The following is a 57671-nucleotide window of genomic DNA, read 5'->3' as shown; positions in this document are numbered from 1 at the left end:
TGCTCCAACGGGCCACCCTGCGTACCCGGGAATACGGCCATATCCAATAATGATGACATCATCCTGATTTCGCCTTTCGGGGTTTTGATGCCAAATGGGTTTTCAAAATCCTTACCCATCATAATTAAACCACCACGCGGACCGCGCAAAGTTTTGTGAGTAGTAGTAGTAACAATGTGGCAATGCGGAAGCGGATCGGTCAATAAACCGCGGGCAATTAAACCTGCCGGGTGCGAGATATCGGCCAGTACCAGCGCACCAACTTCATCAGCTACCTTGCGGATAAATTCATAATCCCAATCGCGTGAGTAAGCCGAAGCGCCTGCAATGATCAGTTTCGGTTTTTCGCGCAGGGCTACCTCTTTAAGCTGGTCATAATCAACCAGGCCGGTTTCTTTTTTAACCCCATAAAAATGAGGCTCATACAATTTGCCCGAAAAGTTAACAGGCGAACCGTGTGTTAAGTGACCACCATGTGAAAGGTCAAAACCTAATATTTTATCGCCAGGCTGCAATACTGCAAGCATAACCGCAGCGTTTGCCTGTGCACCAGAATGTGGTTGTACGTTAACCCACTCGGCATTAAACAATTGCTTGGCGCGCTCGATAGCTATGGTTTCAATTTCGTCAACCACCTGGCAGCCGCCGTAATAGCGCTTGCCCGGTAAACCTTCGGCATATTTGTTAGTTGCAACAGAACCTGCAGCTTCCATAACCTGCCTGCTTACAAAATTCTCAGATGCTATAAGTTCAATGCCCTCTTCCTGGCGTTGCTGCTCTTCATCCAATAGCTTAAATATCAGTTTGTCTCTTTTCATTGTGTGTTTTTAACGGCGCTAAGTTACACAATTGATATAGATTTGAGATGTGAGATATGAGATTTGAGATACCGCAATGTTAAATTTTACTCAATAAAAAGTAAACATAATATTATTTGCTATTCAGGCTTTTACAGCGAATAAATCAACAGCAATCAATTGCAAAACTTACGCTTGAAGTAACCTTAATAAATAATGAAATTGTTTAAGCCAGATATATTATTCCCTCGCAGTTTATCAATTGAAACCCTTTGGTGAAGTTGCAAACTAAACCTATCAAATCTCATTCTCTTCAAAAATATTATCTCATAACAGTAAGGTAGCCGGCAAACTTATTTGCTGTTCCATCATTGGGATTAATAACATAATAATAACAGCCTGTAGGTACCGGCTTTCCTTTGTAGTTACCATCCCAGGGATGGCTGTACCCCTTTGAAAAATATATTTGCTGCCCGTAACGGTTATAAATATCTACTGTACAATTTGGATAATACTGCAAGTCGCTAATAGCCCACAAATCGTTAGACCCATCTCCGTTAGGGGTAAAAGTGTTGTATATTTTAATTTCATTTGACGATGGAAAAATAGTCAGCACGCCGGGGACATAACTAATAATATAATCATCAGCATCAGCACCACTTACAGTAATTGGATATTTACCCGGACTTGAAGCAGGTTGCGCAGTTGTATTAATTATAGGCAAAACAGTCAATTGAGCTGGTCCGTCATTATTAACAAAACCTATATAGGTTATTGTTAAGGTTGGGTTAGGTTTCAGGAAAGCTTTAGCTAAGTCGTTTGCTTTAATACTAAGCGGAGCCTTATTGATCTCTATTCCGGAAGGGATATATTGTATGATATAATTATCAGGATTAAAACTCCCCCCGGTAGCACCAGATGGGGTTGCCGATAACGGGTAAACGCCTACATGATCGGTAGCAACAGCTCCATCGCTATAGGTAATCATGACAATCCCAATAGTTTCTCCGTTTTGAAGACCATTCGCTGTAAAATCTGCAGAGCTGCCGCTATTTAGCTTAACTCCATAAGTTTTGAGTACCGGCTTCGCTGCAACGGTAAGCGGAGCGGGCGTAACGTTCCCTGTAACGGGCACAACAATATCATTTGTGCCGGTGGTACCGGCACTCAAATTACTGGTATGATTACCCGCGGCGGCATTTGCAGTTAACCGGATATAGATCATAGAGGAAGCCGAACCACTTGCCGGCGACAGCGTGACCGAGTTATTAAAAATATTATTATCCTTGCTAACCTGGAAACCCGGCGGCGCCGTTATGATAATATCACCCTTAAGATCAGAACCTGAAATATTGATAACCTGCGCCACTGAAGCTGTACCATATACCGTTTGAAGCGCTACCTGCTGCCCCGTATAAGAAATAGCCGGCGCCGGCGGACCAACAGTTAAATCGGCGGGTAAATATGTTATGATATAATTATCCGGCGAGAACGTACCGCCACCGGCATTATACGGTATAACCGAACCAGAGTAAAAGCCCTGCGCTGCTGTTGCCTGTGCACCGTTGTCATATTTTATAGCAATCGTGCCCACGGTTTCGTTATTTTTCAACCCATAAACTGTAAAGTTTTCTGTCGACGGAATATTGGAAAGTGTGGTGCCATAAGGCTTGGTTACATTGATAACGGTTATAGTAAGCGGGGCTGGAATAACCGTACCTACCACATGTGCGGTTAAACTTGCTCCGGCTGTTGTAAATATTACGTTACTATCATAGGTTTGTTTAACCTGTGCGGTAGGCATTAACCTGATATAAATGGTTGCCCCCGGTATAGCTCCGGAAGCATTTGGTGATAATTGAACCGTTTTACCGAAGTTTCTATCATCAAGGCTGATAATAAATCCATCCGGTGCGTTTACAATAACATTATCTGTAAGATACTCGCCCGACACACGTATTTTGGCAGATGACGACCCGGCACCATCACCATAAACAATTTGCATGGGGTATAATTGCCCAAGATTATGCAATATCGGACCTGCCTGCATCACTTTTAAATCGGCAGACTGATAGGTAATATCGTAATTGCCGGGCAAAAATGTTCCGCCTCCGGCACCGATTGGAATGACAGAAAGCGGATAAGTGCCTACCACAGCCAACGCTTCGGCACCTGCACCATAATGCATGGTTACGTTGCCTATGTTTTCAAAATTCTTTAATCCGACAGAACTGAAACCATCGGGTTTTGGGCCATCGGTGAGCGTAGTACCATAGGCTTTAGTTACTTCGGTAGCCGTAATAGTGAGCGGAGCCGGAACGATATTCATTTGATTTGTTCCATTATAATGAATATCATAATTGCTGGCTAAAAACCCATTCTCGCCCTGAAAGTCGGACAATGAAACCTTATCCGAATAATCGCCCACCGGATCGGTACCAGCCCGCCCCCCGCTAAACGTAAATTTGATAGATTTGGCCGTGTTGCCATTTTGCAAGCCGGGAACATCGGTAATAAATCCCGGATCACCCTTGGAGAATATAACAGTTGCCGGAAGTTCATCGCCATACACTTTAACAACTTTACCCCATATATTTAATTGAGTCGGCACAACCGTGCCCCGCGCTATATTTTTAACCAGGTTTTGCGCCCCTGCTGTAGCCAATGTCAAATTACCATCGTATTGGCCTACATTAACTTTTCCCGATAGTCTGATATATACAGTAGCAGATACCGAACCGGCGGCTCCCACGGTAACGCTATTTGTAAAACTAATATTATCAACACTTACCTCAAACCCATTAGCTAAAGTAATAGTAATGCTGCCCTGCAAATTGCTGCCATTTACAGCAATGCTTGTCGAAGTAGACGGAATACCGTATGAAGTACTAGCCGTAAAGAAATTACCAGAATACTGCATTTGAGGGGCAGCAGCGTTTGTGCGGATTGCGGCGAGTGCACCTGAAACCTGTTTATTGCTGCTGACATTAAGTTTTGAAGCAACATTAACTGTAGTTTTTTGAATTTGGTTAAGGGGGCTACAATTCTGACAGGTACCAAAAATCCGAATCGAGGTGGATGCGGGTTTTATTTGCCCGTGCAGTACTTGAATTGTTGACAAAACAAAGCTTAAAACACCAATTATAAATATTTTGAAGTGCATGGTTCAGGTGCAATAGTTTAAAGTCTTAAAGATAATGCTTTTTTGCAAAAACGAGTTTGCAACTCACTATAACTTCGTTGACTGAAAACCCAAAGCCAAATGCTTAAAGCTTTTAATGCATTACAAAAAGCGCCGGGTCTTAGGCTTTTAGCTTTCGGCCCCGGCCTTAGGCGAAATCCGAAAGTTATTATAACCCAACCCAATTTGGATATCTATCAGCTCCTGTTGCAACATTTCAAGCACCGCCAAAAAGTTATATACAAAATGAACTTTGTTTTCAGATTCTTTGGCGATTGCTTTAAAATCGAGCATTTTATTGATCTTAAGCAGATCGGCAACTGCCTTCTTTTGTTTTTCGATGGTGTAGGGATACTGTACTACCGTGTGTTTCACCTCTTCGCTGCGCCTGGTGAAATTGCGGATCATCCGTTCATAAACAACCATAAGGCGATAAAGGGTTAATTCGGATAACTCTTCGCCTGGGACGGCCACTTTTTCAACCTGTTCGAGGTCATGTTTGATATTGCCGCGCTTTTCTTGTTTAAATCGCTCATCTTCCATGGGCCTGATCTCTTCGCACACCTCTTTAAACTTTTTATACTCGATGAGTTTCCTGATCAGGTTTTCTTTGGTGTCCGGGTCATCGCCGGCCTCTTCGGTGCCGTAACGCGGCAACAGCATTTTGGCCTTAATGCGCATAAGTGTTGCCGCCACGAAAATAAATTCGCTGGCAATTTCCATATTGAGGCTGCTCATCTGGTGCAGATAGTTCAAAAAATCATCAGCAATTTTAGCTATCGGGATATCGTGGATATCCAGCTCATCTCGCTCAATGAAAAACAGCAGCAGGTCAAACGGGCCTTCAAACTGGGGTAACCTAATGGCAAAACTATCGTCGGTCATAAAATCCGGTCAAAAATAAACATTTCGGCCGGATTCATCACACAAGAATAAAGCTGCAAAGCGCAGGTTTTCAAGATTAAAAACCAATAACCGCCTGTTTCTATCTGCCTGCATAATAGGCCCCTAACTTGTCATTTTGTTTAGCATATCCTGTTTGTTAAGTAATTTAATATCTTTATATACCCAGAATTTAACAATAATTACCTTATTTTGCAGGTTAAATATCCTTACGAATGTCAATGCAGGTACCGGCCGGGAATTTATTACAAAAAATAAATTATCCATCTGATTTAAAGCTACTTAGTGAAACAGAGCTTGAACAGGTATGCAAAGAGTTACGCCAGTATATTATTGACGTAGTATCAGTTAACGGCGGGCATTTTGCCGCCAGCCTGGGTGTGGTTGAACTTACTGTAGCACTACAATATGTTCTTAATACGCCATACGATCAGTTAGTTTGGGATGTCGGGCACCAGGCTTACGGCCACAAAATACTTACCGGCCGCCGTGATGAGTTTCACACTAATCGCATTCATGGCGGTATCAGCGGCTTTCCAAAACGTTCGGAAAGTGAGTATGATACTTTTGGCGTTGGTCACTCATCAACTTCTATATCTGCCGCATTGGGCATGGCTGTCGCCTCGCACTATAAAGGCGAAACAGACAGGCAGCATGTAGCCATAATTGGCGACGGCGCCATGACCGCAGGTATGGCTTTTGAAGCGCTCAATCATGCCGGCATTGAAAACTCCAACCTGCTGGTGATTCTGAATGACAATAACATGGCCATCGACCCTAACGTTGGTGCATTGAAAGAATACCTGACTGACATAACCACATCAAAGCCATACAACCGCTTCAGGGACGATATTGCCCACGTATTGGCCAAACTATCATCCATTGGCCCTGATGCCTTTAAAATAGCTCAAAAGCTCGAAAAAAGCATTAAAGGTACCGTGCTTAAACGCAGCAACTTTTTTGAAGCGCTTAAGTTCCGTTATTTTGGCCCTATTGATGGGCATGATGTCAATCATTTGATAAAAGTATTGAAGGACCTCCGCGATATTCCCGGGCCTAAATTACTGCATTGTATCACTGTAAAAGGTAAAGGTTATGCTCTTGCCGAAAAAGACCAGACCAAGTGGCATGCTCCGGGCTTGTTTGACAAGATCACCGGCGAAATCAAAAAAACTAAATACGATAAGCCTCAGCCTCCTAAATACCAGGATGTGTTTGGGCATACTATAATTGAACTGGCCGAGCAAAACCCTAAGATCATGGGTATTACGCCGGCCATGCCATCGGGCTGCTCATTAAACCTGATGATGAAGGCCATGCCTAACCGTGCATTTGACGTAGGTATTGCCGAGCAGCATGCGGTAACTTTCTCCGCCGGTTTAGCTACCCAGGGGCTCGTGCCGTTCTGCAACATTTACTCCAGCTTTATGCAGCGGGCTTATGACCAGGTGATCCATGATGTGGCCATACAAAAGCTCAATGTAGTATTTTGTCTGGACCGTGCCGGATTTGCCGGAGCCGACGGCGCTACGCACCACGGTGCTTATGATATGGCCTACATGCGCTGTATTCCCAATATGGTGGTATCTGCCCCCATGAACGAGGAAGAGCTGCGCAACCTGATGTATACTGCCCAGCAGGAGAACATGGGACCGTTTGTAATCAGGTATCCGCGGGGCAACGGTGTTATGGTTGACTGGCAGCGTCCGTTCAAAGCCATCCCCGTAGGCAAAGGCCGTAAGATTTGTGATGGCGATGATGTGGCTATCCTGTCTATTGGTGCTATCGGCAACGAAGTAGTTAAAGCCACTGCCGACCTTAATGCCGAAGGTTATAATCCCGCCCATTACGATTTGCGTTTTGTAAAGCCGCTTGATGAAGCGTTGCTGCATGACGTATTCAAAAACTTTAATAAAATAATTACCGTTGAAGACGGCTGCATTGAAGGCGGCGCAGGCAGCGCGGTGCTTGAATTTATGGCCGATAATGGCTATACCAATATCCAGGTTAAACGCCTGGGTATCCCTGACAAGTTTATTGAACATGGCGACCAACCCGAACTATGGGCCGACTGTGGCTTTGATGCCAACGGCATAGCCAGGCAGGTACGTAACATGGCTGAAAAACGCAACGTGAATACGATAGCGTCGTAATGCAAAATTGTTATTACGTAGAAAACATAAAAAGCGACTGATGGTCGCTTTTTATGTTTTGTTAAAATTCTTTAATCACGCAGAGTTGCAATTAATTCGCTTTATACCTCGCCAAATCATTGTATATAGCACGGAACGAACTGCGGATACCAAAGGTTAACATCGATGTTTTATCATTAAACTGACTGTTCTTTTCACGGCGTACCAAACCGCCAAGCTCAAACCTTAAGTTATACTTAGGGTTAATTAAATAGGCCACTTTTCCTTCAAGATAAACCATATTGGTGGTTAGGCCCTGCCCGGTGTAATTGCCATATACCCTTGCCGGGTCACGATAACCCTGAAAAGGGTCCTTACCATAGTTCAGGCCATCGATATCAAGCCCGTAATGCCCATAGTCGAGCTCTCCTGAAAAATCAAATCTTTTATATGAATAGTTAAGCAGCCCAACTACTTCGCGGAAATTGGCTCCCCAGGGATGCCCGATCGGCTCGCCATTTTCGGTGTAATTGATCACCGAAAAACGCTCTGAATAGGTATATGGTTTAACATTGTTTGTTTCGAGCAAATAGTTTAAGCCTTTAACATTAAACAGGTTAGCCCCCCTTACACCCAATTGAAATCCGTATTTATTGCGCGAACTCCCTTTACTTGAAAAGAAGCTTGAAGACTCAAACTCATCAAGCGAAAACTGACCGTAAGCGGTGATGCCATCAGTTAGCTTATATTTAGCTGTAAATCCTATCAAGGCGTTGTCGGGTGAACCATTTGAAGCTTCAACAGGCCTTAAAAATATCACCGGGTTAATGTAAGTAAAATCAAACCCGCGTTTATGGCCTAAATCGTCCTTAGCAGCCCATACCACCGCGTCAAAGAAACCGAGTGATAGCCGGTTAGATACATTCCAGTCTAAATAATGAAATATTCCAAATTTCTTTCTGTCGCCGTTGTCCACTTTTACTGAAAGCGGGTCATTAAAATAAGTCCACATGGCCATATAACGTACATTGCCCAGCGTAGCTGTTAGCTTGAAAAATGGATATGGTGACGCGTAATCAGATAATAATAATGACCGGTAGCCATCGCCAACAAAGGTTTTATCGCGCCCCGCGCTGATGTTCAAAAACTTTATCGGTGTATACGAAACGTTAGCCGTGATATATGACCAGCGGTATTCATTGCCGTAAATACCTGCGTATGCCTGCCCGGGGGCTATGCCAACCTGGTTAACGTAGGTTTGTAAATAATTAGGCAGCGCCGCGCGGTTTTCATAACCAGCAACATTATACGAAAAGTTTTTTCCGAAGGTGCCGCCCAACTGGATCCCAAGTGTACCAAAATTGGTGTTCTTTTTCCCTGAGAAATCACGGCCCAGATTAAAGTCGGGCAACAGATCGGCATAGAAGGTGGAGTTGCTGCTTTTAACATCAATCTGATGCTCATTAAAAAAACGCCCTTTAAGATCGTTTAAGTTCATCAATGAATCATAGTGAACTTTCAAAAGTGAGTCATCAACCATAAATGGTTTTAATGAACTATGTACCCTTGTTTTGGTAGAATAAACATCCTCATTTAGTTTCTGGTAAAACTGGTAGTTATAAGGTTGGTATATTGACTGGGCCTTCGCAAACCCGCTTATCAAAAGCAGTAAAATAATGCTTGTAAATATTCTCTTCATATAATGGTTTATATGGTTTTTACTTGGTTATTCAAAATAATTAGGCGTGCTAAACCCACCTTTTTTCAGATATTCATCTTTTTTTACCAGTTGCAAATCTGCAAGTACCATATCGGTCACCAATGCCTGCAGATCATATTTTGGTTTCCAGCCGAGCTTGTTATAAGCTTTGGCAGCATCTCCAATTAGCAGATCAACCTCTGTCGGTCTGAAATACCTGGGGTCAACTTTTACAACAGTTTGCCCAAACCTCAAAGCCTCCAGGTTCAATCCAAGCGCAGTAGCCTTTTCCTCATCAATATCAATGATCACCCCACGCTCGTTCTCATCCTTTCCGCTAAATTCAACTTCGATGCCCAGCTCCATGAAAGCCATCCTGATAAAATCACGGACGGTGGTTGTTACACCGGTTGCTATTACAAAGTCTTCGGCCGTTTCCTGCTGCAGCATCAGCCACATCGCTTCTATATAATCTTTAGCATGCCCCCAGTCGCGCTGTGCCGAAAGGTTGCCTACATACAAACAGTTTTGCAGGCCCAGGGCTATTTTTGATGCTGCCCGGGTAATTTTCCGGGTAACAAAAGTTTCGCCCCTTACCGGGCTTTCATGGTTAAACAAAATCCCGTTGCAGGCATACATACCATAAGCTTCGCGATAATTAACTACAATCCAGTAGCCATATAGTTTTGCCACCGCGTAAGGTGAGCGTGGATAAAAGGGCGTGGTTTCACTTTGAGGCACAGCCTGTACCAAACCATACAGCTCGGATGTGGAGGCCTGGTAGATGCGTGTTTTTTGAGTAAGATCAAGAAGCCTTACTGCTTCAAGAATACGGAGTACACCAACACCATCAGCATTGGCGGTATATTCGGGGGTTTCAAAGCTCACTTTTACATGGCTTTGTGCTGCCAGGTTATAAATTTCATCGGGCTGAACTTCCTGGATTAGCCTGATCAGGTTTGTTGAATCGGTGAGATCGCCATAATGCAGGCTGAATTTAACCCCCGACTCATGCGGGTCATGGTATAAATGATCTATCCTGTCGGTATTTAATAAGGATGAGCGGCGTTTAACCCCATGTACTTCGTAGCCCTTCTTTAGCAAAAACTCTGCTAAATAAGCGCCATCCTGACCCGTTATGCCTGTTATTAAAGCCTTTTTCATTAATTATGAACGTAGATATATTAGGTGGTACAATAATATCCAATTTTATTGTAATTACTCCTATGACGCTCAATATATAGGTTTAGGCAAGGCGTTATAATACAGTTTAAGGAAAAAAATATGCGGCTTAAAAAGTTTTACAAATGATTAAATTCCGGCAACGGTATCTTCCAGTTCCCGGTACCAATCTGCTCCGTATTTACGGATGAGCGGGCCTTTCAAAAATTCATGAACGCGTACTTTCAGCTCATCACCAAATGAACATGCAGGACTGCAGATACTCCAACGGTCATAGTTTAAAACATCAAACTCGGGATAAGATGTTATGCGGATAGGATACAAATGGCACGAGATGGGTTTTTTCCAATTAACGGCACCTTCTTCATACGCTTTTTCAATACCGCATTTAGTAATGCCGTTTTCCCATATTACATAGGCGCATTCTTTATTGGTATCAACACACGGCGTAGTATAATCCCCTTCAAAATCGGTTACGTAAACCCCTTCCTTTTCAATGGTTTTGATCCCTTTCGCGGTAAGGTAAGGCTTTACTTTAGGATAGATCTCTTTCAGGATGTCAAGTTCATCGGCATTAAGTGGCGCGCCCGAATCTCCTTCAAGGCAGCAGGCACCTTTGCATTTATTTAAATTACATACAAAATTCTCTTTTACCACATCCTCGTGCAGTAATACATTGCCAACCTCAATCATTATCTTTTTAAATCAATCTTTTATAGGGTTCAAAGGATATTTAAGTCCTGCAGCCGATTTCAGGTCCATTGTTACGCTGCCTATCAGCACTTCAACGTGGGCCTTTACCGGGATCCTGTTCTTATCGTTGGTAACCCAAAGGTACAACTTGCTGTTTTTCCGGAAAATCCGCCCCGGAATAATTGCCGGGCTAAATTTAAGACAATTAAACTTACCAAGCGAACACTCAACCGCTTCGGTACCAACATAGGTTATCTGCATACTGTGAAACCCATCTTCCAGGAAATACTGCAGATCAAAAGTATCGCCCTGGTGCAGCTTTGAAACATCAATAGCCCGGGCAAAATAATAAGCCGATACAAAATCAAAAGATTCGCCTTTATACCCGAATGTTCCTTTATTTGCTGTTACTTTCTTGTCTTTCTGATCGAACGTAACATTGTCGGTATGCCTGTACTTACCTTCGCGCCTGTTTTCAGTATAAAAATAGGGCATCAGTGTTGTTTGATCTACATATGATTCATAGCGGTTACGCACCTTGTAAAACAGGTCGAAAGAACCGGCGGTTTTGCCTTCGGCGACGAGATGAAAAGTAGGGCGGTCATTAAATTTCTTATCACTGGCCTCTACCTTTATGGTGGCTTCAGCAGCGGTAAAAAAACCGTATTTCATCTTGTAGTCCAGTTGTTCACCTGCTTTAAAGATCGACTCGTTGATCTTTTTCAGTTCCTGGGCAAATCCGCCCTTGCAGCAGGCTATAAAAAGCAGTACAGTAAAAAAATATTTATTTATCAGCAGTTTCTTCATTGACTAATAGCCCTTTTAGCAGGACTTGTGATATGACAACTGCTATTATAAATGGTTTAAACTTGTTTTTATTGCGTACTACCACTCAAATACTTAATCCTTACGCTTATAGATAGGCACTGTTGAACAAGGTTCACCAAACATGAGGCTTTTAACCACGGCACTTAGCTTTTTAGTCAACTCGACATAGGCAGATACCGGCACTTCGGTATCGCCACAACCTTTCAGCACAATCCGCTGCCCGCGGTATTGTTCAAAATCCGCTTTGGCTATTTCCTTTTCAAAAAGTACAGTTTCCAATACCTCTTTATCGCCAAAAACAATTTCGCGGGCGTAAGGGGCCATCCGGTTGGCCAGCAGCATATAAGCCCATGCAGGCACGATAGCATCGGCAGTGCAGGTGATACCTACATTTTTACCCTCATACTGCGCCCAGTCATGTTCTTTTATAAAGTCTCTGAAATCCTTTTCGCGAAGGATCAGGCCATGGAACAGGTTGTCTTTAATATCGTAAATAACACGGTCGCCGGCAGGATAAAAAGAAGCTGGGTCTAAGGTAACGAGGCCGCTCTGAGCCACCTTGTTTATTATGTTTTCCTGGATATCCATATCAGTTATATTTATTAAAAGCTAAAAGCCGATTGCACAAAGCCTAAAGCTCCCTTAGCCTGATAATCAGCATCTATACAAGCAGAATGCACAAAGCTTAAAGCTATAGCCTGATTACCCAATACTATTTAAAACAAAAAATCCGGGAACGGCTTAACGCTGATCCCGGATGCAAATTTACTTTAAATTTTGTTTAGAAAAATTTAGCCCTGTTATCTTTTACAATTGCATTATCTTTTAATGCATCCAGTACCTGGCCTTGTGAACGTTGTAAAAGCGCCTGATTAATTTGTTCTTTTTGTTTAATAGCATTGGTTAGTGCCGGCGGGTTAGTGAAACCATTAACCACATATACATATACACCTTGCGCACCATCAACAGGTTTTGAAATTTTGTTGATTGCCGAACCAAAGATTGAACCGATAACTTTATACTCTGCCGATTGACCTGGGATGATAGGATTAGCAAACACAATGTTTTCAACCGGTACTACCTTGCTGCCTACTTTTTGGGCAGCCTGGTCAATTGAAGTACCGCCGCTAAGGGCTGCGTCAAATTTCTCTTTCAATTGTTTAGCTTTAACCTCATTACGTACCATTGGCTCAATTTGCTTTTTAACAGCCTCAAGAGATAACGTACCTTTAGGTTTAATTTCGGTAAGGCGGCTTACTATATACTGGTCGCCTACGGTAAATACTTTATCGGTAATATCGCCTTTTTCGGCTTTGTAAGCCCATCTAACCACGTCACGTGCGTTATCCAGGCCAGGAAGACCAGAAGCTATAGCAGTAACATCTTCGGCAGTACGGAGCTTCAAGCCTTCTTTTTTAGCTTCCGCCTCAAAATTATCAGATGTTAATGAAGCTAAGAATGCCTGGGCTTTGCTGTAAGCTACAGTTTGGGTTTTGCTGCTTGCAGTTAACGGCTTATCAACCACACCAACTTTAACCAGTTTAACAGAACCTTTCTGATCTTCAACCTGGATAACGTGGTAGCCAAATTGTGATTTCACAACAAGGATATCGCCTTTATTTGCTTTATAAGCAGCATTATAATATTCAGGAACTAAATTTCCCTGACCGCCCATTGAGCCATTGGCATCAAATGAGGGGATTTCACCGCCTTTTACTGCGCTGCCTTTATCGGCAGAGAAAGCTGTTGCAAGTTCGGCAAATGATTTACCGCCCTGAATTAATTTTTTAATTGAATCGGCTTTAGCTTTAGCTTTTTCTTCACCACCTGCCGACGCAAGGTCGATCAGGATATGCCTGGTTTTAACCGAATCGAAAGTGGTTTTGGTATCAACCAGCTTAGCCACTTTATAGCTGCCGTTTTCAAGGTAAGGGCCATAAACAAATCCCTTAGCCGCGCTAAACATAGTAGTATCCAGTTTAGGGTCAAGGCTGCCTTTACGCTGATAAGCCAAAGGCGCTTTGGTTTCGGCATTGATCTGCACAAAAAGCGAATCGTTAGGAGTAGTTTTGAATTCATTCGCTAATTTCTCGGCCTGTTGTTTAACTGCCGCTGAATCTTCTTTTGAAGGAGCCGCGTTAAAACTAACGTATTCAAAATTCCTTAACTCCTGCGGAGTTTTAAATGAAGCTTTGTGTGCATCATAATATGCGCTGTAATCAGCATCGGTTAAAGTAACTTTAGCGTCAGGGATTGAAGCATAATCAAGCGATACATATTTAAAGTTAGCCAGCTTATTTTTTGCTTCGTAATCATCTGTAGCCTCAAGCGAGTTTACATACAGGCCATTGGTAACCAAAGTCATGTATTTAGTAGCTTTTTTTGCTTCTATCAGGTCGATCACAAAATCGCTCCAGGCTTTTTTCTGAGCAGGGTCGGCTTTGCCTGATTGCAGGTAGGCTTTGAACTGATCATACCTGCTGCGATCGAACTGACCGGTTTGCTGATCGGCAAACTGGCGGGCTATCTGCGGGTCGGGATTGTTATCACCGATCATTACGTTCATTTCATCATCACCAACGGTAAGGCCAAGCTTTTCAATTTCTTTGCCTATCAGTAACTGGCTTAAATACTGGTTCCAGGTAGTTTCCTGCAGATAGCTTGCTATTTGCGGAGAGATGCTTTGTCCCTGTTGTTTAAACTGTGCCGAGTTTTGCTCCAGCTTTTCGTTGAATTTGTCATAGGGCACTTTTTCGCCGTTTACCACGGCAAGCTCGTTACTATCGTCCCTGAAAAAGGAACCGCCCGATCTTACAACTTCGCTCACAATAAATGCAAGCAGCGCGAAACCAATAAAGAATGCGAGAATCTTCCCCATCCTTTCGCGCAAAAAACCCATTATACCCATATTACATTTATAATTATTCTATTCTTTTTAAGAGGGCGCAAGATACAATTTTTAACAAAATTCTATAACACAAAATTTTCGTTAAAAAAAGTCATTATTGTGTCGCTTTTTCATCAACATGAAACAGCCCGGTGCTGCTTTTAAAAGTAGGGTTTAAAAGCTTATCATCACTTTCAAAGGTATTGCCATTCATAACATTACCGCCGCTAAGTGTGGCCTGAACAGGTTTATTAGAGTAAACCCGCTTGGTTACCTGGTCCCAAAATAATTCGTTTGATTTAAAGGTTTCGCCTTTGGCGTTGGTTGCAACTACGTTGCCATGAAATTCGATCAATTTTTCCTGCTCGCGCTGGATACCTGTATCGGCAATTATATCACCGGCAAACTGGCCTGTGCCGCGGTCATAGTAATCTATCTTTACGCCTTTAGGCATAATTTTATAAGGCTTCTTGATCTGGTATTCGATCATCAGCGGGGCAGTAAGATGGATTTCAACTTTGGTCGAATCACTCATGATCAGATCAAGCCCTGTGGTGCGCTGGGCAACCGTATCAACTTCATTAGCTGAAATTTCCCTAACCTTCTTCAGGTCATTTTCGCACGAAGACATGAAAGCCGCCAATGGCAACAGTAACAGGCATAAAGCCGGTATATTAACTGCAGGGCGGCTCATGACAGCGAATTAGTCGAATTTATACTTGGTAAACCACTTATCGTTAAGGGTAAAGCCAAGGTGAATGTTAACGTAGTTTTCTTTAACCAAACCGTTAACCAACGAACCGCGCTGTCCTATTTCTGCCGCGATATTAATTTTATAGTAACTGCCGTTATTTGAGCGTAAAGGCAAACCTACACCTACTGTACCGGCATAACGTTTAATGGTAGTACCGTTAATGTGCATATAAGTTTGATCATATATAGCACCTATGCGATAATCGACAGTGGCAAGATAGTTTCTGATGGTTGATATGTTTGGGGTATATGAACCACCGATATTGAAAGTTTTGCTATCCTGTAAACCCTGGTTTACGCCGGCAATTGACAAGTCGGACCATTTACCCATGGAGTAATCGGCACCAACCAAAAATTTACCATCGCTTTGAAAAGAGATCCCGAACCTGTTGATCTGCGGTAATTTTAATTTTGATTTAGGCCCGGTTGTGCTAACCACGCTATCGGCAGCTACGTTCTGGTTGCCGTTTGCGTCATTAAAATACTGGCTAACAATAAAGCTGCTTTGCGTGTGCAGTTTTGTACCTGCCGATGCCGAATAGCCAAATACAAGGTGCTTGGTTTCAGAAAAATCAAATGAATACTGCAAGCCGTAATCATAGTTTATACCGCCTATGGCATTGCTCGATTCAATTTTTGAGTTGATAGCGCCTGCCAGGCCGGGAATTTCGGTTGTAGCGATATCTTTAATATTACCAAATATATACGATACGTTTGCACCTAATAACAAGTGTTTACCGATGCCGAAACCATATCCCAAATATGCTTTTGATAAACTACCATCACCGCTGTAACTGTAATTTGTTACGTTGGTATCGGCAGGTGAACCCGAGGTTCCTAATTTATTCACCGTTTTTTTAAAATTATAGCCGCGCTCGCTGTATGGCAATAAACCAAAGCTCAATGCAGATCGTTTTGAAGTTGGGATAGCGAACGCGATATGGTTAAGCCTGAAGTTGCTGTTTTTTTGGCTTGCCGAACCGGTTTGCGACAGATTTAAAAAATTTGCATATAAGCCAACATCAATGGTTGTAAGATTAATGGCACCGTATGAAGCCGGATTTATTACGTTGATATTGTTAAAAAGGCTTATCCTGTTTGTAGCTACAGCTATACCGCCCATACCTATGTTTTGGCCCATCAGTTGAGGATCAATATCACCAATACCGTAACGTGAATATGGAGAGCTTGAAGTTGCCGTTGATTGCGCATGTGCTGAAAAAGCGGCAACAGCCAATAAAAGTGTTATAAAAAACCGGGTATATTTAATCATTATGCTTTTGTATAGCTGCGTTTAATCCTTTTAAAACCAAATATGGTTCAATTTTTATGTAGCGGGCAAAGATGCTATTTTTCAATAGAGTATCAAAAAAAATGCTGTCGCCCCCGCTTAGTATAATGTTCAGTTGCCCGTCGCCGGTTTTATAACTTTCAATAAAACCGGTAAGCTCATATTTTATTCCGTTTTGTACTCCCGAACGGATGGCTGTGGTTGTATTGTTTCCGTATGGCGTATCAAAACCGGCATCGGGTTCAACAAGCGGCAAACCTGCCGTATAATTGTTCAAAGCCTTATAACGCATATTTAAGCCCGGCGATATGCTGCCGCCAAAATAATTTCCTGCGGCGTCAACACCATCATAAGTAATGGCCGTGCCCCCGGTTATTACCAGGCTATTTTGCCCCGGGAATATATGATATGCACCAATAACAGCTGCCAGCCTGTCGGGCCCAAGGGTTTCAGGGGTTAAATAATGGTTATTTATTCCGCTTGTCATTAATGTATTAAAATGCGTCAGCGAAATTTTTTGCCCCAGTCCGGCCTGCCATGCTTCTGTATTTTTTTTTACCGACGATATGATTGCCTTAACAGGATGGTATTTGTTAAGCAAAGCATCCAGTACCGGCATATCAATGGTTTCAAATTGGCTAACCTCAAGTATTTCATCCAGTTTAAAAACGGCGATTTTGATGAGTGTATTACCAATATCGATAACCAGGCTGGTCATCAGGCCCTAACTATTGATAATATTGATTCAAAAATAGCTAAACCATCTTCATTGGCTAACAAGCCATCGGCAGCACGTTCCGGGTGCGGCATTAAGCCAAATACATTCCTGCTCAGGTTTGTAACACCTGCAATGTTTTCCAATGATCCGTTAGGATTTGCATCAGCGGTGATATTGCCGGCCTCATCGCAATACCTGAACATTACCTGGTCGTTATCGTTAAGGGCTTTGATCACATCGGCATCAGCAAAATAGTTGCCTTCACCATGTGCAATCGGGATCCTTAAGGGTTGCTGCGGATCAAGCTGAGCGGTAAGTAATGATTGTGTTGTTTGCGGTTTTAAGTAAATGTTGCGGCAAATAAATTTGCGATTGGTGTTGTGCAATAGCGCGCCTGGCAACAAACCGGCCTCGGTCAATATCTGGAAGCCATTGCAAATACCCATTACATAACCACCTTTGGCTGCAAATTGGATAACCTCCTGCATAATTGGCGAAAAACGGGAAATAGCGCCCGAACGCAGGTAATCGCCAAATGAAAAGCCACCGGGCAAAACAACAAAGTCAACACCCTGCAGATCATGATCTTTATGCCATAACCTTACCACTTGCTGACCCATTACTTTCTCTAATACATATATGATATCTTCATCACAATTAGAACCGGGAAATATAACTACTCCAAACTTCATCAGAATTATTTTTTAAATTGGGGTTGAACCTAAATAGCTTATTATATAGTTTCAGGCTACAAAACTAACATAACCGCCGAAATAAGGACGAATGTAAAAGTTAAAATTTGTTAAACTGAAAGTAAATGATGCTGATAAACAACAACAAATACAGTATTTCATAAAACCAGCGCTTGGTTGCATACAAAAAATAATAGGCAAAAAACACCGTTACCGGCACTGCACAAAGCAAAAAATGGCTCAGGCGAAATTCCGAATTGAGATAAAATGATAGTGCTGTGATCAGAAAAATAAAAAACAAAAGCTGGAATGTTTTACGGATCTGCACATAACTTTTAAAGAAATTTTGCTGCAGCTTAAAAAAACAAAGTACCAATATTAGGATAACAGGCGCCAGCAGCAGGTAGTTGTAAGAATTTATGCTGATGTGATCGGGAAACTTTTTACCTAAGGGCGACCAGATACGGCTAAACCGGGGCAGCATATCATTCATAAAATAAATAACCGCAAGGAAAAAGAAGACGGTTACATAACCTAATATCGAAATAACCCATTCGCGCCAGTTAAACGGCCTGAATATCATAAGCGCTATCCATATAACCAGGAACAAATAAATAAACGGAAAATAAACAAGCGATCCCACCGCTACGATCAAACCCAGATCATAAGTTGTTGACTTAACATCCTCTCCCTTATACAGGTTGAATAATTTAAACAACATCCAGATAAGTAAGAAATTACATAAAAGCGGGGCGCTTAAAGTTAAAAAAGGCGTAAACAAGCCCGAAAGCGTGATATACATCAGCGCCGGCAAAAAGGTTGGCTTGCCTAATAAATTATGATGATTAATTAACGAATTAAGCAATAAAGCTTGTATAAATACAAGCCCGCCGGCCAGTATCACATTAAGCAGCGGCGAAAACGCGTATTCATATTTTACCGGTACCAGCAGCCGCGCAAAGGGTTCTACAAAAATAAACTCAACCTTTTCGGGAACCTGCACCATGAAACCTATCCGGAGCACGAACAGCAAAATAGCCAGCCATATAATATTAAGGGGATTATAGTTCCTGAAAAGATTGATCATATGTGCGGCCGTGTTTGCGGTTGCAAAATTAGCAGAAAAACAGCTTAAGTTGCAATGCTTTACTACCTTCTATACTGCTTTACCAGTTTATCAACAATAGCGGCGGTTTCATCCGGAAAATCAACTACAATCTTTTTACTGTCGTTGATCCAGTGGTTTAAATGGCTGTTAAACTTATCATTTATTTCGCTCACCACCGGAACACCCAACCTGGAGGCCGAAAGCGCGTTACACTGTTGTTCGTATTGCCCTTTCATGGGTATCATCATTACCTTTTTCTGTAAAAACAGGGCCTCGGCGGGGCCTTCAAAACCGCCCCCGGTAAGCAAACCCGTGCAGCTTGCCAGGCTTTTGTTAAAAGCTTCATTATTTACGGGGAAGATCTCCACGTTTCCTGATTTGTATGCATGCTTTTGCCGTTTTGAAAACACCTGCCATTTAACCTCTCTTTCGGCACTTAAATATTTCAACAGGGTTTTGTCATCATAGGCCGGCAGGTAAACTGTATAATGGCCAAGGTTGGAGGTTTCCATCTGCCTGATCTCACCGCGGATTACCGGCGTATTGATAAATGTATCATAGCGCTCAAAATGAAAACCAACATGATACGTAGTGGGCGAATAATTTTTTAAAAGCCACTGTGCAAAAGGATCTTTTTTTTCGGGCCGGGGTGTTTTGGGTGATACAAACGAACACTGGTGACTTAAGGATACTGAAGGCACACCACGCAATTTGCAAGCCCAGGCGCTTACAGGTTCAAAATCGTTTATAATGAGGTCGTACTGCTTTAATGGCAGGCTCCGCAAGTCGCGCTGAAACTGACGCAGGTTCATGATCTTCCAGGTAGCCCAGTTATCCACGCCGCCATTGGTACCAAATACAAAGCTTACACCATGAAAGCGATATTTCAGGGGTTGTGATAATGATACTTCGGCTTCGGTGCCGCTTACCAGCAAATCAACCTCGCCGTATTGTTGCAGCAGGGGCACAATTTCCCTTGCCCGGCTTATATGCCCATTACCTGTTCCCTGTATACCAAACAGTATCTTCATTAAAATAAATTCTTTTCAAAAGGATGATGATTATACCGCGCAGGTACAGCGGACACGCTGATTTGTCTGCACCAATATTCAGGGGCTTAATTTAGTAAAGAAAAATGTTTTCGGTAAGTAATTTAATCGTGTTCGTGTTTAAAGCGTTCCAACAAGTTTTTAACATCGAGCATAGCGTTCAGATCTTCCGAATCGGTTTTGTCGTCTTCATCAGCATCTGTATTGAAATCATCCGGCTTGTATTTAAACACCTCCCATTTGCCGTTGTGATATTCAAGAGCGCTTAAACTTTCTACCCAATCGCCCGAGTTGAGGTAAAGTACCGAGCCTGTATTTTGTGTAGACTTAATTTCCCTGATTTCGGCATGGTGAATATGACCGCAGATCACGTAGCCATATTGTTTATCGACAGCCAGATCGGCCGCGGTTTGCTCAAACTGGTTAATGAATTTTACCGCTTCCTTAAAACTGGCTTTCACCTTTTGCGAAAAGCTCATTTTTTGCCTGCCAATGGCGGTAAGGAACCAGTTTACAAAACTGTTGATCAAAATCAATGTGTCATAACCAACCGCCCCGAGTTTAGCCAGCCATTTGGAATGCTGCATAGTAACGTCAAACACATCGCCATGAAAGATCCAGGCTTTTTTGCCATCGATATTTAACACGAGCTTATCAAGCAACTGAAAAGTGCCCATGTTAAAATCGGTAAACTTGCGCAGCATTTCGTCATGGTTGCCGGTTAAATAATAAACCGGGATGCCATCGGTAACAAACTTCAGGATGCGGCGCACTACTTTCATGTGTGCCTCGGGCCAGTATGATTTACTAAATTGCCAAATATCAATAATATCGCCGTTAAGGATAAGGATTTTGGGCTTGATGCTTTTTAAATATTTAAGCAACTCTTTTGCGTGACAGCCGTAAGTACCAAGGTGCACATCAGATATTACTACAATATCAACTTCGCGTTTTGCCATTAAATTAAGGGGGCTATTTTACAGGCCGGCAAGATATGCCGGAAAACAACATTGTTATTAATAAAGCAACGATTACTCGTCGTCCTCATCTTCGTTAACCGTCAATTCATATGGACTTGCATAGAAGCAGCCGACCAGGATCAGCAACCCTATAACTACCAAATAAGCATACTCAAAATTCATCACAAAGATTTTTACAAATGTCTGAAATTTAACATTATCCTACTGTTAAGACTACATTAAATATAAAAGGTTACTTTGCTGTATTAAATTTATTTTTGATCCTGTTAAGTTGTTTCAAGTGGTGCTGTAAATGAATGCGGATAAACTTAAACCATTGCCTGGCATTAAGCATTCCCATACGCGGGTGCTTGTATCTGTTAGCCGGCGATGATTCGGCAATAAGGGGCATAGTCGTTTCAACCCGCTTGCGGCATTTGATGATCAGGTTTTTGGCATCTTCCTTACTGATCTTATTGGCGGCCATTTTATCGCTTACCGCATTGGGGACTGTTGTTTTAACCGGCGGAAATTTACCTAACAACAGTAAGATCCGGCCTTCCCAATTAATGCCTTTTTTAGTTGGCTCGCAATTGCCGTGGGTGCAACGTTCAAGCGCGATTGATGAACCCAGCGTAGCCTGCATAATATGGCTGTAAACCTCGGCAAACGACCAGCCGCCATCCTCCGGGGTAACGTCAAACAACTCATCGGGGATAACATCCAGTTGTTTGCGGTATTCATCAAGGGCCGCATCAATAGCTTTACGTTCTTTGGCGATACTCATAAAAGTAAAGTTAACTCTTTTAAATGAGCAATCTGCACCGGCACATCCTGAGGCTTTTCCGCATTAAAAGGATTAAAATATATGGCATCCATCCCAAAACCAAGCGCCCCGCGGATATCAGCTTCAATGCTGTCGCCGATCATCACACTTTCTTCTTTCGATGCCCCGGCCAGGTCCAGCGCATGCTGAAATATGGCCCTATCGGGCTTGTTCACACCTACATCTTCGGAGATAATGATATGCTGAAAATATTTTGCAAGATCGGTCCCCGCGATTTTTATCCGCGTTGAATCTTTAAACCCGTTCGAGATCAGGTGCAGGGTATATTTTGATTGCAGGTATTGCAGTGTTTCGTGCGCATGCGGAAACAGGTTGGTTTTGGTGGGGCAAAGCTTTACGTAAGCATCCTCAAAATCAAGCGGCATCAAATCCGGGTGCAGGCCAAGATCAGTAAAAGTTGATTTGAAGCGGGCCTCGCGTAACTCATCTTTAGTTATCTCACCAATATGATACTGCGCCCAAAGGCGGTGATTATTACGGGTGTAAGTTTCGATGAACAATTCGGCAGATTGCAGGCCAATTTCGCCAAGCTGGTGAATAACATATAACTCATGCAGGGCCTCTTCGGCATTTTTATCGAAATCCCAGATGGTATGGTCGAGATCAAAGAAGATGTGTTTATACTTTATATCGGATTTCATTTTTATTTGGGATTTCGGATGTTCGATTTCGGAATTTTTTTATTCCTTGATTTAAAAATCGAAAATTCAAAATTAAAAAATCTTAATTACTAAATCCGAAATCGGACATCCGAAATCCCAAATCAAATCACGCTTTTTCCCCAAATGCCAGGTCCCCCGCATCACCTAAACCCGGTACGATATAAGCTTTGCTGGTCATCTCGTCGTCAACAGCGCAGAGCCAGAGCTTGGCTTTTGGGAGATTGGCCTTAACATGCGCCACACCTTCGGTGCTGGCAATTACAGCGGCAATGTGCAGCTCCTTTATTTTATACTGCGCCATCAACTCCTTACAAACCGTTACAATACTTTGCCCGGTAGCCAGCATGGTATCGCACAAAATAAAGATCTTATCATCCAGGTTAGGGGTTGAGATATGATCAACCTGGATCAAAAAGCTGCCGTTGCGCTTCACTTTGCGGTAGGCGGTAATAAATGCAGAGGATGATCGGTCGAAAAACTGCATAAAACCCTGATGAAAAGGCAGACCGGCGCGCAATATAATACCCAACACCGGTTCATCGGCCGGTATATTAACACTGGCTGTACCCAAAGGGGTTTGAATTTCTTTGGTTTCGTAATGTAATGATTTGCTCAACTCATAAGCCAGTATGGCTCCTAACCTTTCCTGGTTCTGCCTGAAACGTGCCTTATCCTGCTGAATAACGGCATCCCGTAATTCGGCAAGGAACTGGTTGGCAATGGTATTGGTTTTATTGAGGATAAAAATCATGCTTAAATTTAAGCGTTTTTGAGCAATAGTATCACTATTTGTTTATTAAATGTCATACCGCACTACGGGAAGGATAATAAATTTTGAATATATGTAGTTAACTACGTAGATTTGTACATAAATATTAAAGTTATGGATACTACACCTGTTATCAGCTCACTCAACAATACTTATTGCCAGCAGATCATTGATATCATTTTACCAATTCAGCAAATTGAATTTAATGTGCCTATCACGCTTGAAGCCCAGCCCGACCTGCTTGATATTGAAACCAATTACCACCAAACCGGCGGAGATTTTTGGGGAGCGATATATAACGAACAACTTGTTGGCACCATTGCCCTTATTGCTTTTGATAACAATGCGGCGGCCATACGCAAAATGTTTGTGCTTAAAGAATACCGGGGAAAGGAGCTGGGCATCGCGCAGTTACTGCTCAATAATCTCATTGATTATTGTAAACAAAACAACATTGCCCACATTTATTTAGGCACAGTTGAGATGCTGAAAGCCGCTCATCGCTTTTATGAAAAAAATGGCTTTACACGCCTTGCCAAACAGGATTTGCCCGAATCATTCCCACTTATGGCTGCGGATACTATTTTTTATGAATTACATTTGAACAATTAACAGCGATATAATGAATGTTATTGACGAATCGGGAATTTTAGCAATTTCAACAAGGTTGCAGCGCCTGGCCGAGCAGTTGCGCAAAGATGGTGTGCTCGTATACAAAGCCAGTAATATTGATTTTGAACCCAAATGGTTTCCTGTTATTTACACTTTACACTTTAAGCCGCTTTTAAGCGTAGTGGAAATCGCCGCTGAAATTGGCTACACCCACCCTTCAACCATCAGTCTTTTAAAGGAATTGGAAAAAGAGAAATTGATCCGATCAAAAAAGGACAAGGCCGACGAAAGGAAGCGTCTTATCATGTTAACAACAAAAGGCCAGGAACTTATTGAGCGGATGAAACCCGTTTGGGAAATTATGAAAGCGGCCGCCGCGGAAATTGCCGACACCCAAAACAACCTGATGAAGGCTATTATTGAAGCCGAAGAGAAATTAAAGCAGCAGAGTTTTTTGGATAGGGCGTTGCGTTTAAAGGCGGAAATGTAATTTATTACCCTCCGCACAACAATGTTGACATACGGTTGTCATTACCATGTACTTATTTTGATTTGCAAACCCTGTTTCTGGATTATTTGTATTTTTACATAACAACATGGATTTTCAATTAACATCTCAATATAAACCAACCGGCGATCAGCCTGAAGCTATAAGGCAGCTGGTTGAAGGTATCAACAACGGCGACCCATATCAAACCCTTTTGGGGGTTACCGGATCGGGCAAAACCTTTACGGTTGCCAATATTATAGCACAAACACAAAAACCTACGCTGATCCTGAGCCACAACAAAACATTAGCGGCACAGCTTTATGGCGAGTTTAAGCAGTTCTTTCCCGAAAACGCGGTGAACTACTTTGTGTCGTACTATGACTATTATCAGCCGGAGGCATTTATCCCTACAACAAATACCTACATCGAAAAGGACCTGCAGATAAACGAGGAGATAGAAAAGCTTCGTTTACGTACTACTTCGGCTTTAATGTCGGGCAGGCGCGATGTGATCGTGGTATCGTCTATATCCTGCATTTACGGCATGGGCAACCCCGATGATTTTGCCGACTCGGTTTTCAAATTTGCCGTAGGTACCCGTATCAGCAGGAATGCTTTTTTACATCGCCTGGTCGAAATTTTATACGCCCGCACCACTGCCGATTTTAAACGAGGAACATTCAGGGTGAAGGGTGATACCGTCGATATTTTTCCGGCTTACCTGGATTATGCCTACCGCATCTCCTTTTTCGGTGATGATATTGAAGAGTTAAGCGCCTTTGATATTGGCACAGGTAAAACCATCGAAAAAATGACACACATGGTGGTTTATCCGGCCAACTTGTATGTTGCCCCCCGAGAGCGTTTCCTGCAGTCCATCTGGGCGATACAGGAAGAGCTGGAAACCCGCAAAAAACAGTTTATTGATGACGGCCGATTCCTGGAAGCCAAAAGGCTGGAAGAAAGGGTTAATTACGACCTGGAAATGATCCGCGAGTTGGGTTACTGTTCGGGCATCGAGAACTACTCCCGCTTTTTTGACGGGCGCAAGCCCGGTGCGAGGCCGTTCTGCTTGCTCGACTATTTCCCGGAAGATTACCTGATGGTGATTGACGAAAGTCACGTAACCGTTCCGCAGATCAGGGCGATGTATGGAGGTGACCGTTCGCGCAAGATCTCGCTGGTTGACTATGGCTTCCGCCTGCCGGCAGCTTTGGATAACCGTCCGCTTAATTTCCAGGAATTTGAAAACCTTGCTCCGCAAACCGTTTATGTAAGCGCCACGCCAGGCGATTTTGAACTGGAAAAATCGGGCGGTGTAGTGGTTGAACAAGTGATCCGTCCTACCGGTTTGCTTGATCCGGTGATTGATGTTCGCCCGGTAATAAACCAGGTAGATGACCTGCTTGACGAAGTAGATAAAACTATTAAAAAGGGAGACCGCGTACTGGTAACCACCCTCACCAAACGCATGGCCGAAGAACTGGCCAAATACATGGACCGGCTGGGCATTAAATGCCGCTACATCCACTCGGAAGTGAAAACCCTGCAGCGTGTAGAAATTTTGCGTGGCTTACGCCTCGGCGAATTTGATGTATTGATAGGCATCAACCTATTGCGTGAAGGATTGGATTTACCGGAAGTATCATTAGTAGCCATTTTAGATGCGGATAAAGAAGGTTTCCTGCGGTCAGAACGTTCACTGATCCAGACTATTGGCCGCGCTGCCCGAAACGATCGCGGCCGGGTTATTATGTATGCCGATACCATAACCGATTCGATGCAGATCACGATGGACGAAACCAATCGCCGCCGCGAAATTCAGATTGCGTACAACACGCAACATGGCATTACACCGCTAACTGTTGGGAAAACGCGCGAGGAAATTATGGAGCAAACCTCGGTGGTCGACTTTAAAGGCGGTGTACAGCAGGCTTATGTGGAAACCGATACGCTAACCCTTGCCGCCGATCCGATAGTTCAGTATATGACCAAAGCCGACCTGAAAAAATCAATCGACAACACCAAAAAAGATATGCTCGCCGCCGCCAAAAACATGGATTTCCTGCTGGCTGCCAAACTGCGCGACGAAATGTTTGCTTTGGAAAAAATGATGGAAGAGAAATTTTAATTTGAAAATTTATTGATTTGAAGATTTGAAAACGACAATATTCACATTTTCAAATCTTCAAATTGCTTTATTTTCAAATTAAAACGCCATCAGCTATCTCAAATCATAATAAAACATTTTTACCGTTATATACCTTATATTTGTAAGCTCAAAATTAACAGTATGATTCTCATTCGTTTTCTGATCATATCTATTTGTATATTATACATTATCCGCAGCCTGGCACGTTACCTGCTGCCATTTCTGTTTGAAAGTGTTGTAAACAAAGCTCAACAGCAATATCAGCAGCAACAACGTAATTATAACGAAGGCCCAAAACCTGATGGAAAAATCAGGATTGACCATGTACCGCAACCTAAAAAAGGCAGTGTGCCCGACAGTGAAGGTGAGTTTGTTGATTACGAAGAAGTAAAATAAACCTAATCAATAAATCATGGACACTAACCCGGTATTTAACAGGCGTCAAAACCACAATAACACGCCCGAGTCTATTACGCTTATCATTACCAACGTAATCGTATTTATAGTTGCTACTCAAATTTTTGCTAATTGCACTAAAATTAGTACATTTTACTGGGTTGTTATGGGCGCATTGGGCGTTTACAACTTTTTCAACATCCGCAAATACCGCGAAGATTACGGCAAGGCGCAGGTTATTGCTTACGTAATATCTATCATTGTGCTGATTGCCATGTTTTTCCTGCTGCGCAGCCGTGCGCAAACCTGTTAAGTTATTCCTTAACAAAACTTATAATTCCTATTCTCATTGTAATTTCTATTTTTGAGGAATATAATATCCATTTCAAAAAACTTAAATGAATAACTGGTTTAAGCGTAACGGCATTCATTTTGCCATAGCTGCAATTTTTTTAGTGATCTGCTTTATATTTTTAACCCCGGCTTTCCAGGGAAAAACATTAGGCGGCAATGACGTTACAAGGGCACAATCAACCCAAAAAGAAATCAACGACTACAAGGCTAAAGACACTACCATACTGTGGACCAACCAAATCTATGGCGGTATGCCTACCTACCAAATATGGGCGCCTTATAAAGCTAATTTAACATCATGGGTGGTTACTGCCATAAACTACACTTTCCCTGCTCCGGTTGGTACAATATTGATGTTTTTATTAGGTACTTACTTTTTATTTATAGTTTTAAAGGTTAACCCCTGGCTTGCGGCGGCGGGTGCAGTGGCGTTTACCTTTTCATCATATAATATTATCCTGCTAACTGCAGGGCACGCCAACCAGGCATTCGCAATAGCGTTTTTTGGGCCGATACTTGCCGGGATTATCCTTACCCTTCGCGGTAAATACTTATTAGGTTTTTCTGTAACAGCTTTATTTCTTGCTTTGGAGATCAGGGCTAACCACGTGCAAATGACCTACTACCTGATGCTGGCCTTATTGATCATGGTTGGCATTGAACTTTACCATGCCATCAAAAACAAAACCTTAAATGCCTTTTTAAAATCGTTAGGTTATGTTGCTGGCGCAGTTCTATTGAGCGTAGCCGTGAACGCCTCTATCCTTTGGAGCACAGCCGACTATGGCAACGAAACTATTCGTGGCAAATCAAATCTTACTCAGCATACTTCAGAACCAAGTAACGGCCTTGCTAAAGACTACGCTTATGAGTGGAGCCAGGGTGTGGGCGAATGTATCACATTCCTGATTCCTGACGCATACGGAGGAGGCTTTCTTCAAAAAAGCAATAGCGCTGATTCACATGTAGTTAAAACTTTAACAGAAAAAGGAAGTGATCCAAATCAGGCTGTCGAAATTTCGGCAAATTATTTACCATCTTACTGGGGGAACAAGCCCTTCACCGGGGGGCCGTTTTATTTTGGTGCTGTAATTTGCCTGTTATTTGTATGGGGCTTAATGATAGTTAAAAACCGTATCAAATGGTGGTTACTTGGCGCTGTGGTTTTAACCATGCTGCTATCTTTCGGCCGGAACTGGCCTTATGTATCCGATCTTTTCTTTAACTACTTCCCGCTTTACAATAAGTTCCGCGCGGTTGAATCAATACTGGCAGTTGCAGGTTTCTGCTTCCCAATCCTTGCTGTGTTGGCAGTTAACGAGGCTATTGTAAATGAGGACAAAGCAAACCTGTTCAAAAAATTAAAAATCGCATTTTATATTACAGGTGGTATTGTATTGATTGTAGCTGTGGTGCCTTCACTGCTTTTGTCTTTCAGCGTAAGTGAGCAGCAGGCCGGTGTTATTGCACAAATAGGCCAGGCGCTTAAAACTGATAGCTCAGCCCTTACCCGCGCTCTAATTGCCGACAGGGAATCAATGGCGCAGGCCGACGCCATCCGCTCACTTATATTTATCGCTATTGCATTTGGGATTGCCTGGGCGTTCCTTAAAAAGAAGATCAACCCAACTGCTGCATCACTTGCTTTCTTAGCCCTGATCCTGGTTGACCTTTGGGGTATTGACAAGCGCTATTTAAATCAAGACCACTTTGCGCCGAAACAGGATAATGAAACGCCACAGCCGCGCGAGGTTGACCAGTTTATCATGAAAGATAAAGATCCTGATTTTAGGGTGTTTGACGCCACACAATCAATCAAAGGTGATGGTCTTACACCATTTTTCTACAAGTCATTGGGTGGTTACTCGGCAGCAAGGCTAAAACGCTGGGAAGAGCTTGTTGATAATCAGTTAAGCAAAAGCATTAACCAGGATGTTTTGGATATGATGAACGTTAAGTACATTATTAATTCTGATCCAAAAACCCAAAACGTAGGTATGCAGGTAAATCAGACAGCCTGCGGCCATGCATGGTTTGTTAAGAGCATTAAATATGCTGATAATGCCGACCAGGAAATGGTAGCCATCAGCAGTTTTACACCAAAAGATGAAGCTATTGTTGACAAACAATATAAGAGTGTAATAGATGAGAAAACCTTGGGTGCAGGTGCCGGCGAAGGTAAAATTGAGCTTACCAGTTACTCGCCCGATCATATGGTTTATCAAAGCGGTTCTACTGCATCGCAAATCGCTGTATTCTCTGAAGTATATTACAATAAAGGCTGGAAAATGTATATCGACGGTGTTGAGAAACCTTATTTCCGTGCCGATTATCTTCTGCGCGCAGCTCAGATCCCAATCGGTAACCACAAAATTGAGTTTATTTTCCATCCGGCTTCATACTACACCGGCGAGAATATTTCATTAGCTGGTTCAATCCTACTGGTGCTTGCCTTAGGTGGTGCCGCTTATACCGAAAACAAAAAGAAAGCTCCGGCTGCAAAACCGGCGGATAAGAAAAAAGCATAATCGGCTTAATATTTAAAAGAAGCGATGGGCAATGCTCATCGCTTTTTTTGTGGGATTTTCTTTCCAGACTTACGAAGTTTCAAAAACTTCGTAAGTCTTCAGTTGCCCTAAGGTAGCCCCTCATACTTGCACCCAAAAAATAATTGATTAATCATTCGTCCTTCTGTTCCTTAACCAATACCAGCCTAAATTAAAGGCGATGACAAAATGATTCAAAATGGTTTGGGCCAAGCCATAGTTACGCTTCATGATCTCAAAGCGTTCCATTAAACTTTGGCGGTGCTTTTTCTTCGACATGCCCCCTACCAGGTATTTGGCCACATATCGATTAACGTTAACGATCTTTTTAGCTTTTTTGGCCGCGCGGATTATCCAGTCGATATCCGAACTCAATTGATATCGGCGGTCATAAGGTTCGGTCAGTGAGCGCCTGATATAAATAGCCTGGTGACTAATGCTCATGCCGTATTTAAAACCGCGCCAGGTAAACTTAGCTGGAGCCTTATGCCGGCGCTGTCCTAAACTGCTGCCGTCATCGGCGATCATTTCTGTCTCACCATAATAAATGTCGGCATCTTCTGCAGAAGCAAAAACAGCGGCAACGGTTTCATTGTCGTAAAACTCATCCCCCGAATTCATGAAGATCACGTAGTCACCTGTTGCCAGGGTAAGCCCCTTGTTCATCGCATCGTAAATGCCTTCATCCTTTTCGCTGATGAATTTTGCTATTTTGCTTTTATATTTATCAATTACCTGTAAAGTGCCGTCGTTAGATAAACCATCCACAATAACATACTCAATATTGGTATAGGTTTGATTAACTACCGAGCGGATAGTACGCTCGATATCTCTTACGTTATTGTAAACAATGGTGATAACGCTTAATCGTGGATTAAACATTATTACCTCCCTTGCTCACTAACCTTTGATATACTTCGATATGTTTTTTAGCGATCACTTCTTCCGAAAAACTATCCATAATGGTTTGCCGGGCCTGTTGGTTCAACTTGTCCCTTTCAGGATGCTTAATAATCCACTCCATGCCATCAGTAAAACTTACGGATGAACGATAGGTTGCCAGGTAACCACTATGCTCATGCCGCACCATATCCGGGATGCCACCTGTAGTAAAAGCGATTACAGGTGTACCGCAGCTCATACTTTCCATTACGGTGTAAGGTAAATTATCTTCAAGGGATGGGATTAAAAAAGCATCGGCGGCTGCATAATGTAGGGCCAGTTTCTCATCGTTATTGATGGTTCCTAAAAAACTGGTTTTAAAAGGAAAGTCGGGCAGGTTTTCTGTGCCCCGGTTGCCGAACACCACCAGTTCTATCTGGTCTGTCTCTGCACCTAAACGCTGTCTTAGTAATTCCATACTTTCCAACAGGTATTGAGTGCCTTTATGCAAATCTTTACGCGATGGCATAAAGCCACTTAAAAAGATAAATTTATCCGTCGGCAGGCCCGCTTTGGCTTTTGCTTCCTTTTTGTCTATCGGCTTAAAAACATCCGTTTCCAGCGTATTTGGAATATTACTTGTGGCTTTGCCCCGCATCAAACTGCTTTTCTTTACAGAAGCTTGCATCCATAAACTTGGGGCGATAATGTTGAAGTCGAGTTGCTGGTAAGCTTTGTTTTTTTGCTGCCAGATGCGGTGCGAAATATCGTTATCCCCTGCATTGATCAGCAGCGGGCAGTCACCGCATTGTTGCTGATAATGATCGCAGGTATAACGCACATGACAACCACCGGTAAAGGCATTACTATCATGAAAGGTCCACACCACAGGCTTGCCCAGCTTTCTAATTTCGGCTATATGTTTAGGGTCCAGAAAACCGTGATTAATCCAATGCAGGTGAATGATATCGGCGTTTTTAACATCCGGATGATTAACTACCGAACGGCCAAACCAGGTAAAGGAAAAAGGTGTACGGCTATCAGGTCTTAGAAACCTTTTGGCCAATATTCGCTCCAGAATGATGGTTGCAGCCGTATACGACTTTTGGATGATACTGCGGTTAAAAGTCTTGATATCAGGATTATTTCCAAATTTATAATGTACTATAATTTTAGAATCGATATTTTGGCTAAGTAATGCCCGGTTAAGGCGCATGCAGGCCCTGCCCGCGCCGCCATTACCGTCATACGTATTGAGGTGCACCACTTTTAACATGGCTCAAAAATACATTTATTCATAAAACTTAAACCATATGAAGAAACTATACATCGTATTGTTTTTGGCAGCACTGTGCCAAACCAGCCTTAAAGCCCAAACAACCGGAAGCTATTTTACATCTAACCCAACCCTAACACCCGATGGCAAAACTGTAATTTTCAGTTACGAAGGCGATCTTTGGAAAGCCGATATCAACAGCACAGCCGCCACGCGATTGACCGCCATGCAGGGTGAAGAAACCAGTCCGCGGGTATCGCCCGACGGGCAATGGCTGGCCTTTTCATCAAACCAGTTTGGCAATAACGATGTATATGTAATGCCCCTCGCCGGCGGCGATATCAAACAGCTTACCTATAACGATGCCGGCGATAATGTGGATTCCTGGAGCTGGGATTCGAAATCCATTTACTTTAACTCAAGCCGTTACAATGGCTTCAGCGAATACAAAGTAGCAGCTACCGGCGGAACACCCGTTAGGCTGTTTGGTCATTATTTTAATACCATACACGGTGTTGTTGAGCATCCGCAAACCGGCGAGCTATTTTTCAGCAATACCTGGGAGAGCATTTATTTCCCCACCCGTAAGCATTATAAAGGCGCTTACAATCCCGATATTCAATCATACAATCCTAAAACCAAAGCCTATAAAAAATATACCGACTGGCAGGGCAAGGATTTCTGGACCACCATTGATCAAAAAGGCAATATCTATTTTGTATCCGACGAGGGCAACGAAGAATATAACCTGTATACCTTTATCGATGGTAAAAAAACCGCGTTAACCCAGTTCCCCACCTCTCTCAAACGCCCGCAGGTAAGTGCCGATGGCGGCAAGGTAGTGTTTGAAAAAGATTACCAGATTTTTGTTTACGATGTGGCATCCAAACAAACGCAGAAGCTAAGCTTAAACCTGTTCCGCAATAATGTACTGCCCAAAGACCAATCGTTTGAAACAGGCGGTAAAATTGAAGGGGCAGCATTATCACCCGATGGCAAAAAGCTGGCTTTTGTATCCCGCGGCGAATTATTTGTAAGCGATGCCGAAGGTAAATTCGGCAAAAAACTGGAGCGTAATACCAGCGAACGCGTTACCGAAGTAAGCTGGATGAGCGATAACAAAACCCTCATTTTTGGTCAAACCCTGGGTGGCTATCCTAATTGGTACACCATAACAGCCGACGGCAGTGGCGCCGAAAAACAGCTTACCACAGATAAAGGCAGCAATCGCCTGCTGAGCATGAATAAAGACCGCACACAAGCCATTTATCTGAGCGGCCGTAATGAACTGAAACTTTTGGATCTGAAAACACTCACATCAAAAACTATTGTTACCGATGAGTTTTGGGGATTCTACAACCCTCCTCCTCGCTTTTCGCCAAATGGCGAGTACGTGGTATACAACGCTTACCGCAATTTTGAGATGGACGTTTTTGTTTATGAGATAAAAACCGAGAAAATACTGAACCTTACCAATAGCGGTGTTACAGAATCGGCGCCATTCTGGTCGCCGGATGGTAAGTATATTTATTTTACATCATCCCGTACACAGCCCGAGTATCCTTATGGCTCAAAAGATGCTCACGTTTACCGCATGCCTTTGCAAAAGTATGACGATCCTTTTAAGATGGATAAGTTTACGGCCCTGTTTAAAGAGGAGAAAAAAGACGACGATAAAAACAAAAAGGATAAGGACAAAAAAGCGTCTAACAAAAAGAAACCTTTATCTGAGCAGCCAACGCCTAAACCGCCTGCCGATATTGTGATAGACACCGAAGAACCGATGAAAAGACTGGAACGCATCAGTCCGGAGTTTGGCCAGGCGCAGGGCCCCTATGTAATTCAAAAAGGAGATAAAACATTGGTATACTATGCCTCAAACCATAGCGAAGGTAAGGGGGCGCTTTACCGTACCACCCTTGAAGCTTTTGAAAACCCTAAAACTGAAAAAGTTGGCAACGGCGACTTCGGCAATTACAACATTTTTGGCAACGGTGATAAATATTTTGTACTGGCCGGAGGCAATATCTACACCCTAAACATCGATGCTAACAAAGTGGATAAGTTAGATATCAATTACAGCTTTACCCGTAACATGGCCGGGGAATTTACACAGATGTTTGATGAAACCTGGGCCGGACTGGATGAAAACTATTACGACGGCAATTTCCACGGGGCCGACTGGAAAAAGGTTCATGACAGCTATAAAACATTTGTCCCTTATATTAATAACCGGGCCGACCTGCGCCTGTTGTTGAATGACATGCTTGGCGAGCTTAACTCATCGCACCAGGGTTTTTACTCAAATGGCAGCGAGGAAAAGAAAACCATCTCTTACCGCACTATGGAAACCGGGATCATTTTTGAGAACGATTCGCCATACAAAGTGAGCAGTATAGCTATCCATAGTAATGCCGATAGAGCCGGCATCGACGTAAAACCGGGCGATATATTAAAAGCGGTTAACGGTATTATTGTTGATGAAAAGCAGGACCGCAACTATTACTTCAGCAAACCATCACTTGACAAGGAAATTGAGCTAATCTTTAATCGTGGTGGAAAGGACGTTAAAGTAAAACTTCATCCAGAGTCAACCGGTGACCTGTCGGGCAATCTTTACGACGACTGGATCAAGACCAATGCTAAAACAGTTGCAGAAAGAAGTAAAAACCGCATTGCCTATTCATACATGAAAAACATGGGCGATGGCGCCCTGGAAGATTTCCTGGAAGATATGGTTGATGATGCCTACAACAAAGATGCCCTTATCCTCGACCTGAGATATAATACCGGCGGTAACGTACATGATAATGTTTTAAAATTCTTGTCTCAAAAACCCTATTTGCAATGGGCTTACCGCGACGGTAAAAAAACACAGCAATCAAACTTTGCACCTGCGGCCAAACCGATCATCCTGCTCATGAATGAGCAAACCCTTAGCGACGGCGAGATGACCTCACAAGGCTTTAAACAACTGGGCCTGGGCAAAATTATCGGCACCGAAACCTACCGTTGGATCATTTTTACCAGTGGTAAAGGTTTGGTTGATGGATCATTCTACCGTATCCCTGCCTGGGGTTGCTACACGCTCGATGGTAAGGATATTGAAAAAACAGGCGTAACACCGGATATTTATGTAAAAACAGATTTTGCGGACAGGATAGAAAATAAAGATCCGCAATTGGATAGGGCTATTGAGGAGATTTTGAAACAGTTGCCTCCTGCTACATCAAAAGGAGAAAAATAATCTGTTCATATTTTATCGAACTATTTTTTAATTTTAAATTGGCTGGTCGTTTATCATGACCGGCCAATTTTTTTCCTAAACAATCGCAAAATGTCTGAAGTAACAAACACTGAAACAAGTGCCGAAGGGCCTGAAAACATTACTCATATTCCGAAAATAGCCTACCCTAATATAACATCTATTGTAAGACTATTTTTCATGTACCTTGTTTTTCTGATCATCGTTATAATAACCGCGGGCATTGTATTTATGAATACTCCAAAAGAATTTCCGGCGGTGAGATCGATATTCAAAGTATTGACGAATGCTGCTCCTGTACTAATGGCAATACAGTATACTTTAAAAAGGAGTGAAAAACAACAAGGTTATCCATCAACCATAAATTACAATAAAATTGAAGGGTGGCTTATCCCGGTGCTGATTATAGCGGCAACAGCATTCTCAATCATTTTAGAACGAATTTCGGTATTGCTACCAATGCCTTTGAAGGTTCGGGAGATATTTGAGAGGGTGTTCACCAAAGATCTGTTCTCGTTCATGAGTGTTGTTATTATAGCTCCAATCGTAGAGGAAATATTATGTAGGGGCATTATTTTAAAAGGATTATTAAAAAATTATGCCCCTAACAAAGCCATAATCATTTCTGCGATCCTTTTTAGCGTACTGCACTTAAATCCCTGGCAGGCTATTCCAGCATTTTTCGGGGGCTTATTTTTAGGTTGGATCTATTATAAAACGCAATCCGTAATTCCGGGAATGATTTTTCATGCTGCCATAAATACTACAGGATTTGCATTTTTGTTTTTAGGGAACTCCAAACAAGACCTACCTGATATTTTTGGAAAGATGTATTATCCGGTTCTGTTGATTTCCGCATTAGTTTTCACTGTATCATGCATCTTCATCAACAAAAAAGTGAAGGTTGCCGTAACCAACCAATCTCTAACCACTAATCTCCAATAACTTATTTAGAACTTATCCAAATAACATTTGTGTAAAGCACTGAGGGCTTTCAAATGTTATTTTTTGTAAATTCGCCGCTCTAAGGCCAGTTAATGGGCTTAACGTCAATTTCTTTTACTTTTCACCTAAAAATCAAATACAAATGGCTTTTGATTTAGATATGATCAAAAAGGTTTACGACCGCTACAGCACACGTGTTGATGCTGCCCGTAAAGCGACCGGTAAACCCCTAACTTTAACCGAAAAGATTTTATATGCCCACCTTAGCGAAGGCGATGCTCAAAAAGCATTTGGTCGCGGGGTTGACTATGTTGATTTTGCACCAGACCGTGTAGCTATGCAGGATGCTACTGCTCAGATGGCCCTTTTGCAGTTTATGCAAGCCGGTCGCCCGCAGGTTGCCGTTCCATCTACCGTACATTGCGATCACTTGATCCAGGCTAAAATCGGCGCTGTTGAAGATTTAAGTACTGCTGTTGACGTTAACCGCGAAGTTTACGATTTCCTGGCTTCAGTATCTGATAAATATGGTATCGGTTTCTGGAAAGCCGGTGCAGGTATCATTCACCAGGTAGTGTTAGAAAACTACGCTTTCCCGGGTGGTATGATGATCGGTACCGACTCACATACTCCTAATGCAGGTGGTTTGGGTATGATTGCTATTGGTGTTGGTGGTGCCGATGCCTGCGACGTAATGGCCGGCTTACCATGGGAGCTTAAATTCCCTAAACTGATCGGTGTTAAATTAACCGGTAAACTTTCTGGTTGGACTTCAGCTAAAGACGTTATCCTGCGTGTTGCTGGTATCCTTACCGTAAAAGGCGGTACCGGTGCTATTGTTGAGTACTTTGGAGAAGGTGCACGTTCAATGTCGGCAACCGGTAAAGGTACCATCTGTAACATGGGTGCCGAAATCGGCGCTACTACCTCTATCTTTGGTTACGACGAAAAAGCTGCTGCTTACTTAAAAGGTACTAAACGTGCCGACATCGCTGAACTTGCTGACGCTATCGCAGAGCACTTAACCGGCGACGAAGAAGTTTACGCTAACCCAGAGCAATATTTCGACCAGGTTATCGAAATCAACCTGAGCGAGCTTGAGCCACATGTAAACGGTCCGTTCACTCCGGATTTGGCATGGCCTATCTCTAAATTTGCTACCGCTGTTAAAGAAAACGGCTGGCCTACTAAATTAGAAGTTGGTTTGATTGGTTCATGTACCAACTCATCATACGAGGATATCACCCGTTCGGCTTCTATCGCTAAACAGGCTATCGATAAAAAATTAAAAACTCAGGCCGAGTTCACCATCACTCCGGGTTCTGAGCAGGTACGTTACACTGTTGACCGCGACGGTTACCTTGATACTTTTGCTCAAATGGGCGGCGTGGTATTGGCTAACGCCTGCGGACCATGTATCGGCCAGTGGGCCCGTCATACTGATGATCCTACCCGCAAAAACTCTATCATCACTTCGTTTAACCGTAACTTCGCTAAACGCCAGGATGGTAACCCTAACACCCACGCTTTCGTAGCTTCGCCAGAAATTGTTACTGCTTTTGCTATCGCAGGCGATTTAACCTTTAATCCGCTTACTGATGCTTTAACTAACGAAGCTGGTGAGCAGGTTAAATTTGACGAGCCTCAGGGTATCGAACTACCTGTAAAAGGTTTCGCGGTTGAAGATGCAGGCTACCAGGCACCGGCCGAAGATGGCAGCAAAGTTGAAGTTATCGTTTCTCCAACTTCATCACGTTTGCAATTACTTGAGCCATTCAAAGCATGGGAAGGCACCGACATTACAGGCCTTAAATTGCTTATCAAAGCAAAAGGTAAATGTACCACCGACCACATTTCGATGGCTGGCCCATGGTTGAAATTCCGCGGCCACCTGGATAACATTTCAAACAACATGTTAATCGGTGCTATCAACTACTTTAACCTTACTGCCGATAGCGTTAAAAACGAATTAACCGGCGAGTACGGTCCAGTTCCGGCTACGCAGCGTGCTTACAAAGCAGCAGGTATCGGTTCGATAGTAGTAGGCGACGAAAACTATGGTGAAGGCTCATCACGTGAGCATGCAGCTATGGAACCACGTCACCTTGGTGTGCGTGCCATATTGGTAAAATCATTTGCCCGTATCCACGAAACCAACCTTAAAAAACAAGGTATGCTGGGTATCACTTTCGCCGATCCTAACGATTACGAAAAGATCCAGGAAGATGATACTATCGATATCACCGGCTTAACTACGTTTGCCCCAGGCCAACAGTTAACCGTGGTATTACACCATAAAGATGGTTCAACCGAATCATTCCCTGTAAACCATACTTACAATGCACAGCAAATTGAGTGGTTTAAAGCAGGCGGTGCGTTGAACATCATACGCAAGCAAATGGCATCTTAATTTCGGATATCGGAATTTTGATTTCGGATTTAATATTTGAAAGCCTTCCCTAAACGGGAAGGCTTTTTTGTTATATGATTTTGCTGTATACTCGAGCTTAGAAATTAACGTTTTAAAAACGAACCAATTTCTTATGAGATCATTGCTGCTAATATTAGGTTTGCTAATCGTATCACCAATCTGTTTGAGCGCACAATCAGCACCAAAAAAAAATCGTTTATGCACCGCATCGTATTTCAAGCATAAAACAAACAGGTGATTTATTAGCAGTTAACCAAATGGTTATCCTTAAAAACAAGAATCTTGGCGCTTTTATAGCGGATCTTAAAAAATCTCAGATAATGCTGGGCAAAAATATTAACGATATACCTCCAATGGTTAGGGATTTCTTAGCCTCTTTTAGCAGGGATAAATTCTCTATTGCAGCTCCAGGCAAGGACTGGAATTGCTGCGATGGCAACTGGGATGAAAATCTGCCTACCCGTCAGCTTATCAACATCGGCGCTGACGGCAATCTTTTTATAATTACCTATAAAACTGGAGGCATAGGAGTAATGACACACCTTGTTTTATTAAGATACAACGATGATAAAATAATTGACTTCTGGGCTGGGATAGGGAGAAATGATTTAAAAACTACAGCACAAGTTCTAAAATACCTGGCTACTAATAAGAATAAGCACTTGGAATTAAATACTAACATCATCACGGTATAATGCCTATATGAACAACCATTAAATCAACTAATTGCAATCCAAAACTGGTTGAGTTTTGGCGATAACTTAGCTTAGACCGGCAGCAAGCGCTTCAGGTTAATTTTGATGCATGTTTATTTAGGAAAATACCATCTTTCATGGAATCCAAAACATAATCCTAAAATAATAACGATTAAAGCAAGCAAAATAAAAACAAGCGTAACAATTTTATCGGCTTTCTTATTTGTCTTTATGGCTTCCGCGCTTATTTTTTGAGCAGCATCTTTTTTTAAATCTATTGATCTAACCTTGGTTAACCGTCCTTTCATTATTGTAAATATAAAAATAAAAAGGCCACGCGATAAATCGCGCGACCTTAACATATAAATATTTCACTTAGAATTTATACCTCACGAACGCCTCCATTGCCTCATATTCAGCAAGGCCAAGACGATCATAGCGTTGGGCTGTGTCACGGGTGCGGTCTTCTGCACGTACCCAGAACTCCCTTGCATCATCACCCGGGAACACCGGTGTATCTTTTTGTGACTGGTGTTTGAAGATCGCATTGCGCTTGCGGATCACTTCCTGTGGCGACAATGGTACGGCCATTTCTATCTCGTAGGTTTCAAATTCATGCCATGCACCACGGTACATCCACAGCCAGCAATCTTCTACCCAGGCTTCTTTTCCTTTTAATCTTTCTAATGCTGCAAGGATGATCTTGAAGCATACCAGGTGAGTACCGTTAGGATCTGCAAAATCGCCCGCTGCAAAAATTTGTTGTGGTTTAATTTTCTGTAATAGGTCGATAGTCAGCTGGATATCTTCCTCGCCTACTGAATTCTTTTTGGTTTTACCGGTTTCGTAAAACGGCAAGGCCATGAAGTGGATATGATCATCCTGTAAGCCTGCATATCTCGCACCTGATATAGCTTCCGTTTTCCGAATGAAGCCTTTTACATTCCTGATCTCCTGCGTATCAATTTCGTTTGGTTGTTTGGTTGGGAAGAAGGCACGCATATCTTCATATGATTTTTGAAGATGCGTAGTGTCTTCGCCGATGCTCTTCGTAAAGTCGATGGCAAATTCCATGTACCTCAGCACATCATCATCCCATACCGCGGTATTGCCTGAAGTTTGGTAAGCTACGTGCACATCATGTCCCTGGTCTACCAAACGGATAAATGTACCGCCCATCGAAATTACGTCATCATCCGGGTGTGGTGAAAAGATGATTGAACGTTTTTTAGCAGGCAGTGCCCTTTCCGGTCTTTGCGAATCATCCGCATCCGGTTTACCACCCGGCCAGCCGGTAATGGTATGCTGAATCTGGTTAAAGATATCAATGTTGATATTGTATACAGGGCCCTGCTCTACTGCAAGTTGGGCCATGCCGTGGTTATTGTAATCTTCTTCCGTTAGTTTCAGTACCGGTTTGTTAACCTCATTCGCCAACCAGATCACAGCCTTTTTCTTTAACTGGTTATCCCACACACAATCTTTCACCAGCCATGGGGTATCAAACCGGGTCAGTTCTGACGCGGCATCTGCATCCAGTACAAACTCTACATGTTGTGATAGTTGCAGGTAAGTGGCAGGTACTTCGCCCGAGATATCCCCTTCTACCGCTTTCTTGATGATCGGCGCTTTCTTCTTATTCCAGGCCATCAATATGATTTCCCTGGCTTTGAAGATGGTACCGATCCCCATCGTGATCGCCTTGGTTGGCACATCGGCTTTACCACCAAAATCGCGGGCCGCATCACGCCTGGTCAGGTCATCTAAAGTAACCATCCTCGTTCCTGAGTTTGGTGCCGAACCCGGCTCGTTAAAACCGATGTGACCTGTACGACCGATACCCAGGATCTGAAGGTCTAAGCCGCCCAATTCTTCTATCTGCTTTTCATAGGCTAAACAGAACGCAACAACTTCGTCTTTATCCAAAGTACCATCAGGGATGTGAACATTGGCTTTATCTATATCAATATGGCTGAACAGGTTTTCGTACATGAAGGTTACATAGCTTTGTGCTGCTGTGGGTTTCATCGGGTAGTACTCATCCAGGTTGAAAGTGATCACATTCTTAAAGCTCAAGCCTGCTTCTTTATGCTGTCTTACCAGTTCGGCATATACCCCTATCGGGGTTACACCGGTGGCAAGCCCCAATACCGCTTTTTCACCTTTGGCTTGTTTTGCGCGGATCAGATCTGCTATCCGGTTCGCTACCGCTACCGAGGCTTCCTGCTGGTTGTTGTAAACGCTTACCGGTAACTTCTCGTAACGTGTCTCTTCCAATAAATTTAATCGTGCCATAATTTGTTCAGAACCTATATGTTAAAGTTTAAAAAAGTCGTAATACAAAAAACCCCCGCCAAGGGCGAGGATTTTATCAAACCAATTAACAAAAAAGTTTATCCTCACCGACATGAGAATAAAGTAAAGTGCGTATAATAATAAGCTGTGCATTATCACTACAAACTTAATAAAACAAAATTTGAATTAAAAGAACTTTTTAAATTTTTTTAATAAGTGTCTTATCCTGAAAAATGGGAAATTAGACTTATTTTGGTTAAAATTTGCCGCCGTGCACATTTTTCATACCAAATCAAAAAGCGATGTCATTTCGATAGAGCCCAAGGGCTTGAGCGTTGGGGCGAAAGAGGAATCTTATACGCTCTGCAAAATAACTACCCATGTTTGCCAGCATGTCGTACAAGATTTCTCACTCGTTCCTCGTTTCGAAATGACATTTGTGTTTATTTAAAAGTTGAGTAAAAAGGCAAAAGAGTTCCTGATGGGCAGGAATACTCTTTTTGCTAACCAATTATAAAACATAAATCATGAGATGAGAAGAGATGCAGGGGTGGAATCGAACCATCCATTTGCTGCCGGCCAGCTCCTGCCATTTAGTTTAAAATGAACCCCATTTGCAAACTAATCTGTTGCAAATATATAAATATTCTATTAAATCTATATGTTTAGTAGAATTTATTTGTAAAACAATCATTTTCTTATAAAATGAGTCTATTAAATAATTAAGATTATTGATAATCAATATATTGACCTTCAGATTTATGCATTCTGCTTTCAGCTTACGTACAAAAAACCCTTCATTACAAGGTCATTATCAGCGCGGATCAGACTTATTAGAACAGATCTTTTCGAAAGGGACCGGGTATTCTTCGCCTAATGACTTTTCATATTCAGCGCTAAACTCCTCATAAACTTTCCGGGCATGTTCAATGCCTTTAGTACGCCTCAGGGCTTTGAGCTTAAACTTAATACCGATATCATTAAAAGGGTCGATATTCAACACGATGCGGGAGATCTCCAGCGCTTTTTTATAATCAAAAGCATCATAAGCCTTTTTTATTACCGGCAAAATAACCGGCATCAGCGCTTCTTCGTACTCCTGCTTAAAATCATCAAGCCAAATTTCAGGAATATGCTGCAACAACCCGCCACGGGCAACTAAGTCGAGGTAACTGAACACAACGGTTTCTCCAACATTGGTTTGTTTAAGTGCTTCCCTCACCACAAAATAATCGCAATAAAAATCTTCAGTGCTGATAAAACTATAGGTATCATTTAAAAAGGCAAGTTCCAGGCCATCTATATCCGAAAGTATGTTACGGAGGTGATTGATGGTTACACCGCGAATATTCTTAGTTTTGACCACATCCTTATCCGGCCATAGCGTAGTGGAGATTTTTTTTGATACCACACCATTCTTTTCACGGCTGTTTAACAAAATAAGAATAAACAACTGCTTGATCTTAGGACTGAACAGGTAAGTAATATCCCGCTTATTTTTATCATAAACAGTAAACTCGCCCAGGAGGTAAACAGCGTTAGCTTTGTTACCTGTTTCAGTTTCAATTTTCTGTTCGCCAATACGCTCCTCGTTAACAGCAGCAGGCTCATCGTTATCTTTTCTCCGCCTTAAGAAAAACACCACAATTCCGCATAACAATACAAATGCAGACGCGCCACCCAATATCCTGTATAAAGTAAAAGATTTGCTTTTGGGCTGGTGGGCGGCCATATATGCTTCCTGGCTCACAGGCGGCGCAGTAAGCGCGAAGATTTTTATGGTAGACCGGGAGGGTGTTTCAAACTCCTGGGTAGTACAATAAAATACATCCTGCTTAGCATTGTAAAACAGGTTATGGTCAGTTTCTATCCGTTCGGACACAACCGGGATGGTACCGCTTACTACCTGGTACGACCCATCTTTTATTGAAAATTTGTACAGACGTAAACTCGTTTTAGGCCGTTCGTGCGGATAGCATAGCACATAAAGAAACTGCTTATCTTTTGATACAATAAGATTATTGGCCGGTACAAATGCTTCTTCATCCGGTTTGATCTCCCAGAGTTTTTTTATGCTATGCTTACCCAGGTTAACCCGGTACAGGTCATAATAGTGCATCCCGCCTACTACCTGGTTGCCCGACTGGTTGCCGTAGCCCCCAAAAATGTAAACATCGTTGTTTTGATCAGCTGTGCTTGCTGCCGAAAAGAACCGGGGGGTGATCACATCGCCGGTAAAACTTTCTTGCTGCCAGGTATCAGTAGCTTTATCGTATTTAAAAAAGTTATTGTAGTATTTAAAAGAGCCGTACCCGCCAAACAGGTAAAAGTTGTTAAAGTCCTTATCGTAAAAAATATTATGATGATGTCTTTGCTCCGTTATGGTCGCCTTACCATAAAAGTCCCAGCTAAGGCTGTCCAGGTTAAAGGACGCGATACTTGGAGCGGGCTGCGGGGCCCTGAGCACTTCATACAAATAACATTCATTCTCTTTAAGGTTTACAATACTTTTGCCCAGGTGCAAGGGTACTGCTAGTTTATTTTTGAATGGTTTTGTTCCTACTGCATCCCGCCCGGCATCATAAAACATCAGGGAATCATTTTTGAAGATGAAGAACTGCTCATTTTTTTCATTAAAGTTGATCCCCGCAACCTCGTTAAAAGTGTGCACGAATTTCTGTTTCCAAAAGTATGACTCATTGATGAGCCACGCAGGGTTATCAACATGCCCCAGGTTATCTCCGTCAATCGTAAAAACATCATTCCCGGTCCATTCGCTAAGCAGGAAGGTATAGGATTTATCATCATTGCTGACAACCAGGTTTTTAATGGCCATATTCGGCACATCCGAATAATGTTCGTTTTTGCCAAAGGTGATCTTCGCGGTTATTTTACCGTTAAAACCCAATCCTGCTGCCCGATACCATTTTCCGTTTATGGATATGCCTACTTTATCGCCTTTGAGATCAAGATCAACTATCACCTTAAACCATTTACGCCGTTTCAGCATAGTATCGGCAAGGGGGATGCTGAGTTTATTACTCCGGCTATCGATATTGAAATTGAGCAACGAACCATGATTGTAAATCGCACTCAGGCTATAGGAGTTACCCTTGTTATCGGTTAAGTTTAAAATATAGCCAAGGTGCTGATTATCCCACAATGAAAGGTCGAAAGCAATCACCAGGCGATCATGAAAGGTTGGCAGATCATCCTTAAAAACCTGGTAAGAGGTGCGCTTGCTCATCAGGCTGTCATTTGAACCAAACTGCAACCCCTGCCCCCTGCTCTCAGTTGCAGACAGCAGTATAATAAAAAGCAATACAAGCTTATATGCCCTTTTTGAAAGCATTAAAACCTTACTTTTTTCCACCATTTATAATACATGTTTAAACTTGCTGATCAGGACAGCATTCAGGTTAGAATAATGTGCTAAATTATACATTTTTTGAGTACCGCAGGTGGGGGATTTTCATCATTTCGGCCGTCTGTTTGCCGATCAATGTGCAATTAGACCAAACCGGGCAATAATTTTATTAGGGACCATCCCGATCAGTATTATCGTCGTCATTATTGGCCCGGTTAGTCCACGCCCAGACACAGCCTCCCATATTTAACACATCCAGCCACGACCAAATGTTAAAATTTGGCGATGAAATGTTAAATCTACAGTATAAAATGTTAAATCGCTTGCACAACTAACTATTTAGTTATATTTTGGCTTTCATAATCGACCTTATGAAAATCACAATTATTGGAGTACTGCTATTTCTTGTGGGCACAGTAAGCTTGTCAGCCCAAACCAATTACAGCATTAAAGGCACAATAGCCGATACCGTTTCTAATTCTAAATTAGCAAACGCCAGCATCAGCGTTATAACTGCTAAAGATTCCATCCTTCAAAAATTTACCCGTGTTAAAGAGGATGGTACATTTGCCATTAACAATTTAAGCAAGGGCAAGTTCATTGTACTGGCCACTTACCCCGGTTATGCAGATTTTGTAGAGCATTTCACCTTAGATTCTGCACACACCACACACAACTTCGGCCGAATCAGCATGCTGCTTAAAGAGCGTCTTTTACAGGAAGTGATTGTAAAAGGAAAAGCGGCTGCCATCAAAATTAAGGGCGATACCACCGAGTTTAACCCGGCTGCCTACAATATCCAGCCCAATTCAAAGGTTGAGGACCTGCTGAAACAGCTGCCAGGTATCGAGGTGGATAAAGACGGCAAGATCACGGCACAAGGCCAAACGGTAAAAAAAGTGTTGGTTGATGGCGAAGAGTTTTTTGGCGATGACCCAACCCTGGTTACCAAAAACCTGCGTGCCGATATGGTAGATAAAGTACAGCTTTATGACAAGAAGAGCGATCAGGCTGCCTTTACGGGTATTGATGACGGCGTAAAAGATAAAACCATCAATATTAAACTTAAGGAAGATAAAAAGAACGGCTATTTCGGCAAACTTGACGGTGGCATAGGTACTGATGGGTACTACCAGGGTCAGGCTTTATTTAACCGCTTTAAGGGAAAGCAGAAGTTTTCACTCTATGGCACCCTCGGCAACACCGGCAAAACAGGTTTAGGTTGGGAAGATAACAACAAATACGGCGGCGGCGGCAATATGGAGTTTGGCGACGATGGCGGTATTTATATTTTCGGAGGCGGCGGTGATGATTTGGATAGTTTTGACGGCAGGTACAACGGAAAAGGGAAACCTGTAGCGCGTACAGGCGGCGCGCATTATGATACCAAATGGAACAGCGATAAGGAATCATTAAACACCAATTATAAAATAGGCTCGCTAACCGTTGATGGTACAAGCAATACCCAGCAGCAAAATAACTTCCCGGGTAATATATCAAACAGCAACAGCGATCAGCGTAACCATAATTATATGTTCCGCCAAAAGCTGGATGTAAATTACCAGGTAAAACTCGACTCAATGCAAAACCTGAAGATCACTGCTGACGGAACCTTAAAAAACAGCAATACCAGGAGCAATTTTGCTACCCAAACCCGCCGCCTTGACGGTAGCCTCATCAACAGCAATGACCGTGAAAACAGCGCCGATGTTGACGGCAAAGTATTTAACGCCAACGCCTTCTACACCAAAAAGTTTAAAAAGAAAAGCCGTACGCTTTCTATAAACTTTAAAACCGCTTTCAACGAAAGCGACTCTAAAGGCTTCCTAAAGTCAAACACGCGGTTTTATGACTCGGTTGGTACCTATGTAAGCAAAGACACCATCGATCAGTACAAGGTAAATAAAACCCAAAGCACCAATATCAATACCAATGTAACTTATACCGAACCACTGGCCAAGGATTTTACCCTCGCCATTAGCTATGCCCTATCGGTAAACAACGCTACTGCCGACAGGCGCACGTTCAATAAAGATGCAGGCAGCGGACCTTATAATATACTCGATAACATTTACAGCAGCGATTATAAACTGAATCAATTGTCAAACCAGGGGGGCATGGTATTTAATGTACAAAAACAGAAATACTCGTTCAACTTTGGTACAAAAGTGGCTGGAGTAAGGTTTAAGCAGGTTGATGAATTTGGACGGATGGCCGATTTGGTGCGTAACTTTACCAATTGGTATCCCCAGGCTTCCTTCCAGTACAAATTCACTAAACAATCAAGCTTAAGGTTGAACTACAACGGGAATACCACACAGCCCAATATTGACCAGATCCAGCCCGTACGCGTAAATACAGATCCGCTGAATATACAGGTAGGTAACTCTGGATTAAAGCCGTCCTTTACGAACAGGTACAACATCAGTTACAACTCGTACAAGGTGATCAGCAACCAGTATATCTGGATCAGTGGCTCATACTCAACTACCAGTAACCCTATCGTGAGCAATGTAACGCGCGATACTACTACCGGTATCAGCACTTATCAATCGTCAAACCTTAAAAACAAATCAACCAGCAATTTCTGGGTTAATGCTTACTTTGACAGAAAGATCCCCGGCCTGGATATTAATGCAGGGCTTGGACTTAATGGTAACGGCAATACATACTATAACCTGTCAAACAACGTACTTAACGAAACTAAATCATACAGCTATTCCGGGAATATCAGGCTATCTAAATACAAGGAAAAAAAGTATGATGCCTGGATGTCGGCAGGGCCTACCTATAACATCAACTCTTCATCACTTAATACTGTACTGAATAATAACGGTCGCGGGTTTAATGCTAACGGAGGGTTCAATATTTATCTGCCCGGCAAATTCCAGATTGGCTCAGACGGTAATTATACCTATAACGCCCCTACAAAATCATTCCCGCAAGATTTTAAAAGGTTCCTGCTGAATGCTAACATATCAAGAACATTCATGAAAGATGCTTTGAAAGCCACCGTATCCGGCAATGACCTGCTAAATCAGAATACCGGCTATAACCGTACCGGATCGGCCAATGTGCTTACACAGGAACGTTATACCACTATCAGGAGATATTTTATGTTTTCCCTTACCTGGGATTTTAACAAAGTTGGAGGCGGTGCACCTAAAAAATAACCTATCATGAAAAAGATTTTAACCTTAACAACCATATTGCTATTAAATGCGAACCTTTTGCGTGCGCAGGGCAATAAGCATTTTACTTTTCACGGTACCATTGAGTATAACAAAACCTCAAATGTATGGGCTATGCTGCAAAAAGCCATTAATAAAGATAACGAAATGTGGTACCAGCCCAGGTATGAACAATATAAAAAAACCAAACCCCAGTTTAAGATATTAAAAAGCACCCTGAAGTTTGGCAATAACCAAACGCTGTTTACACCTGTTGAACCAGAAACACCAACAGCCGGTTACTGGAGTGAGCCAATGATGACGGCTCAAAACAGCACCGTATTTTCTGACTTTAATACAGGAATGAGCACCAGCCAAAAAAGTGTATTTGAAGAAACCTTTTTAGTGAAAGACACCACCCGTCATATCAAATGGAAACTTACCGGCGAAACCCGTGAAATTGCCGGCTATCCATGTCGCCGGGCTAACGGGCTGATTCTTGATTCGATTTATGTAGTCGCCTTTTATACCGAAGAGATCCCTGTTTCGGGCGGTCCCGAATCATTTAATGGCTTGCCGGGGATGATATTAGGCGTAGCTCTCCCGCACGAAAACGTAACCTGGTTTGCCACTAAAGTTACTGAACAGCCTATCGACGAAAAATCATTAACAGCACCTAAAAAAGGCAAAGCAGCTACTAACAAGAGCTTCATGACCGTATTGCAAAATGCCATGAAAGATTGGGGTACGGAGGGAAAAGAGTATTTGAAGGGGTTTTCGTTGTAAGGATAAACTATTTCATATTAATAAAACGTCATTGCGAGGGACGAAGCAATCGCGAGCTATACAGAGCGGCTCTGTAAGTTGGGGATTGCTTCGTCCCTCGCAATTGCGAGGGACGATTTTATAATAAATTAATCCCTACGCATTAGCCAGCGCCCTGTCCAAATGCACATAACCGCCATCAACATAAATTAGCTGACCGGTGGTATGGCTTGATACCGGCGACAATAAAAACGCCACGGTATTGGCAATTTCCTCGGCGGTGGTCATCCGGTTCCCCAGCGGAATTTTTGATTCGATCTCCTTCAGCTTGGCTTCCGGGTCGGGTAGGGTCTTGATCCAATTAGCGTAAAGCGGTGTCCAGCATTCGGCTACTACCAGTGCGTTAACACGGATGCCATATTTTAACAGTTCAACCGCCCACTCGCGGGTAAGTGCGTTACGGCCACCATTTGATGCCGCATAGCCCGAAGTATTCCCCTGGCCGGTATCGGCAGTTTTCGAAGTAATGTTAAGGATGGCTCCTTTTGATTTTTTTAGTTCGGGCAAGGCGTGATGCGCCATCAGGTAATAATGCACCACGTTCTTATGCAACGATGCCATGAACCCCTCGTAGTCGCCGCTCTCTAAACCAACGCCGTCGTTTACACCGGCATTGTTCACCAATCCGTCGATACGGCCAAATTGCGCTATTACTTTATTCACAGCATTTTCACATGCTTTAGGGTCAGTAAGTTCGGCTACTACCTGGTATGCCTTATGCCCCGCTGCTTCTACAGCTTCAACCGTTTTCAGGTTATCTCCCTCTCCGCGGCCTATTATAACCGGAATAGCGCCTTCAGAAGCCAACACCTTCACTATGCCCTCGCCTATACCCTTGGCACCTCCGGTAACTATAATTACCTTATCTGTAAGTTGTAAATTCATTTTATTTATGATAGATATATTAGTGACTGCCGGCCATTACCAGCTTCTTAACTTTATGATTATTGATAGCAAATATTAAAATGCCAAGGAAACAAAAGCCTGGCACTACATAAGCCATCTGGATGTTATGTGTAGCATCAGATACCCTACCCATGATCACCGGGAATATAGCACCACCCACAATCCCCATGATCACCAATGATGAACCAAGTTTGGTTTTAGCGCCCAGGCCACGGATACTTAACGAGAAAATAGTCGGGAACATGATCGACATAAAGAACCAGGTACACATTAACGCGTAAACTGCTACTTCGCCTTTTAGCGTTACAGCCATAGCTATCAGGAAAATGTTAATAATCGCATAAGTGATAAGCAGTTTAACCGGGTTAAAATAACGCATGAGTAATGTACCAATAAACCTGCCTGCCATGAAACCTGCAGAAGCTATAGTGAGGTAAAAAGAAGCCGGTTTTTCGGCGAATCCGGCTACTTTTTCTGAATAGCGGATAAAGAAACTACTTATACCAGCCTGTGCCCCTACATATAAAAACTCAGCAAAGATACCGGCCCTTAAACTTTTCACGTGCAGCAGCTCGCTTATCCTTACACCAAGCGAACGGTTGTCGTTAACTGCCTCCTCACTGGTTTCTTCAACAATTGGCGGGAAGTGCGTACGATAAATTAAGAATGCAACTACAAGCACCACTGCGCCGATTACCAAAAATGGTATTTGTACCGATGAGGCCTCATGGTTAAGATATTCGTTCAACTGCTCAGGTGACATTTTGCTCGATTCGGCATCTGTTAAAACCTTACCCGACAAGATATATCTGCCACCTATCAAAGGTGCTAAAGTAGCAGCCAATCCGTTAAATGATTGTGAAAAGTTGATCCTTCTTTCAGCACCAGCCGGATCACCTAATACCGTTATGTAAGGATTAGCGGCTGTTTCCAAAAAGGCCGCTCCCGAAAATACGATGAATAACGCTGCTAAAAAGAACGCGTAGTTACGCACCGCAGCAGCAGGGAAAAACAGGAATGCTCCTGTTGAAAAAAGTATCAAACCTAAAATGATCCCACCCTTGTAGCCATATTTTTTCATGAACTGCGCGGCCGGAATGGGTAATATAAAATAGGCAATATAGGATGCCGAATCGATCAGTGAGGATTGCAGGTCATTAAGCTGACAGGCTTTTTTTAAGTGTGGAATTAGTATCGGATTAAGATTGAGCGCGAACCCCCAGATAAAGAACAGAGAGGTAATTAATGCTACTGCGAACAGGGCGTTGTTTTTTGACATTGAGTATTTATTGGTTGGTTGTATATTGATCTGTTATTTAAATGCGGTCGCGATCTCATCTAACGAAATCCCCAGCGTTTTTAATGCTATTTTATTTAACGCGGCTTTATTACCGGTGAAATGGAATACACTATGTTTATGTGTAAGCTTTTCGCCCGGCTTCAGGAACGCGGCGGGTGATACACTTTCTATCTCATAAAAGGGCCCCATTTGTTTACCATCTGCCAGTGGACCATCGTTATAAGCATTTACCGCGTCGCCGCTGTAAGGCGCGGTATCAGTTTTCCATTCCTGGTTTAAGTATGATGCGGTACTATCTACATCAAACATGGTGATGGTTAAAACATCGTTTTCGGCATCGTAACTGCCTGCCATATTTTTTGCACGATGAGGTGGAATACCCAGCTTGCCACGGCTTTTACCATCAGCCTTAAACAACAGGATGCCATTTTTATAATTAACCCTGTCTTTCGGGATCTCACCAAAATAATTGGTGGTAGCTACTTTGCTTGTAGCATTTTCATGGTACGGTACTACGATCACCACCTTTGGCGATGGCGTAAACATATCTAAATTCCACAAACATGGGGCGCCTGTAGCTTCATTCCAGGCGTTATTACCTGTATTAACGATTGAATTTACTGTACTAAAGCCAACTGATTTTACAGAGGTGTCGGCATCAATACCAAGAGCCTGCTGTATTGCTTTCGGCTCCATGATCTCCACGTCACGTTCAAGCTTAATTGATAAATCAGTACCGACATAATTTTGCAAATGTGTGCTTTTGCTCATCGATACCTTTTTATCCGATTTGGATATCAACTCCCAGCTTTCATTATCAACCGCTGCCGGGGTGTGCCAATTGGCAAACTCCATTTTGGTGCCGGGCTTAAAGAAAAGCGAAAACTGTCCGCCTTCCGGCCCAAGCCATAAACGGTCTTCCCCGCCAAAAGCGTTCATATGTGGGTCGGGCTGTTTCAGGTCGAAAGTTTCGTATTTGATCCATCCGAAACTTTTGCCATTTAAGCCATCAGCAGTTGAGGTAAAAACCTTTGCCTGGTATTTTGGCGATACGATCACCTGACCCAAACCGCTATTATCTTTTAAAACGATAACACTATCCTTTGCTTTTAAAAAATCAAGATCTGATCCAAAAGTTCCTTTCATGGGTAGCTGAGGGTTGCGCATGGTACACGACACCGAAGCGGCAAGCAGCAAAACTAATGATGACTTTTTAAAAAGCTGCATATGCCGGTTATTTATGTTTAGGATTTAAGCCGATCACATTCACCATCGTACCGATATGATCAATGCTGATCTCCACAACATCGCCGGCTTGCAAAGTAAAACTTGGCGGCGGCACCAGGCAGGTGCCCGTCATTAAAAAGCATCCGTTAGGAAAATCACATTCACTGTACAAATAGCCGGTAAGCTCGGTAAAAGAACGTTTGATCCGTGATACCGTTGTTTCGTCTTCAAAAACGATGGTACCATTTCGCTTAATGTTCATGCTGATGACTGTTTCACCCGGAATTGGCGACGAGGTAACATATAAGCATGGCCCAAGCGCGGCGCTTTTTTCATAAACTTTAGCCTGCGGAAGGTACAACGCATTTTCGCCCTCAATACTCCGCGAGCTCATATCATTGCCAATGGTATATCCCTGGATATTACCATCGCTATTCACAAATAGTGTAAGCTCAGGCTCCGGCACGTCCCAATCCGAGTCTTTGCGGATGTAAACCTCGCCGTTGTGTCCGGATACCCGATGTGCAAGCGCTTTGAAAAAAAGCTCAGGGCGGGCTGCGTCATAAACCTTATCATACAAACTTGCGCCTGTTTCTGACTCCTCCATACGGGCATCACGGCTACGTAAATAAGTTACGCCGGCGGCCCATACTTCCTGGCTGCCAATAGGCGGCAGAATATTGCCGTTCAGATATTCATTCTCCACCTCGGCGCTTAAAGCCGTAGTATCGGCAGTGATCGATTCCAGGTAAGCCGCTAAACCATCCCGGTTGATCAGCTTATCCCATTCATCATCAATAATATATGATGAACCGTTATGTTGCAATAGGCTGCCTTTGGCAAGTTTATATAGTTTCATTAGTTTACTTCCAGTTCGTCTTTTGAGGGGAATTTAGGGAAAGGGCCATGTTCGCCGGTTTGATACCAGAACACGGTTGAAGCGATATCATCCTGCAGGGGCATGTACCGGCCATCGTGCCGCCAACCCAGGGCCTGTATGGTAACCTTCAGGCTTTTTTCAAAGCGGATAGGATCAACAATATGCCAGCGGTACATGCCGAAACGTTGTGCAATTTCATAGTGCCCATCGCCGCGGATCACCTGGGGCAAACCGCTGTAAGGGCTGCAAAATTCGGTGTACTCTGTTCCCGGTTTTTCTTTCCCATTGGCATCTTTATGGCGGGTATCAAAATCATACGATCCGCAAAAATAATCTTCTGTCCCTGTTCCATTTATAGTAGGAAACTTGGTATCGCCATCCATAAAAAATTTGATCTCCCCTTCGCCCCACCATCCATTTTTGTTTGAGCCATAAGCTATGTAAGTACCAACATATTGCCCTTTGCCTTTGATACTATCCACCAAAACGAAATCTTTTTTATAAGGTAATGGGTTTACCCTGCGAAACTGCGCGTGAAAATAGCCCGCATCCTCGGGTATATCGGTCAGGGTATAATCAACCTGGTAATAGAGCACCATATCCGCATCGTCGATATTTTCCATAGTGATGCGGCATTTTTTGCGGAACGGCATTGGCCAGTAGCAATTAAATGCACTGCCAGGATTAACCGCCACTGCGAGGGAACTTACCGGTGCATATTTACCCCATCCCATACAAAAAAAGTCGCCCACCGGCACCTCCACGGATGGGGTAGTTTCATCGTCCCAATAAAAACGGATTATGGAATAGCGCCAATTGCCAGTGGGCGTCATCCAGATATGCTGAATAGCTCCCGAGCCATTAATTTCGGCAACCGTAAATGTTGTATGTTTTTTGATGACAACGCTGGGGCTCACTTTCCAGGTCTGCCCCAAATCGCGCGAAGCATTTGCGCCTGTACCGGTTGTGGCCATGCCACCCTTACCTTTCTCGCCCGTAAAATTTTCCGGACTGATAGACCGTGTCTTAGCATCAGAAGTACGATAAAGGTTGCCGAGCCCAACATCAAGGCCGTTAAATTTTTGCTGCGCATCAACAAACGAAGCAACAATAACACACAGGCAGATCGTTAAAAAATAATTTTTCACCATAAAACTTATCTTTAAAATCAATTAACGCAGTAATTGGTAATGCGCTCCAGGTTTATTTGTTTATGCTTCAGGCCTTAGTTAAAAAGCCATTCACAATCATATTGATAATTTTTTGCTATCCATACCGCTTTATAAGCATAACATGCGCATATTTTGGCATGGCTTAACTACGGTTGATAAAGCTAATTTAAAAATTATTAAATAATGCCCCGTACCTGTAAAAAACAGGATAGATTAATTGCCCATTCTTCGGTAAATAAGCTAAATAAACCACATTTTTGCATATGCCGTTTGATCTGATACTTAACAATCTCGAAAAACACATTCACCTAACCCGCGAAGAACAGGAAATTTTTACGGCTTATTTGCAGCCTAAAAAAATAAAACGAAAACAGTTTTTGCTTACTTATGGTGAGATATGCAAGTATTCGGCTTTTGTAACGGCCGGTTGTTTGCGAGGCTATACCGTAGATAAAAGTGGTATCGAACACGTGTTAAACTTTGCCCCTGCCGACTGGTGGATAGCAGATATGTATAGTCTAATTTCGCAAAAACCCGGTATCCAGAATATCGAAGCATTGGAAGATACAGATGTGCTGCTGCTATCAAAAGCCAACCAGGAAAAATTATATATACAGATCCCCAAGTTTGAACATTTTTTCAGGATCCTGACCGAAAACTCATTGGTCGCTAGTCAGCAACGCCTGATTGATAGCCTGAGCCTAACCGCCGAAGAACGTTATAATAATTTTTGTAAGCGTTATCCAACACTGATAGATCATCTGCCACAAAAACAAATAGCATCTTATATTGGTGTAACCCCCGAATTTTTTAGCCGGATGAAGGCAGAAATGGTGAGGAAAAGATAGATGAATGGTTGATTGGGCTGGCTAGAGAGTGGTGTTATACGCAATAAATAACTATTCTCCACCCACCTAATCAACTACTCTCCAATTTTCTTAACCTACATCAAGTGCCGCCAACCAATGCCCCTTTAAATTTGTATTATAATTTAAAGGAAACATACAATGGCACAGACCGTTTTACATAAAGCTAACACCCGCGGACATGCAGACCACGGATGGTTACACAGCTACCAATCATTTAGTTTTGCTGGTTATTACAATCCTCAACGGATGAACTTTGGCGCGTTGAGGGTGTTGAACGATGATACCGTTGATCCGGGTATGGGTTTCGGCAAACACCCGCATGATAACATGGAGATTATATCCATTCCGCTGGAGGGTGATTTGGAGCATAAGGACAGCATGAACAATGTAGCTGTTATCAAAAACGGAGATATCCAGGCTATGAGCGCCGGTACCGGAATTTTTCACAGTGAGTATAATTTTGACCGCACCAGCGAAGTTAAATTTCTTCAAATCTGGATTTACCCTAACAAACGGAACGTTGAACCACGTTATGATCAGATTTCATTAAATCTTGAAGACCGTCATAACAAACTGCAACAGGTATTATCCCCCAGCCCCGACGATGCAGGTGTGTGGATCCATCAGGACGCATGGTTTCATTTAGGCAAGTTTGATAAAGGAGTAAGCACCGAATACAGCATCAAGAAAGAGGGCAACGGAGTTTATGCGTTTGTTTTAAACGGAGAAGTAAATATCAACGGTCAAACATTGAGCGGCCGGGATGCTTTAGGTATCTGGGACACCGACAAGTTCACTATTGAAGCAGGTACCGACGCCGAGTTTTTATTGATAGATGTACCGATGAAATTTTAAGACCATGGAAAAGATTCAGATATTGGTAATTGGCCGGCATCCAGAAATATTAGCCACAGTAGTGAGATTAGTAAACAATAATCCTGACTGGAACGCAACTGGCTGCCTCAGCGATGAGGAGGCCATTGCGGCGTTCAGTACGCGGGATTTTAAACTCGTGCTATTAGGTGGTGGTGTTGATGAGATATCGGAATATAAATTGAACGAGTATTTCTGTAGTGAAAAACCCAACATTAAAGTAGTTCAGCACTTTGGTGGAGGCAGTGGGTTACTTAGCGCTGAGATTTTTGAGGCATTAGTTAGCTGACTAACTTAATGACTACTGCAACCGCTACATCCTGACGCAGAGCATCCGGAACAGCCGCTTCCACAGCCGCTGCCCCCGCCGCTATGGCATCCATGACCGGAATGCCCGTGATGGCCCGAATCGAAACCGCCATTAGCCCCGCAGCCGGCGGTACTACAACCAGCCCTCCCTCCATTACCGTCACGGTCCCGTTTATCACTATTACGCCCTTCACTATGATAGCTTAATATGGTAACACCAACAAAGATCACCAGGAAAATCAATATAAAAATATCATTATCTGAGGCCTGCATACATAACCATGAAACAAGGATCAACATACCCATCAGCAACAGTACTCTAATTCGTCGAGGTTTACGGACAAGCCAGTATTTATCCAGGTTCACTCGTTGAAAATTGATCTCTTTAAAGCGGGCTTCGTTTCCAGGCCAGATATCAGCAGGCGGCTGTTCGCTAAAACAATTAAAATATAGTTGGCCGGTATCCGTATAAAAGGTCTCATACTTTACAGCTTCACTATTTCCGCCTTTAGTAGGATTGTGATGGATCTCTCTTCCGAGTGTATCACGGCAAAGATCAATCCAATATGACCGGGTGAAAGTTAAGTGCAGGTGCCAGACCTGATCGACAGCGTCAGAAGGTGTTACACCATTTTCGGAGATACAACAAAGAAAGATAAAACGTTTGTACTCCACAATCACCTTACGGGTATAAACCGCGTTCCAACCGTTCTCCTGAGCCAGGCGTTCCGAGAATTTAATAGCAGCATCAGAATCATCCAATTGAAAATCCAGGATTTTTTGCCAAAGTTCGGCTTGTTCTGCTGTAAGCATCTGTTTAGGTTATATAGCCTAAAAGTAGCAAAATAATATCGAAATGAAAATCTGTTATCTTGGCCTGTAAAACGAAAGATCTTAAATAGTAAAGCAGTTGTGCAATTTGTTTAGAAAAAAGGGTTCATCAGGGCGTTTCCTCCGGCCGGGCTATGCGCTCATACGCCTCCAGGCCTTACGCTCATTGGCCGGTATCCGCTCCCATCCCTAACGCGGGGAGGTGAGTGGAGCGCGGTGGATGGTGAGTTGTTAACCATCTGTTTATAACCTCAAACGTCGTTCCCTTGCGCCTTTGCATGAAACTAATAGAGAATTATCAAAAAAGTCTACAAACGCAAAAAGCCTTAGTGATTAGCTAAGGCTTTTGCGTTTGTTACACTATTGAAAGTGATAAAGGGTGGCACCGACCTACTCTCCCACGTTTTACCGCAGTACCATCGGCTCTGGCGGGCTTGACTTCTCTGTTCGGAA

46 protein-coding genes and 1 rRNA gene (1 of these 47 running past the window's edge) are annotated in these 57671 nt (G+C 42.8%); 16 read left to right on the top strand and 31 right to left on the bottom strand.

Annotation, left to right across the window (positions count from 1 at the left end):
• The 3 genes from glyA to ABIC84_RS24800 all read right to left on the bottom strand — a co-directional run.
• Nucleotides 1–818: the 5' portion of a serine hydroxymethyltransferase gene (gene glyA, locus ABIC84_RS24810; protein WP_426582035.1), read on the bottom strand. It extends 469 nt beyond the left edge of the window; only the first 818 of its 1287 coding nucleotides appear in the window; its start codon is at nucleotides 816–818; its stop codon lies beyond the left edge, outside the window.
• 301 nt (nucleotides 819–1119) lie between these two features.
• The gene (locus ABIC84_RS24805) at nucleotides 1120–3717 is read right to left on the bottom strand and encodes an MBG domain-containing protein (protein WP_426582037.1); all 2598 of its coding nucleotides are present in this window, start codon (nucleotides 3715–3717) and stop codon (nucleotides 1120–1122) included.
• Nucleotides 3718–4107: 390 nt separating this feature from the next.
• Nucleotides 4108–4863, bottom strand: coding sequence for a segregation and condensation protein A (locus ABIC84_RS24800; RefSeq protein WP_426582039.1), 756 nt, complete (start codon nucleotides 4861–4863; stop codon nucleotides 4108–4110).
• Nucleotides 4864–5102: 239 nt separating this feature from the next.
• Between ABIC84_RS24800 and dxs the strand changes: the two genes are divergently transcribed.
• Nucleotides 5103–7034 (top strand): 1-deoxy-D-xylulose-5-phosphate synthase, encoded by a 1932-nt coding sequence (dxs, locus tag ABIC84_RS24795; RefSeq protein WP_429265331.1) that lies wholly within the window; start codon nucleotides 5103–5105, stop codon nucleotides 7032–7034.
• 91 nt (nucleotides 7035–7125) lie between these two features.
• Here dxs and ABIC84_RS24790 read toward each other — a convergent pair whose 3' ends face one another.
• From ABIC84_RS24790 to upp, 16 genes are all read right to left on the bottom strand, one after another.
• A complete protein-coding gene (locus ABIC84_RS24790; RefSeq protein WP_429265319.1) occupies nucleotides 7126–8712 on the bottom strand; it encodes a gliding motility protein RemB in 1587 nt (528 codons plus the stop codon).
• A 27-nt stretch (nucleotides 8713–8739) separates the two neighbouring features.
• Nucleotides 8740–9876 (bottom strand): GDP-mannose 4,6-dehydratase, encoded by a 1137-nt coding sequence (gene gmd, locus ABIC84_RS24785; protein ID WP_426582043.1) that lies wholly within the window; start codon nucleotides 9874–9876, stop codon nucleotides 8740–8742.
• Between the two features lie 147 nt (nucleotides 9877–10023).
• Complete coding sequence (locus ABIC84_RS24780; protein ID WP_426582045.1) at nucleotides 10024–10587, bottom strand: DUF3109 family protein; 564 nt, start codon at nucleotides 10585–10587, stop codon at nucleotides 10024–10026.
• Between the two features lie 12 nt (nucleotides 10588–10599).
• Nucleotides 10600–11394: a DUF3108 domain-containing protein gene (locus tag ABIC84_RS24775; protein ID WP_426582047.1), complete on the bottom strand. Its 795-nt coding sequence runs from the start codon at nucleotides 11392–11394 to the stop codon at nucleotides 10600–10602.
• A 93-nt stretch (nucleotides 11395–11487) separates the two neighbouring features.
• On the bottom strand, nucleotides 11488–12003 hold the full coding sequence (locus tag ABIC84_RS24770) for a DUF2480 family protein (RefSeq protein ID WP_090534980.1): 516 nt from the start codon (nucleotides 12001–12003) through the stop codon (nucleotides 11488–11490).
• 193 nt (nucleotides 12004–12196) lie between these two features.
• Nucleotides 12197–14314 (bottom strand): peptidylprolyl isomerase, encoded by a 2118-nt coding sequence (locus ABIC84_RS24765; RefSeq protein ID WP_429265330.1) that lies wholly within the window; start codon nucleotides 14312–14314, stop codon nucleotides 12197–12199.
• Between the two features lie 103 nt (nucleotides 14315–14417).
• Nucleotides 14418–14996 (bottom strand): LPS export ABC transporter periplasmic protein LptC, encoded by a 579-nt coding sequence (lptC, locus tag ABIC84_RS24760; RefSeq protein ID WP_426582051.1) that lies wholly within the window; start codon nucleotides 14994–14996, stop codon nucleotides 14418–14420.
• A gap of 9 nt (nucleotides 14997–15005) precedes the next feature.
• On the bottom strand, nucleotides 15006–16328 hold the full coding sequence (locus ABIC84_RS24755; RefSeq protein ID WP_426582053.1) for a hypothetical protein: 1323 nt from the start codon (nucleotides 16326–16328) through the stop codon (nucleotides 15006–15008).
• Complete coding sequence (locus ABIC84_RS24750; RefSeq protein WP_426582055.1) at nucleotides 16321–17064, bottom strand: type III pantothenate kinase; 744 nt, start codon at nucleotides 17062–17064, stop codon at nucleotides 16321–16323. Before ABIC84_RS24750 ends, ABIC84_RS24755 begins: the two co-directional genes overlap by 8 nt.
• On the bottom strand, nucleotides 17064–17756 hold the full coding sequence (purQ, locus tag ABIC84_RS24745) for a phosphoribosylformylglycinamidine synthase subunit PurQ (RefSeq protein WP_413321905.1): 693 nt from the start codon (nucleotides 17754–17756) through the stop codon (nucleotides 17064–17066). Before purQ ends, ABIC84_RS24750 begins: the two co-directional genes overlap by 1 nt.
• Before the next feature lie 100 nt (nucleotides 17757–17856).
• Nucleotides 17857–18843 carry a DUF6427 family protein gene (locus ABIC84_RS24740; RefSeq protein ID WP_429265318.1) on the bottom strand — a complete coding sequence of 329 codons (987 nt, stop codon included), beginning with the start codon at nucleotides 18841–18843 and terminating at the stop codon, nucleotides 17857–17859.
• A gap of 62 nt (nucleotides 18844–18905) precedes the next feature.
• A complete protein-coding gene (locus ABIC84_RS24735) occupies nucleotides 18906–19895 on the bottom strand; it encodes a glycosyltransferase family protein (protein ID WP_426582059.1) in 990 nt (329 codons plus the stop codon).
• Nucleotides 19896–20017: 122 nt separating this feature from the next.
• On the bottom strand, nucleotides 20018–20872 hold the full coding sequence (locus ABIC84_RS24730) for a UDP-2,3-diacylglucosamine diphosphatase (protein WP_176627810.1): 855 nt from the start codon (nucleotides 20870–20872) through the stop codon (nucleotides 20018–20020).
• Nucleotides 20873–21125: 253 nt separating this feature from the next.
• A complete protein-coding gene (locus ABIC84_RS24725) occupies nucleotides 21126–21659 on the bottom strand; it encodes a DinB family protein (RefSeq protein WP_090534942.1) in 534 nt (177 codons plus the stop codon).
• On the bottom strand, nucleotides 21656–22360 hold the full coding sequence (locus tag ABIC84_RS24720) for a YjjG family noncanonical pyrimidine nucleotidase (protein WP_274990204.1): 705 nt from the start codon (nucleotides 22358–22360) through the stop codon (nucleotides 21656–21658). The genes ABIC84_RS24725 and ABIC84_RS24720 overlap by 4 nt, the downstream gene beginning before the upstream one ends.
• Nucleotides 22361–22487: 127 nt before the next feature.
• On the bottom strand, nucleotides 22488–23132 hold the full coding sequence (gene upp, locus ABIC84_RS24715) for a uracil phosphoribosyltransferase (RefSeq protein ID WP_426582063.1): 645 nt from the start codon (nucleotides 23130–23132) through the stop codon (nucleotides 22488–22490).
• Between the two features lie 132 nt (nucleotides 23133–23264).
• Here upp and ABIC84_RS24710 point away from each other — a divergent pair, with 132 nt between their 5' ends.
• From ABIC84_RS24710 to ABIC84_RS24685, 6 genes are all read left to right on the top strand, one after another.
• The gene (locus ABIC84_RS24710; protein ID WP_090534938.1) at nucleotides 23265–23762 is read left to right on the top strand and encodes a GNAT family N-acetyltransferase; all 498 of its coding nucleotides are present in this window, start codon (nucleotides 23265–23267) and stop codon (nucleotides 23760–23762) included.
• A gap of 10 nt (nucleotides 23763–23772) precedes the next feature.
• A complete protein-coding gene (locus ABIC84_RS24705; RefSeq protein WP_354485670.1) occupies nucleotides 23773–24252 on the top strand; it encodes a MarR family winged helix-turn-helix transcriptional regulator in 480 nt (159 codons plus the stop codon).
• A gap of 106 nt (nucleotides 24253–24358) precedes the next feature.
• Nucleotides 24359–26383, top strand: a complete 2025-nt coding sequence (uvrB, locus tag ABIC84_RS24700) for an excinuclease ABC subunit UvrB (protein ID WP_091174530.1) — start codon at nucleotides 24359–24361, stop codon at nucleotides 26381–26383.
• A 162-nt stretch (nucleotides 26384–26545) separates the two neighbouring features.
• Nucleotides 26546–26800 (top strand): DUF4834 family protein, encoded by a 255-nt coding sequence (locus tag ABIC84_RS24695; protein ID WP_121234093.1) that lies wholly within the window; start codon nucleotides 26546–26548, stop codon nucleotides 26798–26800.
• 16 nt (nucleotides 26801–26816) lie between these two features.
• Entirely contained in the window at nucleotides 26817–27113 is a 297-nt protein-coding gene (locus ABIC84_RS24690) for a hypothetical protein (protein ID WP_429265317.1), read from the top strand.
• An 85-nt stretch (nucleotides 27114–27198) separates the two neighbouring features.
• The gene (locus ABIC84_RS24685; RefSeq protein WP_429265316.1) at nucleotides 27199–29682 is read left to right on the top strand and encodes a hypothetical protein; all 2484 of its coding nucleotides are present in this window, start codon (nucleotides 27199–27201) and stop codon (nucleotides 29680–29682) included.
• A 147-nt stretch (nucleotides 29683–29829) separates the two neighbouring features.
• Here the strand turns inward: ABIC84_RS24685 and ABIC84_RS24680 are convergent, their stop codons facing one another.
• Together ABIC84_RS24680 and ABIC84_RS24675 are read right to left on the bottom strand one after the other, a co-directional pair.
• Nucleotides 29830–30582 carry a glycosyltransferase family 2 protein gene (locus ABIC84_RS24680; protein WP_429265315.1) on the bottom strand — a complete coding sequence of 251 codons (753 nt, stop codon included), beginning with the start codon at nucleotides 30580–30582 and terminating at the stop codon, nucleotides 29830–29832.
• Entirely contained in the window at nucleotides 30575–31858 is a 1284-nt protein-coding gene (locus tag ABIC84_RS24675; RefSeq protein WP_429265314.1) for a glycosyltransferase family 4 protein, read from the bottom strand. The genes ABIC84_RS24680 and ABIC84_RS24675 overlap by 8 nt, the downstream gene beginning before the upstream one ends.
• 37 nt (nucleotides 31859–31895) lie before the next feature.
• Here ABIC84_RS24675 and ABIC84_RS24670 point away from each other — a divergent pair, with 37 nt between their 5' ends.
• From ABIC84_RS24670 to ABIC84_RS24655, 4 genes are all read left to right on the top strand, one after another.
• A complete protein-coding gene (locus ABIC84_RS24670) occupies nucleotides 31896–35105 on the top strand; it encodes a S41 family peptidase (RefSeq protein WP_429265313.1) in 3210 nt (1069 codons plus the stop codon).
• Between the two features lie 90 nt (nucleotides 35106–35195).
• Nucleotides 35196–36068: a CPBP family intramembrane glutamic endopeptidase gene (locus tag ABIC84_RS24665; RefSeq protein ID WP_429265312.1), complete on the top strand. Its 873-nt coding sequence runs from the start codon at nucleotides 35196–35198 to the stop codon at nucleotides 36066–36068.
• Nucleotides 36069–36210: 142 nt separating this feature from the next.
• A complete protein-coding gene (locus ABIC84_RS24660) occupies nucleotides 36211–38478 on the top strand; it encodes an aconitate hydratase (RefSeq protein WP_429265311.1) in 2268 nt (755 codons plus the stop codon).
• Between the two features lie 278 nt (nucleotides 38479–38756).
• Nucleotides 38757–39194: a hypothetical protein gene (locus tag ABIC84_RS24655; protein WP_429265310.1), complete on the top strand. Its 438-nt coding sequence runs from the start codon at nucleotides 38757–38759 to the stop codon at nucleotides 39192–39194.
• Nucleotides 39195–39307: 113 nt separating this feature from the next.
• On the opposite strand, the gene ABIC84_RS24650 is transcribed toward ABIC84_RS24655, so the two are convergent.
• The 3 genes from ABIC84_RS24650 to ABIC84_RS24640 all read right to left on the bottom strand — a co-directional run bounded on the left by ABIC84_RS24650 (nucleotide 39308) and on the right by ABIC84_RS24640 (nucleotide 44865).
• Entirely contained in the window at nucleotides 39308–39502 is a 195-nt protein-coding gene (locus ABIC84_RS24650) for a hypothetical protein (protein ID WP_429265309.1), read from the bottom strand.
• Between the two features lie 67 nt (nucleotides 39503–39569).
• Entirely contained in the window at nucleotides 39570–41489 is a 1920-nt protein-coding gene (gene nagB / locus ABIC84_RS24645) for a glucosamine-6-phosphate deaminase (RefSeq protein WP_429265308.1), read from the bottom strand.
• An 814-nt stretch (nucleotides 41490–42303) separates the two neighbouring features.
• A complete protein-coding gene (locus ABIC84_RS24640) occupies nucleotides 42304–44865 on the bottom strand; it encodes a Kelch repeat-containing protein (RefSeq protein WP_429265307.1) in 2562 nt (853 codons plus the stop codon).
• A 362-nt stretch (nucleotides 44866–45227) separates the two neighbouring features.
• Between ABIC84_RS24640 and ABIC84_RS24635 the strand changes: the two genes are divergently transcribed.
• Nucleotides 45228–48029, top strand: coding sequence for an outer membrane beta-barrel family protein (locus ABIC84_RS24635; protein WP_429265306.1), 2802 nt, complete (start codon nucleotides 45228–45230; stop codon nucleotides 48027–48029).
• Between the two features lie 6 nt (nucleotides 48030–48035).
• Nucleotides 48036–48812: a GLPGLI family protein gene (locus ABIC84_RS24630; RefSeq protein ID WP_429265305.1), complete on the top strand. Its 777-nt coding sequence runs from the start codon at nucleotides 48036–48038 to the stop codon at nucleotides 48810–48812.
• 135 nt (nucleotides 48813–48947) lie between these two features.
• On the opposite strand, the gene ABIC84_RS24625 is transcribed toward ABIC84_RS24630, so the two are convergent.
• From ABIC84_RS24625 to ABIC84_RS24605, 5 genes are read right to left on the bottom strand one after another with little or no spacing between them, the layout of a single operon-like run.
• The gene (locus ABIC84_RS24625; RefSeq protein ID WP_429265304.1) at nucleotides 48948–49736 is read right to left on the bottom strand and encodes an SDR family oxidoreductase; all 789 of its coding nucleotides are present in this window, start codon (nucleotides 49734–49736) and stop codon (nucleotides 48948–48950) included.
• 19 nt (nucleotides 49737–49755) lie between these two features.
• Entirely contained in the window at nucleotides 49756–51036 is a 1281-nt protein-coding gene (gene fucP / locus ABIC84_RS24620; RefSeq protein ID WP_429265303.1) for an L-fucose:H+ symporter permease, read from the bottom strand.
• Between the two features lie 33 nt (nucleotides 51037–51069).
• The gene (locus tag ABIC84_RS24615) at nucleotides 51070–52284 is read right to left on the bottom strand and encodes a DUF6786 family protein (RefSeq protein WP_429265302.1); all 1215 of its coding nucleotides are present in this window, start codon (nucleotides 52282–52284) and stop codon (nucleotides 51070–51072) included.
• Nucleotides 52285–52291: 7 nt separating this feature from the next.
• Nucleotides 52292–53143, bottom strand: a complete 852-nt coding sequence (locus ABIC84_RS24610) for a fumarylacetoacetate hydrolase family protein (RefSeq protein ID WP_429265301.1) — start codon at nucleotides 53141–53143, stop codon at nucleotides 52292–52294.
• Nucleotides 53143–54315 carry a glycoside hydrolase family 172 protein gene (locus ABIC84_RS24605; protein ID WP_429265300.1) on the bottom strand — a complete coding sequence of 391 codons (1173 nt, stop codon included), beginning with the start codon at nucleotides 54313–54315 and terminating at the stop codon, nucleotides 53143–53145. The genes ABIC84_RS24610 and ABIC84_RS24605 overlap by 1 nt, the downstream gene beginning before the upstream one ends.
• 284 nt (nucleotides 54316–54599) lie before the next feature.
• Between ABIC84_RS24605 and ABIC84_RS24600 the strand changes: the two genes are divergently transcribed.
• The 3 genes from ABIC84_RS24600 to ABIC84_RS24590 all read left to right on the top strand — a co-directional run bounded on the left by ABIC84_RS24600 (nucleotide 54600) and on the right by ABIC84_RS24590 (nucleotide 56367).
• Nucleotides 54600–55184, top strand: coding sequence for a Crp/Fnr family transcriptional regulator (locus ABIC84_RS24600; protein ID WP_429265299.1), 585 nt, complete (start codon nucleotides 54600–54602; stop codon nucleotides 55182–55184).
• 159 nt (nucleotides 55185–55343) lie between these two features.
• Nucleotides 55344–56060, top strand: a complete 717-nt coding sequence (locus tag ABIC84_RS24595) for a pirin family protein (RefSeq protein WP_429265298.1) — start codon at nucleotides 55344–55346, stop codon at nucleotides 56058–56060.
• A gap of 4 nt (nucleotides 56061–56064) precedes the next feature.
• The gene (locus tag ABIC84_RS24590) at nucleotides 56065–56367 is read left to right on the top strand and encodes a hypothetical protein (protein WP_429265297.1); all 303 of its coding nucleotides are present in this window, start codon (nucleotides 56065–56067) and stop codon (nucleotides 56365–56367) included.
• A gap of 5 nt (nucleotides 56368–56372) precedes the next feature.
• Here ABIC84_RS24590 and ABIC84_RS24585 read toward each other — a convergent pair whose 3' ends face one another.
• Both ABIC84_RS24585 and rrf read right to left on the bottom strand, forming a co-directional pair.
• Nucleotides 56373–57200, bottom strand: coding sequence for a glycine-rich domain-containing protein (locus ABIC84_RS24585; protein ID WP_429265296.1), 828 nt, complete (start codon nucleotides 57198–57200; stop codon nucleotides 56373–56375).
• A gap of 395 nt (nucleotides 57201–57595) precedes the next feature.
• A 5S ribosomal RNA gene (rrf, locus tag ABIC84_RS24580) occupies nucleotides 57596–57671 on the bottom strand; the annotation flags it as partial.

Origin of the sequence: Mucilaginibacter sp. 3215 (assembly GCF_050433785.1) — a bacterium.
Classification (GTDB): domain Bacteria; phylum Bacteroidota; class Bacteroidia; order Sphingobacteriales; family Sphingobacteriaceae; genus Mucilaginibacter.
The sequence above is the reverse complement of the archived record's forward strand: the minus strand, read 5'-3'. Positions and strand labels throughout refer to the sequence as shown.

Bases quoted from the DNA above. Each gene is read 5' to 3' on its own strand.
- ABIC84_RS24805 (WP_426582037.1), bottom strand. From the start codon at position 3,717: ATGCAGTATTCTGGTAATTTCTTTACGGCTAGTACTTCATACGGTATT.
- ABIC84_RS24800 (WP_426582039.1), bottom strand. From the start codon at position 4,863: ATGACCGACGATAGTTTTGCCATTAGGTTACCCCAGTTTGAAGGCCCG.
- dxs (WP_429265331.1), top strand. From the start codon at position 5,103: ATGCAGGTACCGGCCGGGAATTTATTACAAAAAATAAATTATCCATCT.
- ABIC84_RS24790 (WP_429265319.1), bottom strand. From the start codon at position 8,712: ATGAAGAGAATATTTACAAGCATTATTTTACTGCTTTTGATAAGCGGG.
- gmd (WP_426582043.1), bottom strand. From the start codon at position 9,876: ATGAAAAAGGCTTTAATAACAGGCATAACGGGTCAGGATGGCGCTTAT.
- ABIC84_RS24780 (WP_426582045.1), bottom strand. From the start codon at position 10,587: ATGATTGAGGTTGGCAATGTATTACTGCACGAGGATGTGGTAAAAGAG.
- ABIC84_RS24775 (WP_426582047.1), bottom strand. From the start codon at position 11,394: ATGAAGAAACTGCTGATAAATAAATATTTTTTTACTGTACTGCTTTTT.
- ABIC84_RS24770 (WP_090534980.1), bottom strand. From the start codon at position 12,003: ATGGATATCCAGGAAAACATAATAAACAAGGTGGCTCAGAGCGGCCTC.
- ABIC84_RS24765 (WP_429265330.1), bottom strand. From the start codon at position 14,314: ATGGGTTTTTTGCGCGAAAGGATGGGGAAGATTCTCGCATTCTTTATT.
- lptC (WP_426582051.1), bottom strand. From the start codon at position 14,996: ATGAGCCGCCCTGCAGTTAATATACCGGCTTTATGCCTGTTACTGTTG.
- ABIC84_RS24755 (WP_426582053.1), bottom strand. From the start codon at position 16,328: ATGATTAAATATACCCGGTTTTTTATAACACTTTTATTGGCTGTTGCC.
- ABIC84_RS24750 (WP_426582055.1), bottom strand. From the start codon at position 17,064: ATGACCAGCCTGGTTATCGATATTGGTAATACACTCATCAAAATCGCC.
- purQ (WP_413321905.1), bottom strand. From the start codon at position 17,756: ATGAAGTTTGGAGTAGTTATATTTCCCGGTTCTAATTGTGATGAAGAT.
- ABIC84_RS24740 (WP_429265318.1), bottom strand. From the start codon at position 18,843: ATGATCAATCTTTTCAGGAACTATAATCCCCTTAATATTATATGGCTG.
- ABIC84_RS24735 (WP_426582059.1), bottom strand. From the start codon at position 19,895: ATGAAGATACTGTTTGGTATACAGGGAACAGGTAATGGGCATATAAGC.
- ABIC84_RS24730 (WP_176627810.1), bottom strand. From the start codon at position 20,872: ATGGCAAAACGCGAAGTTGATATTGTAGTAATATCTGATGTGCACCTT.
- ABIC84_RS24725 (WP_090534942.1), bottom strand. From the start codon at position 21,659: ATGAGTATCGCCAAAGAACGTAAAGCTATTGATGCGGCCCTTGATGAA.
- ABIC84_RS24720 (WP_274990204.1), bottom strand. From the start codon at position 22,360: ATGAAATCCGATATAAAGTATAAACACATCTTCTTTGATCTCGACCAT.
- upp (WP_426582063.1), bottom strand. From the start codon at position 23,132: ATGATTTTTATCCTCAATAAAACCAATACCATTGCCAACCAGTTCCTT.
- ABIC84_RS24710 (WP_090534938.1), top strand. From the start codon at position 23,265: ATGGATACTACACCTGTTATCAGCTCACTCAACAATACTTATTGCCAG.
- ABIC84_RS24705 (WP_354485670.1), top strand. From the start codon at position 23,773: ATGAATGTTATTGACGAATCGGGAATTTTAGCAATTTCAACAAGGTTG.
- uvrB (WP_091174530.1), top strand. From the start codon at position 24,359: ATGGATTTTCAATTAACATCTCAATATAAACCAACCGGCGATCAGCCT.
- ABIC84_RS24695 (WP_121234093.1), top strand. From the start codon at position 26,546: ATGATTCTCATTCGTTTTCTGATCATATCTATTTGTATATTATACATT.
- ABIC84_RS24690 (WP_429265317.1), top strand. From the start codon at position 26,817: ATGGACACTAACCCGGTATTTAACAGGCGTCAAAACCACAATAACACG.
- ABIC84_RS24685 (WP_429265316.1), top strand. From the start codon at position 27,199: ATGAATAACTGGTTTAAGCGTAACGGCATTCATTTTGCCATAGCTGCA.
- ABIC84_RS24680 (WP_429265315.1), bottom strand. From the start codon at position 30,582: ATGTTTAATCCACGATTAAGCGTTATCACCATTGTTTACAATAACGTA.
- ABIC84_RS24675 (WP_429265314.1), bottom strand. From the start codon at position 31,858: ATGTTAAAAGTGGTGCACCTCAATACGTATGACGGTAATGGCGGCGCG.
- ABIC84_RS24670 (WP_429265313.1), top strand. From the start codon at position 31,896: ATGAAGAAACTATACATCGTATTGTTTTTGGCAGCACTGTGCCAAACC.
- ABIC84_RS24665 (WP_429265312.1), top strand. From the start codon at position 35,196: ATGTCTGAAGTAACAAACACTGAAACAAGTGCCGAAGGGCCTGAAAAC.
- ABIC84_RS24660 (WP_429265311.1), top strand. From the start codon at position 36,211: ATGGCTTTTGATTTAGATATGATCAAAAAGGTTTACGACCGCTACAGC.
- ABIC84_RS24655 (WP_429265310.1), top strand. From the start codon at position 38,757: ATGGTTATCCTTAAAAACAAGAATCTTGGCGCTTTTATAGCGGATCTT.
- ABIC84_RS24650 (WP_429265309.1), bottom strand. From the start codon at position 39,502: ATGAAAGGACGGTTAACCAAGGTTAGATCAATAGATTTAAAAAAAGAT.
- nagB (WP_429265308.1), bottom strand. From the start codon at position 41,489: ATGGCACGATTAAATTTATTGGAAGAGACACGTTACGAGAAGTTACCG.
- ABIC84_RS24640 (WP_429265307.1), bottom strand. From the start codon at position 44,865: ATGGTGGAAAAAAGTAAGGTTTTAATGCTTTCAAAAAGGGCATATAAG.
- ABIC84_RS24635 (WP_429265306.1), top strand. From the start codon at position 45,228: ATGAAAATCACAATTATTGGAGTACTGCTATTTCTTGTGGGCACAGTA.
- ABIC84_RS24630 (WP_429265305.1), top strand. From the start codon at position 48,036: ATGAAAAAGATTTTAACCTTAACAACCATATTGCTATTAAATGCGAAC.
- ABIC84_RS24625 (WP_429265304.1), bottom strand. From the start codon at position 49,736: ATGAATTTACAACTTACAGATAAGGTAATTATAGTTACCGGAGGTGCC.
- fucP (WP_429265303.1), bottom strand. From the start codon at position 51,036: ATGTCAAAAAACAACGCCCTGTTCGCAGTAGCATTAATTACCTCTCTG.
- ABIC84_RS24615 (WP_429265302.1), bottom strand. From the start codon at position 52,284: ATGCAGCTTTTTAAAAAGTCATCATTAGTTTTGCTGCTTGCCGCTTCG.
- ABIC84_RS24610 (WP_429265301.1), bottom strand. From the start codon at position 53,143: ATGAAACTATATAAACTTGCCAAAGGCAGCCTATTGCAACATAACGGT.
- ABIC84_RS24605 (WP_429265300.1), bottom strand. From the start codon at position 54,315: ATGGTGAAAAATTATTTTTTAACGATCTGCCTGTGTGTTATTGTTGCT.
- ABIC84_RS24600 (WP_429265299.1), top strand. From the start codon at position 54,600: ATGCCGTTTGATCTGATACTTAACAATCTCGAAAAACACATTCACCTA.
- ABIC84_RS24595 (WP_429265298.1), top strand. From the start codon at position 55,344: ATGGCACAGACCGTTTTACATAAAGCTAACACCCGCGGACATGCAGAC.
- ABIC84_RS24590 (WP_429265297.1), top strand. From the start codon at position 56,065: ATGGAAAAGATTCAGATATTGGTAATTGGCCGGCATCCAGAAATATTA.
- ABIC84_RS24585 (WP_429265296.1), bottom strand. From the start codon at position 57,200: ATGCTTACAGCAGAACAAGCCGAACTTTGGCAAAAAATCCTGGATTTT.